65 protein-coding genes and 2 tRNA genes (2 of these 67 cut by a window edge) are annotated in these 53,420 nt (G+C 38.8%); 42 read left to right on the forward strand and 25 right to left on the reverse strand.

The features are described from left to right. The 5 genes in view from EP1X_RS03625 to EP1X_RS03645 are tightly spaced (at most 42 nt apart) and all read left to right on the forward strand, a layout consistent with a single transcriptional unit that may run on beyond the window. Positions 1–233, forward strand: partial view of a DNA topoisomerase IV subunit A gene (locus tag EP1X_RS03625; RefSeq protein WP_055281809.1) — the 3' end only. It extends 913 nt beyond the left edge of the window; 233 of the gene's 1,146 nt are visible here — the last part of the coding sequence; the start codon falls outside the window, past its left edge; it ends in the stop codon at positions 231–233. After that, positions 230–1,480, forward strand: coding sequence for a DUF530 family protein (locus EP1X_RS03630; RefSeq protein WP_055281811.1), 1,251 nt, complete (start codon positions 230–232; stop codon positions 1,478–1,480). The genes EP1X_RS03625 and EP1X_RS03630 overlap by 4 nt, the downstream gene beginning before the upstream one ends. Before the next feature lie 5 nt (positions 1,481–1,485). Then, a complete protein-coding gene (locus tag EP1X_RS03635; RefSeq protein ID WP_055281813.1) occupies positions 1,486–1,875 on the forward strand; it encodes a DUF1699 family protein in 390 nt (129 codons plus the stop codon). A gap of 3 nt (positions 1,876–1,878) precedes the next feature. Next, positions 1,879–2,643, forward strand: a complete 765-nt coding sequence (locus EP1X_RS03640; RefSeq protein WP_055281815.1) for a DUF4129 domain-containing protein — start codon at positions 1,879–1,881, stop codon at positions 2,641–2,643. Between the two features lie 42 nt (positions 2,644–2,685). Continuing rightward, positions 2,686–3,483: a GTP cyclohydrolase IV gene (locus tag EP1X_RS03645; RefSeq protein ID WP_055281817.1), complete on the forward strand. Its 798-nt coding sequence runs from the start codon at positions 2,686–2,688 to the stop codon at positions 3,481–3,483. A gap of 35 nt (positions 3,484–3,518) precedes the next feature. On the opposite strand, the gene EP1X_RS03650 is transcribed toward EP1X_RS03645, so the two are convergent. Then, complete coding sequence (locus EP1X_RS03650; protein ID WP_055281819.1) at positions 3,519–4,217, reverse strand: acetate--CoA ligase family protein; 699 nt, start codon at positions 4,215–4,217, stop codon at positions 3,519–3,521. A gap of 134 nt (positions 4,218–4,351) precedes the next feature. Between EP1X_RS03650 and EP1X_RS03655 the strand changes: the two genes are divergently transcribed. Continuing rightward, positions 4,352–5,674: a DUF4139 domain-containing protein gene (locus EP1X_RS03655; RefSeq protein WP_055281821.1), complete on the forward strand. Its 1,323-nt coding sequence runs from the start codon at positions 4,352–4,354 to the stop codon at positions 5,672–5,674. Here EP1X_RS03655 and EP1X_RS03660 read toward each other — a convergent pair. Together EP1X_RS03660 and EP1X_RS03665 are read right to left on the reverse strand one after the other, a co-directional pair. Continuing rightward, a complete protein-coding gene (locus tag EP1X_RS03660) occupies positions 5,671–5,907 on the reverse strand; it encodes a hypothetical protein (protein WP_055281823.1) in 237 nt (78 codons plus the stop codon). The two genes, EP1X_RS03655 and EP1X_RS03660, sit on opposite strands and share 4 nt — an antisense overlap. Positions 5,908–5,975: 68 nt before the next feature. Continuing rightward, positions 5,976–6,053 (reverse strand) — tRNA-Lys (locus EP1X_RS03665). A 169-nt stretch (positions 6,054–6,222) separates the two neighbouring features. On the opposite strand from EP1X_RS03665, the gene EP1X_RS03670 reads away from it, so the two are divergent. From EP1X_RS03670 to EP1X_RS03690, 5 genes are read left to right on the forward strand one after another with little or no spacing between them, the layout of a single operon-like run. After that, positions 6,223–8,109: a phosphoadenosine phosphosulfate reductase family protein gene (locus EP1X_RS03670; RefSeq protein ID WP_055281825.1), complete on the forward strand. Its 1,887-nt coding sequence runs from the start codon at positions 6,223–6,225 to the stop codon at positions 8,107–8,109. Further along, positions 8,061–8,990: a MarR family transcriptional regulator gene (locus EP1X_RS03675; RefSeq protein ID WP_172672592.1), complete on the forward strand. Its 930-nt coding sequence runs from the start codon at positions 8,061–8,063 to the stop codon at positions 8,988–8,990. Before EP1X_RS03670 ends, EP1X_RS03675 begins: the two co-directional genes overlap by 49 nt. Positions 8,991–9,034: 44 nt before the next feature. Beyond that, positions 9,035–9,640: an HVO_0476 family zinc finger protein gene (locus EP1X_RS03680; RefSeq protein ID WP_055281827.1), complete on the forward strand. Its 606-nt coding sequence runs from the start codon at positions 9,035–9,037 to the stop codon at positions 9,638–9,640. 51 nt (positions 9,641–9,691) lie between these two features. Continuing rightward, complete coding sequence (locus EP1X_RS03685; RefSeq protein ID WP_055281829.1) at positions 9,692–10,357, forward strand: protein-L-isoaspartate(D-aspartate) O-methyltransferase; 666 nt, start codon at positions 9,692–9,694, stop codon at positions 10,355–10,357. 1 nt (position 10,358) lies between these two features. Continuing rightward, positions 10,359–10,988 carry an HAD-IB family phosphatase gene (locus tag EP1X_RS03690; protein ID WP_055281831.1) on the forward strand — a complete coding sequence of 210 codons (630 nt, stop codon included), beginning with the start codon at positions 10,359–10,361 and terminating at the stop codon, positions 10,986–10,988. Positions 10,989–11,103: 115 nt separating this feature from the next. Here the strand turns inward: EP1X_RS03690 and EP1X_RS03695 are convergent, their stop codons facing one another. Next, positions 11,104–12,231: an A24 family peptidase C-terminal domain-containing protein gene (locus EP1X_RS03695; RefSeq protein ID WP_055281832.1), complete on the reverse strand. Its 1,128-nt coding sequence runs from the start codon at positions 12,229–12,231 to the stop codon at positions 11,104–11,106. A 9-nt stretch (positions 12,232–12,240) separates the two neighbouring features. After that, the gene (locus tag EP1X_RS09995; RefSeq protein ID WP_082391457.1) at positions 12,241–12,408 is read right to left on the reverse strand and encodes a class III signal peptide-containing protein; all 168 of its coding nucleotides are present in this window, start codon (positions 12,406–12,408) and stop codon (positions 12,241–12,243) included. Positions 12,409–12,506: 98 nt separating this feature from the next. Between EP1X_RS09995 and EP1X_RS03700 the strand changes: the two genes are divergently transcribed. From EP1X_RS03700 to EP1X_RS03710, 3 genes are all read left to right on the forward strand, one after another. Continuing rightward, entirely contained in the window at positions 12,507–12,848 is a 342-nt protein-coding gene (locus EP1X_RS03700) for an ASCH domain-containing protein (RefSeq protein WP_055281834.1), read from the forward strand. A gap of 1 nt (position 12,849) precedes the next feature. Further along, complete coding sequence (locus EP1X_RS03705; protein WP_055281836.1) at positions 12,850–13,422, forward strand: ASCH domain-containing protein; 573 nt, start codon at positions 12,850–12,852, stop codon at positions 13,420–13,422. 440 nt (positions 13,423–13,862) lie between these two features. Further along, positions 13,863–14,582, forward strand: a complete 720-nt coding sequence (locus EP1X_RS03710; protein ID WP_055281839.1) for a TIGR02253 family HAD-type hydrolase — start codon at positions 13,863–13,865, stop codon at positions 14,580–14,582. A 91-nt stretch (positions 14,583–14,673) separates the two neighbouring features. Here the strand turns inward: EP1X_RS03710 and pgsA are convergent, their stop codons facing one another. The 3 genes from pgsA to EP1X_RS03725 are packed head-to-tail and all read right to left on the reverse strand — an operon-like array spanning position 14,674 to position 17,377. Further along, the gene (pgsA, locus tag EP1X_RS03715; RefSeq protein WP_055281841.1) at positions 14,674–15,234 is read right to left on the reverse strand and encodes an archaetidylinositol phosphate synthase; all 561 of its coding nucleotides are present in this window, start codon (positions 15,232–15,234) and stop codon (positions 14,674–14,676) included. After that, positions 15,228–15,770, reverse strand: a complete 543-nt coding sequence (locus EP1X_RS03720) for a tRNA (cytidine(56)-2'-O)-methyltransferase (protein ID WP_055281843.1) — start codon at positions 15,768–15,770, stop codon at positions 15,228–15,230. The genes pgsA and EP1X_RS03720 overlap by 7 nt, the downstream gene beginning before the upstream one ends. After that, a complete protein-coding gene (locus tag EP1X_RS03725) occupies positions 15,767–17,377 on the reverse strand; it encodes a transglutaminase-like domain-containing protein (RefSeq protein ID WP_055281845.1) in 1,611 nt (536 codons plus the stop codon). The genes EP1X_RS03720 and EP1X_RS03725 overlap by 4 nt, the downstream gene beginning before the upstream one ends. 55 nt (positions 17,378–17,432) lie before the next feature. Between EP1X_RS03725 and EP1X_RS03730 the strand changes: the two genes are divergently transcribed. The 3 genes from EP1X_RS03730 to EP1X_RS03740 are packed head-to-tail and all read left to right on the forward strand — an operon-like array spanning position 17,433 to position 19,288. Next, entirely contained in the window at positions 17,433–18,209 is a 777-nt protein-coding gene (locus tag EP1X_RS03730; RefSeq protein ID WP_055281847.1) for an S-adenosyl-l-methionine hydroxide adenosyltransferase family protein, read from the forward strand. Then, on the forward strand, positions 18,206–18,772 hold the full coding sequence (locus tag EP1X_RS03735; RefSeq protein ID WP_156300703.1) for a nicotinamide-nucleotide adenylyltransferase: 567 nt from the start codon (positions 18,206–18,208) through the stop codon (positions 18,770–18,772). Before EP1X_RS03730 ends, EP1X_RS03735 begins: the two co-directional genes overlap by 4 nt. Positions 18,773–18,817: 45 nt before the next feature. Next, positions 18,818–19,288 (forward strand): hypothetical protein, encoded by a 471-nt coding sequence (locus EP1X_RS03740; protein ID WP_055281850.1) that lies wholly within the window; start codon positions 18,818–18,820, stop codon positions 19,286–19,288. Here EP1X_RS03740 and EP1X_RS03745 read toward each other — a convergent pair. Then, a complete protein-coding gene (locus EP1X_RS03745; protein ID WP_055281852.1) occupies positions 19,269–20,432 on the reverse strand; it encodes an MFS transporter in 1,164 nt (387 codons plus the stop codon). The two genes, EP1X_RS03740 and EP1X_RS03745, sit on opposite strands and share 20 nt — an antisense overlap. Positions 20,433–20,502: 70 nt before the next feature. Between EP1X_RS03745 and EP1X_RS03750 the strand changes: the two genes are divergently transcribed. The 4 genes from EP1X_RS03750 (at position 20,503) to EP1X_RS03765 (ending at position 23,025) form a co-directional block, all read left to right on the forward strand. Further along, positions 20,503–21,195, forward strand: a complete 693-nt coding sequence (locus EP1X_RS03750; protein WP_055281854.1) for a DNA alkylation repair protein — start codon at positions 20,503–20,505, stop codon at positions 21,193–21,195. Positions 21,196–21,564: 369 nt separating this feature from the next. Further along, positions 21,565–21,873: a helix-turn-helix domain-containing protein gene (locus EP1X_RS03755; protein WP_253276537.1), complete on the forward strand. Its 309-nt coding sequence runs from the start codon at positions 21,565–21,567 to the stop codon at positions 21,871–21,873. Next, the gene (locus EP1X_RS03760; protein WP_055281858.1) at positions 21,870–22,160 is read left to right on the forward strand and encodes a hypothetical protein; all 291 of its coding nucleotides are present in this window, start codon (positions 21,870–21,872) and stop codon (positions 22,158–22,160) included. Before EP1X_RS03755 ends, EP1X_RS03760 begins: the two co-directional genes overlap by 4 nt. Before the next feature lie 142 nt (positions 22,161–22,302). Next, complete coding sequence (locus tag EP1X_RS03765; RefSeq protein WP_055281860.1) at positions 22,303–23,025, forward strand: GNAT family N-acetyltransferase; 723 nt, start codon at positions 22,303–22,305, stop codon at positions 23,023–23,025. Positions 23,026–23,046: 21 nt separating this feature from the next. On the opposite strand, the gene EP1X_RS03770 is transcribed toward EP1X_RS03765, so the two are convergent. Then, the gene (locus EP1X_RS03770) at positions 23,047–24,234 is read right to left on the reverse strand and encodes an MFS transporter (protein ID WP_055281862.1); all 1,188 of its coding nucleotides are present in this window, start codon (positions 24,232–24,234) and stop codon (positions 23,047–23,049) included. A gap of 52 nt (positions 24,235–24,286) precedes the next feature. On the opposite strand from EP1X_RS03770, the gene EP1X_RS03775 reads away from it, so the two are divergent. After that, positions 24,287–24,880: a class I SAM-dependent methyltransferase gene (locus EP1X_RS03775; RefSeq protein WP_055281864.1), complete on the forward strand. Its 594-nt coding sequence runs from the start codon at positions 24,287–24,289 to the stop codon at positions 24,878–24,880. Between the two features lie 68 nt (positions 24,881–24,948). On the opposite strand, the gene EP1X_RS03780 is transcribed toward EP1X_RS03775, so the two are convergent. Beyond that, a complete protein-coding gene (locus EP1X_RS03780) occupies positions 24,949–25,767 on the reverse strand; it encodes a GNAT family N-acetyltransferase (protein WP_055281866.1) in 819 nt (272 codons plus the stop codon). Between the two features lie 94 nt (positions 25,768–25,861). On the opposite strand from EP1X_RS03780, the gene EP1X_RS03785 reads away from it, so the two are divergent. Beyond that, positions 25,862–26,344: a nucleotidyltransferase domain-containing protein gene (locus EP1X_RS03785; RefSeq protein WP_055281868.1), complete on the forward strand. Its 483-nt coding sequence runs from the start codon at positions 25,862–25,864 to the stop codon at positions 26,342–26,344. Here EP1X_RS03785 and EP1X_RS03790 read toward each other — a convergent pair whose 3' ends face one another. After that, positions 26,345–27,265, reverse strand: a complete 921-nt coding sequence (locus EP1X_RS03790; RefSeq protein WP_055281869.1) for a GNAT family N-acetyltransferase — start codon at positions 27,263–27,265, stop codon at positions 26,345–26,347. 158 nt (positions 27,266–27,423) lie between these two features. After that, positions 27,424–27,708: a class I SAM-dependent methyltransferase gene (locus EP1X_RS10005; RefSeq protein WP_082391459.1), complete on the reverse strand. Its 285-nt coding sequence runs from the start codon at positions 27,706–27,708 to the stop codon at positions 27,424–27,426. Positions 27,709–27,729: 21 nt separating this feature from the next. Between EP1X_RS10005 and EP1X_RS03795 the strand changes: the two genes are divergently transcribed. The 11 genes from EP1X_RS03795 to EP1X_RS03845 all read left to right on the forward strand — a co-directional run bounded on the left by EP1X_RS03795 (position 27,730) and on the right by EP1X_RS03845 (position 36,405). Continuing rightward, on the forward strand, positions 27,730–28,242 hold the full coding sequence (locus tag EP1X_RS03795; protein WP_055281871.1) for a hypothetical protein: 513 nt from the start codon (positions 27,730–27,732) through the stop codon (positions 28,240–28,242). An 11-nt stretch (positions 28,243–28,253) separates the two neighbouring features. Further along, the gene (locus tag EP1X_RS03800) at positions 28,254–28,871 is read left to right on the forward strand and encodes a bifunctional 2-polyprenyl-6-hydroxyphenol methylase/3-demethylubiquinol 3-O-methyltransferase UbiG (protein ID WP_055281873.1); all 618 of its coding nucleotides are present in this window, start codon (positions 28,254–28,256) and stop codon (positions 28,869–28,871) included. Positions 28,872–28,876: 5 nt separating this feature from the next. Further along, positions 28,877–29,248, forward strand: coding sequence for a nucleoside 2-deoxyribosyltransferase (locus tag EP1X_RS03805; protein WP_055281875.1), 372 nt, complete (start codon positions 28,877–28,879; stop codon positions 29,246–29,248). A gap of 54 nt (positions 29,249–29,302) precedes the next feature. Continuing rightward, positions 29,303–29,992: a carotenoid biosynthesis protein gene (locus EP1X_RS03810; protein WP_055281877.1), complete on the forward strand. Its 690-nt coding sequence runs from the start codon at positions 29,303–29,305 to the stop codon at positions 29,990–29,992. Beyond that, on the forward strand, positions 29,989–30,708 hold the full coding sequence (locus tag EP1X_RS03815) for a carbon-nitrogen hydrolase family protein (protein ID WP_055281879.1): 720 nt from the start codon (positions 29,989–29,991) through the stop codon (positions 30,706–30,708). The genes EP1X_RS03810 and EP1X_RS03815 overlap by 4 nt, the downstream gene beginning before the upstream one ends. 111 nt (positions 30,709–30,819) lie before the next feature. Next, entirely contained in the window at positions 30,820–31,851 is a 1,032-nt protein-coding gene (locus EP1X_RS03820) for an ABC transporter permease (protein WP_055281881.1), read from the forward strand. Continuing rightward, positions 31,852–33,153 carry an ABC transporter permease gene (locus EP1X_RS03825; RefSeq protein WP_055281883.1) on the forward strand — a complete coding sequence of 434 codons (1,302 nt, stop codon included), beginning with the start codon at positions 31,852–31,854 and terminating at the stop codon, positions 33,151–33,153. A 100-nt stretch (positions 33,154–33,253) separates the two neighbouring features. After that, entirely contained in the window at positions 33,254–33,583 is a 330-nt protein-coding gene (gene metG, locus EP1X_RS03830; RefSeq protein ID WP_055281884.1) for a methionine--tRNA ligase subunit beta, read from the forward strand. Continuing rightward, the gene (gene speB / locus EP1X_RS03835; RefSeq protein WP_055281886.1) at positions 33,584–34,423 is read left to right on the forward strand and encodes an agmatinase; all 840 of its coding nucleotides are present in this window, start codon (positions 33,584–33,586) and stop codon (positions 34,421–34,423) included. It abuts the gene before it with no gap. Positions 34,424–34,455: 32 nt separating this feature from the next. After that, positions 34,456–35,604: a threonine synthase gene (gene thrC / locus EP1X_RS03840; protein ID WP_055281888.1), complete on the forward strand. Its 1,149-nt coding sequence runs from the start codon at positions 34,456–34,458 to the stop codon at positions 35,602–35,604. Between the two features lie 12 nt (positions 35,605–35,616). Next, positions 35,617–36,405 (forward strand): extradiol dioxygenase, encoded by a 789-nt coding sequence (locus EP1X_RS03845; RefSeq protein ID WP_055281890.1) that lies wholly within the window; start codon positions 35,617–35,619, stop codon positions 36,403–36,405. Between the two features lie 11 nt (positions 36,406–36,416). On the opposite strand, the gene EP1X_RS03850 is transcribed toward EP1X_RS03845, so the two are convergent. The 3 genes from EP1X_RS03850 to EP1X_RS03860 are packed head-to-tail and all read right to left on the reverse strand — an operon-like array spanning position 36,417 to position 39,012. Then, a complete protein-coding gene (locus EP1X_RS03850; RefSeq protein WP_055281892.1) occupies positions 36,417–36,824 on the reverse strand; it encodes a hypothetical protein in 408 nt (135 codons plus the stop codon). A gap of 29 nt (positions 36,825–36,853) precedes the next feature. After that, positions 36,854–37,417, reverse strand: a complete 564-nt coding sequence (locus EP1X_RS03855) for a hypothetical protein (protein WP_253276538.1) — start codon at positions 37,415–37,417, stop codon at positions 36,854–36,856. A gap of 11 nt (positions 37,418–37,428) precedes the next feature. Continuing rightward, a complete protein-coding gene (locus EP1X_RS03860; protein ID WP_055281894.1) occupies positions 37,429–39,012 on the reverse strand; it encodes a hypothetical protein in 1,584 nt (527 codons plus the stop codon). Positions 39,013–39,084: 72 nt separating this feature from the next. On the opposite strand from EP1X_RS03860, the gene EP1X_RS03865 reads away from it, so the two are divergent. Further along, positions 39,085–39,543 carry a dual specificity protein phosphatase family protein gene (locus EP1X_RS03865; protein WP_055281896.1) on the forward strand — a complete coding sequence of 153 codons (459 nt, stop codon included), beginning with the start codon at positions 39,085–39,087 and terminating at the stop codon, positions 39,541–39,543. 98 nt (positions 39,544–39,641) lie between these two features. On the opposite strand, the gene EP1X_RS03870 is transcribed toward EP1X_RS03865, so the two are convergent. After that, positions 39,642–40,205 (reverse strand): nitroreductase family protein, encoded by a 564-nt coding sequence (locus tag EP1X_RS03870; RefSeq protein WP_055281897.1) that lies wholly within the window; start codon positions 40,203–40,205, stop codon positions 39,642–39,644. A gap of 9 nt (positions 40,206–40,214) precedes the next feature. Then, complete coding sequence (locus EP1X_RS03875) at positions 40,215–40,961, reverse strand: MBL fold metallo-hydrolase (protein ID WP_055281899.1); 747 nt, start codon at positions 40,959–40,961, stop codon at positions 40,215–40,217. 85 nt (positions 40,962–41,046) lie between these two features. Between EP1X_RS03875 and EP1X_RS03880 the strand changes: the two genes are divergently transcribed. The 3 genes from EP1X_RS03880 to EP1X_RS03890 all read left to right on the forward strand — a co-directional run bounded on the left by EP1X_RS03880 (position 41,047) and on the right by EP1X_RS03890 (position 42,994). After that, positions 41,047–41,532, forward strand: a complete 486-nt coding sequence (locus EP1X_RS03880) for a Mut7-C RNAse domain-containing protein (RefSeq protein WP_055281901.1) — start codon at positions 41,047–41,049, stop codon at positions 41,530–41,532. Then, positions 41,519–42,208, forward strand: coding sequence for a 6-hydroxymethylpterin diphosphokinase MptE-like protein (locus EP1X_RS03885; RefSeq protein ID WP_055281902.1), 690 nt, complete (start codon positions 41,519–41,521; stop codon positions 42,206–42,208). The genes EP1X_RS03880 and EP1X_RS03885 overlap by 14 nt, the downstream gene beginning before the upstream one ends. A gap of 189 nt (positions 42,209–42,397) precedes the next feature. Further along, entirely contained in the window at positions 42,398–42,994 is a 597-nt protein-coding gene (locus EP1X_RS03890; protein WP_055281904.1) for a hypothetical protein, read from the forward strand. Between the two features lie 41 nt (positions 42,995–43,035). On the opposite strand, the gene EP1X_RS03895 is transcribed toward EP1X_RS03890, so the two are convergent. Continuing rightward, positions 43,036–44,928 (reverse strand): S9 family peptidase, encoded by a 1,893-nt coding sequence (locus tag EP1X_RS03895; RefSeq protein WP_055281906.1) that lies wholly within the window; start codon positions 44,926–44,928, stop codon positions 43,036–43,038. Positions 44,929–44,992: 64 nt separating this feature from the next. Here EP1X_RS03895 and EP1X_RS03900 point away from each other — a divergent pair, with 64 nt between their 5' ends. Continuing rightward, the gene (locus tag EP1X_RS03900) at positions 44,993–45,301 is read left to right on the forward strand and encodes a hypothetical protein (RefSeq protein ID WP_055281907.1); all 309 of its coding nucleotides are present in this window, start codon (positions 44,993–44,995) and stop codon (positions 45,299–45,301) included. Here the strand turns inward: EP1X_RS03900 and EP1X_RS03905 are convergent. Next, entirely contained in the window at positions 45,287–45,937 is a 651-nt protein-coding gene (locus EP1X_RS03905; RefSeq protein ID WP_055281909.1) for a hypothetical protein, read from the reverse strand. The genes EP1X_RS03900 and EP1X_RS03905 overlap by 15 nt on opposite strands. A 419-nt stretch (positions 45,938–46,356) precedes the next feature. Here EP1X_RS03905 and EP1X_RS03910 point away from each other — a divergent pair, with 419 nt between their 5' ends. Further along, entirely contained in the window at positions 46,357–46,584 is a 228-nt protein-coding gene (locus tag EP1X_RS03910) for an Lrp/AsnC family transcriptional regulator (protein ID WP_048160338.1), read from the forward strand. 51 nt (positions 46,585–46,635) lie between these two features. Here the strand turns inward: EP1X_RS03910 and EP1X_RS03915 are convergent, their stop codons facing one another. The 3 genes from EP1X_RS03915 to EP1X_RS03925 form a co-directional block, all read right to left on the reverse strand. Beyond that, on the reverse strand, positions 46,636–47,322 hold the full coding sequence (locus EP1X_RS03915) for a TIGR00153 family protein (RefSeq protein ID WP_055281911.1): 687 nt from the start codon (positions 47,320–47,322) through the stop codon (positions 46,636–46,638). A gap of 5 nt (positions 47,323–47,327) precedes the next feature. Next, positions 47,328–48,554, reverse strand: a complete 1,227-nt coding sequence (locus tag EP1X_RS03920; RefSeq protein WP_055281913.1) for an inorganic phosphate transporter — start codon at positions 48,552–48,554, stop codon at positions 47,328–47,330. Between the two features lie 111 nt (positions 48,555–48,665). After that, on the reverse strand, positions 48,666–50,390 hold the full coding sequence (locus EP1X_RS03925) for a metallophosphoesterase (protein ID WP_055281915.1): 1,725 nt from the start codon (positions 50,388–50,390) through the stop codon (positions 48,666–48,668). A gap of 332 nt (positions 50,391–50,722) precedes the next feature. Here EP1X_RS03925 and EP1X_RS03930 point away from each other — a divergent pair, with 332 nt between their 5' ends. After that, positions 50,723–51,898: a DEAD/DEAH box helicase gene (locus EP1X_RS03930; protein WP_055281917.1), complete on the forward strand. Its 1,176-nt coding sequence runs from the start codon at positions 50,723–50,725 to the stop codon at positions 51,896–51,898. Positions 51,899–52,013: 115 nt separating this feature from the next. Here the strand turns inward: EP1X_RS03930 and EP1X_RS10050 are convergent, their stop codons facing one another. Then, positions 52,014–52,163, reverse strand: coding sequence for a hypothetical protein (locus tag EP1X_RS10050; protein WP_156300704.1), 150 nt, complete (start codon positions 52,161–52,163; stop codon positions 52,014–52,016). A 388-nt stretch (positions 52,164–52,551) separates the two neighbouring features. Next, positions 52,552–52,629 (reverse strand) — tRNA-Arg (locus tag EP1X_RS03935). 104 nt (positions 52,630–52,733) lie between these two features. On the opposite strand from EP1X_RS03935, the gene EP1X_RS03940 reads away from it, so the two are divergent. After that, on the forward strand, positions 52,734–53,420 hold the 5' portion of the coding sequence (locus EP1X_RS03940) for a DUF835 domain-containing protein (RefSeq protein ID WP_253276539.1). The gene runs 396 nt beyond the window's last position; the window shows 687 of its 1,083 coding nt (coding positions 1–687); it begins with the start codon at positions 52,734–52,736; its stop codon lies off the right edge, out of view.

Below are 53,420 nucleotides of genomic sequence, written 5' to 3' on the forward strand. Positions count from 1 at the left end.
AGCTCAAAGGAATTCCACCTAATAAGAAAGGTGGACCAACTGGAGATTATAAGCGTATCATAGAAGAAATGAATTATCCTTGGTTCCAGAACAAAGAATGGCAAAGGCAACTTAAATTGGCCCTTAATTGGGGAGTGAGAATTGAGCAACAGGCTTTAGCAAATAAGAGTTTAGAATTTGTCGCTAGGGAATACCTCCCAGAGAAAATTGGTAAAGAGGAGTTACTTCCATGACTACGACGGAGGAACTTATAGCTCAGATTAATAGGGCTTTGGATGACATAAAGATAAACATGAGTAGGTTATTTGAGAATTTCGACCCCCTCTATTTAGCTTTTAATTTAAATAGAAATCTAACAATCCTCAAAGATTTTGAAGATGAACTTTCCCGTAGAGTAGGTGATACCCACTCCTACACTGGAGCACTAAGCAAGCGAGAAAGAGATCCACACATTCGTAGGATCTTTCTAAGAAATCATTATCGGATGCTTACCCTTGAAAGACTCAGGACTGCCATAACAGGACATAAAATTGCCCTTGCTACAATAGCCTCTCATTATACCTTTTACAGGGGCAAAAAAGAGGTAGATATCAGAAATATCACGAGCAAAAAAGAATTGGAAGAATTAAAGGTGGTTGAGAAGCCTATAAAGCTTGGGAGACTTGAGATTCTGCCGTATCTTGCTTATTCGGGAGATGTGCTTAAGATTCTTGGCCAACAGGATAACAAAGTGAGAGATACTTTTAAGGAAATAAAGGCAAAACTTAAAGAGAAGGGCCAGGTTAGGAAAAAAGGAATAAGAATAGAAGTAGAGTATTGGCAAGGAGGCAGGCTGAAGAAAGAGCGTTTAGAGTTGCCTATAGATGCAGACATAGATAGTGAACTGAGAAAGAGATTTGGAAAGAAATATAGGTGGAGAGTTTTAAGTTACGTCAAGACTAAAGGGGTTTTAATTAACAGTCATTATACTGTTGATAACATTGCATTAGCATATGCTTCTTGTTATCCAGGCAAAGGAGTTGAATTTCTTGCTCTCGACTTTTTCAAGTACTACTATATTACATCCGAGAAAGAGAGGGAGGCTATTGGCATATATCCGCAGATGAAACCATGTATTGACTGTCACTATTCGATTTTCGATGCTCCATTCATGAATGAACCGGAATTTAGGACAGGATTTGGAAGCATGTTAATCATCAAAAAATGCGAGATTGAAAAGCTCTTAAGTGGGAAAAGAAGTGAAATATCAAATATCCCGAATTATCTTCTGGGAGGAGTTGTGCTTTACGGTATTAGTTCATTTGATGAGAAAAAAATCAGTAACCTCCTTGGAATTGATGAAAACGACTTGAGAGAGGCTATAGAAAAGTTTGTACTTTCTGGACTTCACATGTCCCTTTTTGAGGATACAAGTAGATTTGAGAGATTCATGCCTAAGAGTGATAAGGCAAAACAGTTTTTGGAGTTGCTCCAAGGGTGAGTGGGATGAAGGTAGAGATAAAAGCGAGAAATAATGAAGAGCTATTGAGAAAGATAGATGAGATGCTAAGTAGGGATGCAACTGAAGTTTACATAAATCTCAGACCAACTAAGATAATCTTAGTAAAGATATTAGAAAAGGCCCCTAACGTGAAAGTAATTAAGTGCCCTCCAAGTCTTTATCCAAAAGTCTCTAAAAAGATTGTAAAGGCTCTCAGCCAAATGGGTATAAAGTTAGTTCCAGCAAATCATTCCCGAGGACGACCCAAAAAGTATGATGTTAGTACTTTGAAATTAATTGAAGAGCTGATAAAAAAAGGAAAGACTCCAAAAGAGATAAGTGAAGAGCTTGGTATTCCGTTAAGAACAGTTTATTACATAATTAATGGGCGATAAGAAATGAGACGAATACTGCCGTTTGTGTTAATATTACTTCTTTTCGCCGTGTTATTCAGGGCTACTGTGGAACATGGACAAAGCTCGTTTAATATTGAGATTTTATACCTTGCATGGGCCGCCTTCTTTTTTGGGGTTCTTGGATATGCAGTATGGTTTCTCTTTGAAAAAGGAGTTCCAATAATGCCAGTAAAAAAACGGAGAAAGACTAAGGGGGACTACTTGAGAGAGCTCCTTATAATCCTTGCGATTGTGATCGCCCTTAGGGCACTTTTCAGCAAAAGGATAGAACCTTATAGAGGAGTAAGGGCCCCAATAATAAAGTACCCAAAATTCCACTTCTTTAATGATACGTTTACAGTAACTTATGAACCTCTTCCAGATTATGCATATTTTGCTCCACTTTTTGTGTTTATTATTATCATAATGTTTCTTTTTTTACAACAAAGAAAAAAACCGCAAAAAATAGAGATTGCTAAGTTTGATCCTGAAGTGACTTTTGAATCAATTGAAGGCACTCCTGAGGAGAGAATCATTAAAATGTACAAAAATGTTGTTGCAGGCCTTATAAAAAGAGGATACCCTTATCAGAAAAGCTGGACTCATTGGGAACATGAGGACAAATTAAGGGACATTTTTGAAGATTTGGAGGATCTGGATAAGATTACAAGAGTATTCGAAAAAGCAAAGTATGGTTACAAACTTAGCAAAGAAGAAATCGAAATTGCTAAGGAGAGCTATGAAAACCTGATGCGATTCTTGAGATAAGTTTAAAAGAAATCTTTAGGTTCTCCTACTGGTGGTGAGAAAATGTTCGAAACTCAAGAAGAGCTCCCTGAAATTAGGGAGAGACTTCATAGGGTGGGCATAACTAACTTGCGAACAATTGCGAGGATAAACTGGAAAGGAAAACTTTACACATTCATCCCGACTTTTGAAATAACTATAGATGTGCCTGAGGAGAAAAAGGGTATCCACATGAGCCGCCTTGTTGAAAGCATCACCGAGACAATGAGTGAGGCAGTGGAGGAAGAAGTAAAAGAAGCACACACTTCATTAGAGGAGCTTGGACTTGCCATAATCCACCGTTTGGAACAAAAACATCCTCACAAAAGGGCTGAGGTATGGGTTAAAACTCAATTAATTATGGAAAGACAAACTCCTGCGAGTAAGAAGATAAGTCTTGAAGCTTACGATGTTGAAGTGGGAGTAATAAAGGAGCTCAAAAATGTGGAAAAAGTCTTAAAAGTGACAGTAATCGGTAATACTGCTTGTCCCCATGCCATGGCAAATAACCAAGGAAAAACACATATCCAAAGGGCAATTGCTACTTTAGAGATAAGAACTAATTATGGAGAGGAGATAGCACTGGAAGATATGATAGACCTTGTAGAGAGCTCTTTCAGTTCCCCAACGTACACATTGTTAAAAACAATCGATGAGAATGCAGTGGTTCAGAATATGTACTCTAACCCAAAATTCGTGGAAGATGTGGCTAGAGAGATCATTTTCAAGGCAAAACAAAAGTTTAAAGGGAGAATTCACGTAAAGGTCGTAAGCCATGAGAGTATTCATCGACATGACGTAATTGCAGAAACTTGGTATTAAGTTCTCTCATTTTAAATTATTAAAAGAAGAGAAAATCAAAGGAGCATTCTTGCGTCGACTGCAACTGCACTGTCCTCGTAGGCAAATATTGGGTTGATATCTAACTCTTTGATCTCGGGAAGCTCGAGAGCAAGTTCTCCAACCTTTGTAATAATTTCAGCAAGACCTTCAATGTTGACTGGTTTTTCACCTCTTGCTCCAGCAAGTATTGGGTATGCTTTGATTTCTTTTATCATTTCAAGGGCTTCATCCTTACTTATTGGTGCAACTCTAAAGCTGACATCTTTGAGAATCTCGACAAAGATTCCACCAAGACCAAACATGATTGCTGGACCAAATTGTGGATCTCGTATCATACCAACAATGACTTCTTTTCCAAGTGGGAGCATCTTATAAACAATTACTCCCCAAAGGTCTGCATCTGGTTTGTAGTTCTTGGCATTTTCCATGATGGTTCTGAAAGCCTCCCTGGCTTCATCATCATTCTTTATGTTAACTTTAACACCACCAGCATCACTCTTGTGGATGATCTGAGGAGAGACAATTTTCATAACAACAGGATAGCCAATTTCTCTTGCAAATTGCACAGCCTCTTCTTCATTTGTAGCGACTTTGAAGTCGGGAACAGGAACACCATATAGTTGGAGAATCTCCTTTGCCTCTGGTTCCACTAGTGCTCTATTCTCAGCCTTTGCCTTTTCGATTATTTCTCTAGCTTTTGCAACTCTATCCATATCTACCACCTCGATTATAATGATGACAGTTTCAGTTATGTTGACAATATTAAAAGTCTTTCCATTTCAAATCAGGTTGAAGCTGTCGATTGGTATAAATAGAAGGGACTCTTATATATAACTGGTGAAAGAACATGAAACGAAAAGTTATTGGAGGAATTCTGTTGAGTTTTATCATTTTAGCCATGGTGATTTTCCACCAAACCCGTGCAGAGGAAGACCAGACAAGCATTGCTCTTTATGATTCTGCAAAAATTGGGGTTGTAGAAAAAACACTTCAAGTAGAACTTAAGGAAGGGATAAATGAAGTCCCATTAGATGTTCTGGAAGGACTTAACGTTGAGGAGGTTACTTTAAAGCCTCTTGATGAGAAAGTGAAAGTTCTTGGGATTATAAGTAAGGAACTGAAAGGAAAAGATCTAATTGAGGCCAACATTGGAAAAGAGATAACAATAAAGCTTAAAAGTGGAGAAACAATAAGCGGAAAATTTTTGGGATATAAAGATGGTAAACTAGCGATTCAAGGAAATGCATACTATTTAGTAGAACCAGCTGAAGTGGCATATATGAAAATGGCCTCCCTTGGAGAAGAGAGCAAATCAAACGTCTATGCAATAATAAACGCTGAAGAGGAAGGAAAATATTTCTTCAAGCTCATTTACAGAGTGGGGGGAATTGGTTGGAATTCGAGGTATAAGCTTTACCTAAGCGATAAGGCAGCTCTTTATGGGTATATTCTAATTGACAATCCTACAAACAAAAGTTTTGAAAACACCGAAGTGCTTTTGGTATCTGGAGAGGTTCAGTTTTATCAGCCTCCACAGGTGATTGTTGAGAGGTACTATGTAGCAGAGGCAGCAATAGGAAAGGAAGTACCTCAAGAGCCAATCCAACAGACAAAAATAGAAGCTTTCTATCTTTACAAACTAGGTACAGTGGATATAGGAGCTTTTGAGAAAAAGATGATTCCTTATATTTACCAAGAAAGCGAGTATACTAAGGAATATCTTTATGAGAGTTATCCTTATGGTGGTAATCAAGACATCTACGAAATTGTATCTCTAAAAACTAAAGAAGTCCTTCCTAGGGGTATTGTAGAAATATACAAAGAGCTGGAAGACAAAAACGTTCTGATTGGGGAGCAGGTGATAGATCACACACCAAAAGGCGACATTTTGAGACTTAAGCTTGGTAGAGATATCGACTTAAAAGGTAAAACAGAGGTTCTAGAAGAGAGGCATGGAGAGCGTTATGGATATTATAAGATCAGGGTTACAGTGGAAAACTTTGGAGAAGAGAGTAAAGAGGTAATTGTGAGACATTACAAGTGGCGTGGAAAAATACTTGAAAGCTCTGTAAGTCCAGTAAGTGAAACAGCCAACTACGTAGAGTTCAAAATAACAGTTAATCCAGGAGAAAAGAAGGAGATAATCTTTGAATACGAGGTTAGCTATTAAAGTTTCCTTAGAAGAACCTCGTAGCTTTTATCTTCTTTTACTATTTCTAGCACGAGACTCTTTTCATAGTCCAAAAATCGGGTTCCTTTTAGTGTATACCCTTCTTCTCGCAAATGATTCATTACACTGAGGCCTAGCTCTCCAAAAAGCTCAGCTGCCATCGTGGCAAAACTTGGTTCTTTTATTCCTAATTCACTATGATACTTTTTAGCTAATTCAAAAACATCTGCCATATCACCACCCCAAGAGTAATTAGTCTTCAAGACTTTAAGCTCTTTCGATTTCTAGAAAAGTTATGAAGTGGCGGGCCGGACGGGATTCGAACCCGCGACCGCCGGGTTAAAAGCCCGGCGCTCTAACCAGGCTGAGCTACCGGCCCTCGATAAGTTAGAGATTGTGATGCTCTTATAAAGTTTTTGGTCAATTTTTAGTAAATCAAGAGAGGATTCTTAGATAAAACATCTATACGCATGTTCTGGAATCCTACATATATTAAAACCATAGAAGTTATAAACCATGCTCCTTCTTTTTCCAAGGGAGGGTTAAGAATGAGAAAAGGTCCAGTCTTCTTGGGTAAGGCTCACCTTCATTGGTGTGAAGAGTGTAATGTCCCACTAATAAGTGAGAAGTGTGACATTCATGGTAGAGGGTTCAGGTTAGATCTTACACCACCGGCAGATGTTAGATTTGCTTTTAAAAAAGATATAGAGTTTATTAAACGAGAGTTTAAGCAGCATTATGGTGTGAATATAGGTGAGATAATTGATGGAAAAATACTCCTTCTTAACAAAACTCCGGGAGAAGATGATGTGTATGAGATAATTTTTGATGGATATATTTTTGGGTGGCTTAGATTTGATCCATTGGAGCTTAAGTGGAAACCCGGACTTAAAGTTGAAGGAGCAATAGCTCTCTGGAAACATTTTGGAAAGAAAATGAAAAAATGGGTTATCGTGGATAAGGGTGCGAAGAATCCAATAAAAAGAGGTGCAAATGTTCTTCCAGTAGGAGTTATTGAAGCAGAGAGCAGTATCAAGATTGGAGATGACGTGATTGTAGTTAGTGAGGATGGGGAGGTAATCGCAACGGGAATTGCAAAAAAAGCTTATGAAAAGCTGATCGATAAGGAAGAAAGAGGTACGGGAATAAAAACAAGACATCAAAAGATCGTTAACTATAGAGAAGGTAAAAGGGCGAAAATGGAAGATGTGATAGTGGCCAACAAATCTGCCTTGGAAAACAAAGTCAATGAGGCCAGGCGATTTATGCGAAAGACTGTTGGGAATATAAATAGGCCAATAGCAGTCGCTTTTAGTGGCGGTAAGGACAGCTTGGCAGTCCTAGGTCTCATGCTTGAAGAATTTGGTGAAGACTTCGCTATTTTCTTCAATAATACGGGGATAGAATTCCCTGAAACTATTGAGTATATAGAAAAGATAAAGAGAAAGTTAGAAGGAAAGAAAATAAAGTTTATCGTTGCAGATGCAAAGGATGCTTTTTGGTCTGCCATGAGTGTTTTTTCGCCCCCTGGAAGGGATTATCGGTGGTGTTGTAAGGTCACAAAACTAGGTCCAATAACCCTTACAATAAAAAGATATTACCCTAATGGAGTATTGATGTTTGTAGGGCAGAGGAAATACGAGAGTATACAGCGTTATAAACAACCTCGAGTCTGGAGAAATCCATGGGTACCAAATGAAATTGGAGCATCCCCTATATTTCACTGGAATGCTCTTGAGGTCTGGCTTTACATATTCTCACGTAACTTAGAATACAATCCACTGTATGAAAACAGACTGGATAGAATTGGTTGCTTCATGTGCCCAAGTTCATCTTTGGCCGAATTTCAGACTTTAAAAGAAGAAAAATGGGAACTCTGGGAAAAGTGGGAAAAAGAATTGAAAAAATGGAAAGAACGCTTTGGAATGCCAGAAGAATGGATAACACATGGGTTCTGGAGATGGAAAGAACTTACTAAGGGACAAAAAGCTGTTGCAAGAGAACTTGGAGTTAAGATTCCTGAAAAAAGGAGCTGGGAGCCAATAAGATATAGCATGGAACGGGAAAATGAGACAGTTATTCTTAAAATTAACACTAAGATTCTCCTTGGTAGGATAAAGGAAGTTGCGCCAATACTTGGAGAGGTGACTGAAGAAAAAGGCCTCATAAGAGTTGATGAAATAGTTTTTACAGAGAGGGAGGTTACGACAAAGAGTGAAAATGAAGCCCTACAAGCGTACTACCTAATAAAGAGGGCTTATGAATGTGTTGGCTGTGGTGTATGTGTTGGAAAATGTCCAGAAAATGCTTTAAGCATAAATACATATACAAGAAAGATAGAAGTCGATGGGGAAAGATGCATTCACTGTCGGGAGTGTATGGAGGTATGTCCATTATTAAAAATAAAAAACCCACAAGAAGGAAGTCAGCTTTAATATTGATTTTGTTCATCTTCCTATTTTCGAAATTTGTGACTTCACAATCTGAGTATGAATACACAATAAATAGTTATCTTCTTTACTTTGATATAGTGGATGAATTAAAGGTTAAGGAGACAATAGAAGTCGTCATCTCTCCAAACGCTCCTCTTTCTAGATATACATTTTATTCAGAGTATTCAATTGAAAATCCTGAGGCTATAATTGAGATAAATGGAAAAACTCAAATAGCAAACGTTAGTGTGTCTAAAATCATAGGAGACATAAATGCAATTTATATTGAGTTTCCAGAAGTTTCCCCTGGCGACCAGTTAAAAATACGAATAAGCTTTTATTCAGAAGGAATGCTTCAGACGATCAATGGTAAAAAACAGTTTTCATATTATGTGAAATTCAATCAACCTGTAGGATACTTTTATGCAAGACTGTATATTCCTAAGGGATATGCAATTCTTTCTCCTATTGTCCCATCTCCTGACAAAGTTGAGAGTAGTGGAAATGCATTAGTATTAGAGTGGAAAAAACAGGAAGTTCGGGCAGGGGAGGAATTTTATTTTATCACTGGCTTTTCCGGGGAGGTAAGTAATGAATTCCCAATGCTCTACTTTGTAGTTCCTGTCTTAATAGCGTTTGTTGGAGGTTTTCTTGCAGGAATTCTCTACAAAGGAAGGGAAAAGAGTACAGTTGATCTAAGATCAGATGAAGAAAAGGTTATTGGGATTCTCAGAGAGGGCCCGATGTATCAGAGTGAGCTTGTTAAGAGACTGGGCTTCTCAAAGGCAAAAGTCAGTCTTTTGTTGAAAGATATGGAGAAAAAAGGACTGATAGAAAGAATTAAGGAAGGAAGAACTTATCTTGTTAAACTAAAAGAAATGTGAACCTTTATAAAGTGAGTTACACCCTTAAGGAACGAGGTGGGAAAATGGAAGAGTATTTTATTTGTCCTGAGTGTGGAAGTGAGGAAGTTGAAGTAATTAAAGAGCGAGGAAGGGAATTAACCCTCAGATGTGTTGAGTGTTCTTATGTATGGCAAATAACGCTAAGTAAGACAATCAAAGTGCCTGTAATAGTGAGCAAACATGAAAGAAGCTTTAAGAGAACTGCGGAATTGCCGGCTGATGAAGAAATAAGAATTGGAGATATAGTAGAGCTTGATGATGACGAGATCAGAATAACGGGTATTGAGCTTGAAGATAACAAGAGAGTTGAAAAAGCAGAAATAAAAGAAGTAAAGGTACTATGGGGAGAGAGTTTGACTTATCCTAAGGTTATTGGAGTCTCGATATACTTCCCTAAAGGCATTACACAGTCATTTAAAGTTAAGGTCAATAGGGAAGATGAATTTGCAGTAGGAGAAGTGCTTGAAGTTGGTGGACAGACTTTTAGGATAGAGAAGATAAAGATTGAAGGCAAAATGCTTAGATATGGGAAGGCAAAGGCAGATGAGATTGTTAGAATAATGGGACGGCCAATAAGGGGTAAAGCAAGTAGAAGCTTGAAGATTTATAAAGGGTATGGAAGAGAATGATTTTCCACAAACTTAAAATTCTTTTCTACAAATTTTTCTTTAGTGAGTGTTATGAATGAGGACGACCTTTACAGAAAATGGATGAGACTTGTTGAAAATCTTGAAAGAGGGAGGCTTATTAAAGATACAAGAGTTAAGAGAGCATTTCTTCGGGTTCCAAGGTATAAATTCGTATCTGACCGTTATAAGGAGTATGCCCATGTGGATGAACCCCTTCCAATACCTGCTGGCCAAACTATTAGTGCTCCCCATATGGTGGCTATAATGTTAGAGCTAGCAGAGCTTGATGAGGGGATGAATGTTCTTGAAGTTGGGGCTGGGAGTGGATGGAATGCTGCCTTGATTTATGAGCTTGTTAAAAAGGAAGTTTATACTATCGAAAGAATTCCTGAACTTGTGGAGTTTGCGAATAGGAATCTTGAGCAGGCGGGATATAAAAATAAAGTTCACGTGATACTGGGAGATGGTACTAAGGGATTTCCACCAAAAGCACCATATGATAGGATCATAGTAACTGCAGGGGCTCCTAAAGTCCCCGAGCCACTGATAGAACAACTTAAAGTTGGAGGGAAGCTTTTAATTCCGGTTGGAGGGTATCATTTGTGGCAGGAGCTCCTTGAAGTCATAAAGATAAATGAGGATAATAAAGTAAAGGTAAAAAACCATGGTGGAGTGGCATTTGTTCCATTAGTGGGTGAGTACGGATGGAGGGGATAGGATGTATTTGGTAGCCTTCGATCTTGAAGGGACATTAGTAAAATCGAAGTCCAGTTGGGTTGAGCTTCATAAGAGGTTTGGCACATGGGATAAGGGTGCAGAATATGCAGAGCGGTTTTTTAAGGGAGAATTTGACTATGCCACATGGGCAAAGTTAGATGCTTCCCTGTGGAAAGGTCGAACAAGAGAAGAAATTATGGAATGGGCCAATTCTGTAGAGTATTTTGATGGAGTTGAAGAGTTGTTTAAGTTTTTGAAGGAAAATGGGTTCAAAATAGCTATAATCAGTGGAGGTCTTAAATGCCTGGCAGAGAGAATTGGGAGAGAACTTAAAGCAGACTTTGTTTATGCTAATGAACTTGTCTTTGATGATGAAGGGAAAGTTACGGGAGATGTGCTTCCTTGGGTAGATTTTAGGAATAAAGGTGATATTCTGCTTGAACTCAAAGAAAAGCTTAAACCTGATCTTACAATAGCTGTGGGAGACGGCCATAATGACATAGCTATGTTTAAAGTTGCTGATGTCAGCATAGCTATAAATCCACATGAAGGTGTTGAAGGAGATTATTTGGCAAAAGACCTTTATGAAGTAAAAAATATCATTAAAAAGCTCTTACAGGAGAGAAAGTAGGTCAGAGAAGGGCGTGTTCATCATTTTCAGCAAAGCAAAAGCTCATCATCCCTTTGCAAATAGATAAAGTATCTTGAATAACAGTACTTAGATATGACTTAAAAATTTTAATGCTTCACAAACCATTGGTTTTCAGCAATAACAACCAAAACAGATCGCCATAGAAGATTGAAATTAAGAATCCCAGAAAGAGAGCAGGTGCAAATGGCATTGCTTTTCTGATTAAAAACTCGTTTTCAAGTTTTCCTTCTTCTACAAGTCTCCTTAAAGTTTCGATATCCTCCTTGGTGAGTCCCTCAGCAGTAGGAGAAGCAATTAATTTGTTATATTCTATTTTCAGGGCCTTCATGTTCATGGTTTTTAAAGCCCTGAAGATTTTATCAAAGGAACTTTCCCTATCCCTGTGGATTTCTCCGTTTTTTTCATATATCCACTCTCCAAGAATGTCCCATTCCTTGAGTTCATCTACAGTAACTTTCTTTGTTAATACTTCGATTCGAAGAATACTTATAAGAGAGAAGAATATTTTAAATAAATAGAACATTAAGGTGATCCTTAAGTAGGTATAAATAACTTCTGGGGTATTAAACACTACCTCATAGATTAAAAGGCCAGCTCCGATAAGATCGCCAATTTTTTCAAGTTTTGCCAGTACTAATATCGTTGCTCCCCATATCAAAAGGCTAAAAAGTGAGTTTTTGAGGATTGTGAAATTTTGAGTTAGTCTAAGTATAACAAATGCCCCCGAAACCCAAAGAGCGAACTCAAATGACCTAGACCATTTCTCAACAAAGATTTTTTTCAGTTGAGAAGTCTTTTTGTCCTTTACAAGCATTGCCAGCGAATACACAAGGATGAACGGGAATATAGCTAAAATACTATTCAACAAGAGAGTTACTGCGTGGAGAGGATAAGCTATAGAGTAAGGAGGGACAATTTTTGCATATTGTGATGCATACGGAAAAAGGGCGGAATATCCCATTAAGATTACAACATCTCCGCTTGCCCATCCACCCATAAGATATAGGAGATAACCCAATAAAAAGCCACTTCCCAGGCCTATTATGCCAGAGAGTGCATAAAAGGTATCATGCTTTACCAAAAACCCTTGATACAGATAGTAAATGATTCCAAATCCTGCAATCGGAAAAACATGTTTGTCATCGATAAATCCAGTTTTGGCGTCTGTATAAGAAGTGAGAATTCCCATAATAACCCCCAGAGCTACTAAAAGAAGCTCCATTAAACCACCTCACAATGTTTCGAGAATTTTGTCTTTGATAGTGTCAACATATTCGGTAACTGAGGAATTTATGGCGCGAACGCTACTGAAGATGACTCTTATTGTGACCATAACGAGTATGAGAACTGCAGCTAGTATGAAGAGATACTCAAGCGCGCTCTGGGCTTTTCTTAACATTTCTTTCCACCTAATATATTTAGGTATCAAATGATTTAAAGCTTTTCATTTTCTGTGCAACCTTTTTAAATGCTCTCTCCTATCAGATTCGAGGTGCCATGAAAGTTTACAAACTTTATGTAAGAGATGAATATCTAGAAGTGATAAAAAACGGAGAAAAGAAGATAGAGGTTAGGGTGGCTTATCCTCAACTTAAAAATATCAAACCCAGAGATAAGATACTTTTTAATAATGAAGTTCCTGCAGAGGTAGTTTCTGTTAAGAAATATGAAACGTTTAGGCAAGTTTTGAGAGAAGAACCTTTGGAAAAAATTTTTCCCGATAAACCAAGCTTTGAACAAGCCCTAAAAAGATTCCACAATATGTATCCAAAATGGAAAGAAAATCGTTATGGAGTGATTGCGATAAAATTCCGTCTCCTTGGTCCGAGGAGGGAGTAAAGTGAGAAATTTAAAATTTGATGGTAAATATAAAGATCTTATTCTCAATGGGAAAAAGAGGAGCACAATAAGAATAGGGCGGAAAATTAACTTGGCTCCAGGAGATGAAGTTCTTATCCATTCTGGAGGATACGTCATTGGAAAGGCTAAAATAAAACGAGTTGAAAGAAAAAAAGTTTGTGAGTTGACGGATGAAGATGCCAAGATTGATGGATTTAAAACTCGGGAAGAGCTTATACATGCCCTTAAGGCCCATTATAAAAATATAACGCCTGAGACAGAAGTAACTGTTGTAGAATTTGAACTTGTTAAGATCTTGGAGACACCTATTCTTTCTGCAGACTATCCTTATGAGGGGAACAACCCAATAGAGATAGCAGAAAACGCGCTAAGATATCTTGATAACCTAACATTTGAAGAAATTGCATTGTTAAAATTGTTTCTTCATTCGGGAAGTCTCAGAAAAGCAGCCTATAAGCTTGGTGGGCTTGATAAAAGATATAGAATCCGAGAGGTTCTACGAAAGGCTTATGAGGAGCTTAAAAAGAGAGGTTTTATGGCTCCAAAATTATGATCTTTCATTATTTTGATTGAATCTTGAAACATTTGACAATATATACCTTAAAATTTTTACTTCCAATTAATTCAGAAAGACTTTTCTTGAAATCCTCAAGCTCTGCTACGCTATGAAATTCTAGAGGTACTATGAAGTCATATTCCCCATAAGTTAAACTTCCTTTAAACGGTAATTTTTCTAAAACGGTAGTTTTTACACCCCAGATGAGAAGTATTGCCTTGATGTCTATCCCTCCACAATGAAGTCATATTTTCAATAGTTTTTGATTCTATAAAAATATTTTTTAGTATTTTTTGTTTAGATGTCTGAATTTGATAATTGAGTTGATGATATTCTGTCATTTTTTCAACATCTGTTTGATAGGTGGGACAGAGCTTTGGTATCTTCTGCACTAGAGAATTTTTAAACTAAAAAACTAACTTATACCGGTGATAAGCATGATACGAGCAGTATTTTTTGATTTCGTTGGGACTTTGCTCAGCAAGGAATACGAAGACATAACTCATCAAAATATAATAAAGGAAGTCCTTAATAAAAGTAAAGCGGAAAATATAGATGTTCTAAAGTTTTGGGAGGAATATGAGGAACGCACAAGGGAGAAGTTCAAAGAATATGCTGGGATGCCATACAAACCTCTCAGAATGATAGAAGAAGAAATTTTGAGAGCGTTGCTAGAAAAACATGGTCTGGAATTTTCTCCTGATTTTTGGGAGATTCATTTAAGGATGCACCAAAAGTATGGAAAACTTTATGATGAAGTTGTTGAAACTCTTGAAACGCTAAAGAGAGAGGGATATTATGTTGGTATTATCACAGATTCTGATAATGATTATCTAAAAGCACAGCTTGAATCCCTTGGGATCATTCATTTATTTGATGGTATAACTACAAGTGAGGAAGCTGGATTCTATAAGCCTCATCCCAGGATATTTGAAGTTGCATTGAAAAAAGCTGGGATTAGAGGTGAAGAGGCCATATATGTAGGGGACAACCCATTAAAGGATTGTGTTGGTGCCAGACAAGTTGAGATGCTGAGTATTCTCCTTGATAAAAAAGGAGAAAGAAAAGAGGCATGGAAGGAATGTGAGTTTGTAATCAGTGATTTAAGGGAGATATTAGTAATAATTGAGGAGTTAAACGCTGACTCTCTGCCCTAAAGGACAAGGTTTGAAAAAAGAAAAATAGGGTCAGTAACGGCAGGGATCTTCACAAATCCGCTAGCGAAATTTTCATCATCCCGTTTTCTCTTTAGCTTAACCTTTTCTTGGCTTCCCAGAGCCGTTGAAAGACAGTTATCCAAGCTAAAATTGCTACTGTGTAAACTCCTATATCTACTCTATTAAATAAGGCCGTGATGATTAGTATAAGCAGTCTCTCAGCCCGTTCTGCTATTCCAACAGCAAGGTTACCACTTCCAGCTAATTCTGCTCTACATCTCTCGTAGCTTACTAAGTAAGATCCGATTAATGCAATGACTATAACCTCCCATTCGACCAAGTTTCCATAACCAATTCCAAATAAAACTGCAGCATCGCTTAGCCTATCAAACGTTGAATCCAAAAATGCACCAAAACGAGAGGTTTTTCCTGTCAATCTTGCCAACGTTCCATCTAAAGCGTCTATAAGAGATCCAAATAGGAGTATGAGAGCAGCGTTTCTTTGGAAACCCTGAGCAAAAAAGTAAGCACCCAAAAGGGAAATAACAAGTCCAATAAATGTAAGTTGGTTTGGGGTGAGTCCGAGTTTTGCTAATGGCTTTACGATAATTTCTAAGTAGGTCTTAATGCTAGAGCGGTATTTATTTAACATTGTTCATCTCCCTCCAGAGAGATTACTCTTTTTCCTCTCTCTTGAGGGATTATCTTGACTTTAGCATCTTTGAAGTCCTTTCTTAGACCTTTTCCTTCAAGTAATCTGTCTAAAAATACTGCTAATGCTGCAACTTCGCTGTGTGGTTGATTTCCAACGGCAACGTTATAATGAGCTATTTCATAAACCTCTCTAGGAACTTTCTCAGCTCCTACCACGATTAGCATGTTTTCTCCTTTCTTCAAATTTTCCCTTATTCTTGGGAGTGCATCATCTATATGGATTCCATACATAGTTAGGTGGACTATTTTTCCTTTCCATTCTCGTAGAAGTTGTCTCCAGTGTGGGTCAAACTCAATTTCAAATGGACCCCCCCATCTCTTTATAACATCTACAACACTCTCGTAAACATGTTCGTCTTTCTCCGCTGCTATTATTATCTTATCTGCTCCGAAAGCTCTTGCAGTTAGGGCTACGTGAGTTGTTATCCGTTTGTCTCGTTCTGGCCTGTGTCCAAGTCTAAGAATTGCTATCATTTGTACACCTCCTTCAGGATGTCCCAATATTCTTTAAAGTCTTCTGGCCATGGTTTGTCTTTATAAAACTTATAAAGTGCGTCTATATTTTTAGCAAGATTCTTAGGGGTGGTTTTTTGAAAGATAAGATTTAATTCTTTTTCGGGGGCTGAGGCGAAGAGGAAAAGTGTGAATATACGCTCGTTTTTGTTCATATCTACAAGCACCATTGGGAGTCTTGGTCTTAATAATGGCGAGAGTTTATTCTCCACTATTCCCCTTAAATCATTCTCAATATTAGCAAGATATTCTGGAGTTAGATCTATATGCTCATGACCCCTCATTTCTTCGGGAGCGTGGGCCACTAGGTTATAAGGTCCTTGAGTTAGCATCTGATAGATTTTTGGAAAGTAAGGAGTTGCTAAATACTCTTCTCTACTCCCAAAGAATCCTCTTTTAAAGTCAATAACATACCATTTTCCTCCAGAGTAAAACTCAGAGATTGGATTCTCTGTGCAATCACTTCCATTATACAGTGAAACAACCCTAGCGGGAATGTTAAGGGCTCTTAAGGTTCCTGTAAATAGTAGTGTGGCTTCTTCATGGCTTATTTCTTTCTTGGAAAGAATAACACTGGGGTTTAGTGAGGTAGTCTGGTTTCCTAAGGAATATTTGACTGTTATTAGGTTGTATACTCGTTGAGCAGCCTCTATTTCTGACTTAGCTCCTTCTACAGTAGGTAAAGCAATGTTTCTCAAAACCTCCATCTCTACAGCTGAGGAGGAATTAAACTTTTCTTTCCAATAGCCGTCAACAAGATATTGGAGTTCAATCCAGTAATATTCTTCTCCGTATGCACGTTTAAGTGTCTCTTTATCATACTTCCAAGGTGTCCAAACTATTTTTAGAAATCTATTTTTGAATTCTCTTTTTTCCTGATTGCCCTCATTATACGTTATTGAAATGGTTATATACCCTGTTTTAGGCATGTAGGGGGTTTTGAGTGTGTATATTGCTTTAAGTTGTTCTCCGGGGGGTATATTCTCGGGGATATCGGAACTTTTCACGATTTCCATACCTTCTAAAAGGTCAAAGGTTATTTCTTTGATCGTCACTGGAGCATTTCCAAGGTTTTCAAATAGTATTTCAAGTTGAAACTCCTTACCTCCTTCAACTTCTGTGGGGGAAACTATTGCAGTATTTAAGATTCCTAATAGTGGTATCTCACTCTCTTTTTCAACTATGTTCATGATAAATTCTTTATAGAATCCACCCCACGTTCTTTGCAGTTCGTCGATTACTTCAACAGATGCTTTAAGGATATATCTACTTGGATTTTCAGGAGCTTTTATTATCCAAATAAACTCTCTACTTTCTCCAACCTTTAAAGGAGTATTAAAATTTGGAGCTTGAAGGATTTTAAACCCAGGATTGCTTAGGTATAGGTTTACCCCAGTTATTGCAACCTTTCCAGTATTGTTAATCCTCACAATTAAATGAAAAACATCCCCCTCCTTCACAACGCTTTTGTCCACTGTGATATCAACTTTAGCTGGTTCTTTAACTAAACACCCGGAAAAGATTACCAAAAAGATGATGGTAAGTGGGATGAGCTTTAGATAATTCATGTTTCTCCCCAAAGTTCTTTTAAGGATGAACCTTAATAATTTTTAGGTGGTCAGAATGATAACTCTAACCACAGACTTTGGCATTAAAGGTCCGTATGTTGGGGAAATGAAAGGGGCAATTTTAACGATAAATCCCGAAGCAATGATAATTGATATCACTCATTCAATAACCAGACATAGTATTCTTGAGGGATCTTTTGTGATGGAACAGGTTGTAAAGTATTTTCCACCAAGCACAATTCACATAGGAGTTATTGATCCAGGTGTTGGAACAGAAAGAAGGGCCATAATAGTGGAAGGGGATCAATTTTTAGTCCTTCCAGACAACGGGCTTGCTACTCTTCCTCTTAAGTGGATAAAACCAAAAGCAGCATATGAGATAAATCTCAAAAAGATAGAAGGGATTATTGGGAGACCTATAAGCTCAACTTTTCATGGAAGGGATGTCTTTGGCCCAGCTGGAGCATTGCTTGATCTAGGATATGAGCCCTCTAGGCTTGGGAAGGAACTTGACCTTGAAAGAATAATCAAACTTGACATAGAACCAAAGAAAAAGGATAATTTTTGGATCTTGAAAGTAATTTATGTAGATGATTTTGGGAATGTTATCCTTAACCTTGAGGATTACGAAAAGCCAGAATATATAAAAATCTTAGGAAAAGAAATTCTTTATCTTGAAACGTATGGAAAGGTCAAACCAGGAGAACTTTTGGCCCTTCCTGGAAGTCATGACTATCTGGAGATAGCTGTAAATCAAGGTTCAGCTGCTGAATTGTTGGAATTGAGGGTGGGGGATGAAGTGGAAGTAGAGCTGGTATATAAGGAGGGATAAAAATGAGGGGTCTTTTTGTTGGTAGATTTCAACCTGTCCATAATGGCCATCTCAAAGCGTTGGAATACGTCTTTGAACAAGTAGAAGAGGTTATAATTGGTATCGGAAGTGCCCAAGTAAGCCACACTTTGAAGAATCCATTTACAGCAAGTGAAAGAATGGAAATGCTCATAAGGGCTCTGGACGAAAAGAACATCCCGAGAGGAAAGTACTTTCTTGTTGCTTTACCGGATATAAACTTCAATTCAATCTGGGCTCCATATGTTGAGGCTATGGTGCCAAAGTTTGATGTTGTCTTTACGGGAAATTCTCTCGTGGCACAGCTGTTTAGAGAAAGAGGGTACAAGGTTGTGGTTCAACCAATATTTAGAAAAGACATTCTTTCAGCCACTGAAATAAGGAGAAGAATGATAGAAGGAGAGCCATGGGAGGAACTAGTGCCAAAAAGTGTTGTGAAATATATTAAAGAGATAAAAGGTGTTGAGAGAATAAGAATGCTGGCTACAGATTTAGAAAAGAATGAAAAAGAACTTCAAGCACCTATTAGGATACCTGAGTTTTGAGGTAATCCCGTTAGAGGTAACATGTGGTGTTGAGGGGAGGGAATCTTGAATAAAAAGAAACTTCTCATGATACCCTATTCCCTTTTTATATTCATTGTGGAGGTTTACCTCGGTATTGGCAATTGGAAAATAGTTAGTCTCTACATGGTAACAAGAAAAATTGGCAGGAACCCTTGTGTTGAGTTCTATTGCATAACACCCACATGGATATTTGCTTTGGGAATTTTGGTTCTTCCTCTTGTTATCGGCTACTTTTTGGTCGAACGTTATGAGATTCTAAGAGAACATGCAAAGTCACATCTTCTCTTTGGACTTATTGTTTTACCTCCAAGTATTTGCACCAAACTTTCAGGAGGTAGCGAAGTTATGATCCTTTATATTCTTGCACTTTCCACAGGCCTTAGCTTTCTCCTCCAGCGGAGGCATTATGAAAAACAACCTTTTGACTTAATTCCAGTTATTAGTACTTGGTTTCTCATAGCGTATGTATTGATGATTAAGCCTTGGGCCTGCTGAGTCTGATGAATATCAATCCAGTTATTATGAAAAGCACGAGACTCGCTGCGTAAGGTAAGGTCGCGTGTAAAGATGCCAGTGCTCCAGCAATAAAGGGCGTAAAAAGCCCAATCAGTCTGCGGTAGCTTGTAATCGCCGCATGGAACTCACTAGCTCTTTCCTTGGGAATGAGTTTGAACATCCAGGAGCGATAAAAGGGGAACCAAAGAATATCCCCAAAGTCCCCAATGGCATAAACCAGCAATGCTAACCAGAAGGGTGGCGAGAGCGCCATGACAAGAGCATAAACTGCACTAAGGAACATCCCAAAACCAATAACTTGGAATCCCTTCTCTTTTGGGATCTTCTCGCTAACATAAGTGGCGATGATTGAGGCCAAACTTGTTGCGAAGGCTATTAGTGTTACCTCGAAGATGGTCTTATGTAGCACAAAGACAACGTAGTTAATTAAAACTATCTCTGGAGCAAGTGCCCATGCAAGGGCTAGTAGTGTTTCAAAGATTAACAGGAGCTTGAACTCACTTACTTTGAACGTGAACTCTTCGGGGGTTATTCTTTCCTCTTTTCTAACCGAAGGAAGAAAGAACCAGATGTAGGCTATTGTGGGAATTGAGAGTAGGCCGAAGAAAAGGAAGGCAAGCCTATAATGGTCGGCAGTATTCCAGACATAACCGAAGATGTATCCTAGGATTGGAAACGTTATAAGCCTGCTTATTTCAGGTAGGCGCAAGTGCCAGGCGAATATCTCCTTATACTTGTCCTCAGGATAAATTATCTGTTCATAAGCTCGATAAAGGGGATAAAGCACTGTGGAAAGCTTCTCTACTGTCCTTCCCGCAAAGAGCATAATAGGTGCTATGGTTCCTTTAGCAAAGCCATAGAGGACATAGGCTATCCCATCAAGAGCGTCAATTACCATGAGTCCTTTCTTTATATCCCATTTGTTAAAGGCCCTTCCAAGAAGATAAGTTAACGGAATCGCGATGATATTGACGGCTGTGAAGAATGCTCCCACCTCAAGGACGGAGTAGCCAGAGTACATCATGTAGAGCGGAAGGAGAATCCATACTATAAGCTGTGGAGCTATGATGGTGTGATAAAGCATGTAGGCTTTGGCATCTCTGGGGATCTCGCTCCATTTCATTAGAAGCACCTTCTTGAAATTTATCGTGAAATTTAAATACTTTTAGGGAGATTCTACGACGGGTATCATAATGATAGAACATATATTGGAGATTTTGGGATCTCTAGGGGATAAGAGAAATGTTGAAGGCATGAAAAGGTTTGGTATAACTTCCTCATCCAAGATTTTAGGGGTCCCTAAGCCAAAGCTGAGGGAGCTGGCGAAGAAAATAGGTAAAAATCATGAGCTTGCCTTGAAATTGTGGGATTCTAACATTCATGAAGCGCGAATTTTAGCGTCCATGATTGCTGAGCCCGAGAAAGTTGATGAAGACCTAATGGAGCGCTGGGTCAAGGATTTTGATAACTGGGACTTGTGCGACCAATGTGTTATGAACCTTTTCTGGAGAACGAAGTTCGCATATAAAAAGGCTGTTGACTGGAGTCAGAGAGAAGAGGAATTTGTGCGGAGAGCGGGCTTTGCATTGATGGCAAAGTTAGCTATCAGCGACAAAAAGGCAAATGATGAGAAATTTGAGAAGTTCTTCCCTTATATCATCGAGGGAGCTAAAGACGAGAGAAGCTATGTCAAGAAAGCTGTAAGCTGGGCGTTGAGACAAATTGGAAAAAGAAACTTGTATTTGAACAAAAAGGCCATTGGGCTGGCTGAGGAAATTAAAAAATTGGAAACCAAAAGTGCGAAATACATTGCTACAGAAACACTCAGAGAACTGAATAGTGAAAAAATCCAGAAGAGGCTGTTATCTAAAGAGAGAGGCATGTAATAAGATTCACAAGTTTTTGAAAAATTAAAAAAGCTTCAAATAATCCTAGTTCTAAAATCTATTGCGTCTTTAATTGCCCATGCTTTTACTATTCTCGGATCATCTCGACTCACTTTTTTCCAAAACTTCCAACACTCACACTCAAACATTGTCCTCACCAATTGATAGTAGCATGGTCAAAGTAGAACTAATTAGTGCTCAAAAATAATCAGAATTGACAATTTGGTGTTCTTTTGGTTTACATATTGCTAGGATAAAGACATTATGGGTCCCTAGGTGATAGTTATGCTCTTAGAATTTTAACGGTGGATATTCCTACTTAGTCAATCACCAAAAAATTTAAGTAATAATTTGATTACATGTTATTAAGTGATAACAGTGACTCAAGATATTGAAAGACTCGCCAAGAAACTTGATGCATTAGGACACCCATTGCGGCTGAGGATAGTTAGCCTCCTTGCCAGGGAAGATAGACCCATGTACTTAAATGAGATAGCTAATGCTCTTGAAATAAACAGAGCTCTTGCAAAGGTTCACCTCAAAAAGCTCGAGGCAGCAGGAATCGTCAAGAGCAAGGTTATACTTGATGAGGAGAGGGGAAAAGCTCTGAGATTTTATGAGCTTGTACCTTTTGACCTCCATCTCTCACCTGAGATCTTGAAGGAGGTGGTGGAATGAGAACCCGAGACGTTGTGATTTTAGCAAGTTGGATAACTGCAGTGGTTATCTCAACCGTCATAATCCTGAAAGGCGGAGTGACATACACAAACCTAGGAATAGCGCTGTTCCTGGTTTTCATGGCAGGTGGAATATCTTTCGCTGTGGGTTATTCACTACATGATACCGAGGAGCTAAAGCTGTCTAAAGAGATTTCATCACTAACTTTAAAGCTTGAGGAAATTGAGAAAAAGATTAACAGCGTAGAAGAGAAAGTTAAAAAGATAGAGAGGTTTTTGGAAGAGTAATTCTTGGCGAGTTTTTGTTTACTTTCAATTTATTGGTCTGATTTCCAATTACTCGAAGCTTTTATTCCTCAGAACAAGGGATTGGAGTTCATTTTCTCTTGCTAACAAAGTATTTTTAAGGCTTCGAATTTAGTCTTTTTTAATGATAAGAAGAGCAAAAATTGAGGACAGAAATATTTTAGAAGAAATACACGATGGAGAACCTCCATGGGAAAACTTTGAAGTTTACCTAAAAGTCGTTAGGGACTCTGGTGGAGATATATTTCTTTACGAGGATAAGGGAGAGATTGAGCTTTTACCGTTCAATGGGAAAGCCCACATTCACGTTCTTTGGGTGCGAGAAGAATGTAGAGGCGGAGGAATAGGTTCAAAGCTTTTGGCATTTGCCAAAGAGTGGGCAAAGGAGCGGGGTCTAAGAGGGTTAAGTGTCATTCCAGAAGATGAGAATGCTATGCGATTTTATATGAAAAATGGATTTGAAGTTAGAAATTGGCAGGTGAAGAGTATAAAAGATGTTGAAGACTGTGACATAAAAGTAAGCCCCTATTATGATAATCCGCCAAAGTTTCCGAACCTTTCAGCCGTTTATACTTCTGGTCTGTTCCTTTGGAACCTCTATAAAAGATCTCCTCGATTTAGACTTAGGGACTTTACAATACTTCTGATTGATGAGGAGAGTTGCATAAATGTTGTTATCTATGGGAAGAGACTCAACAGAAAAATTGTGAAAGTTGCTGAGTGTCTTGCTGGAAAAATCAGAAAAAGAATGTTCCTTCAGGTTTGGATGAAAGACTGGGAGATTTTAGAGGAAGAAGGTTTTAAGAAAATCGGTGAAGTTGAGTGGATGGAAAAGGTTTTCACTTAAGCCGTTCTTTTAGTGGCCTGTTCACACTTCCTCTTTTGTGAAACCCATCTTTTTGATGCTATGCACCAAAATGAAAAAGCCCACTGTGCTCAAAACACCAAATCCAAACACTCCAACAGCCAGCATTGAAACACCAACGTCATGCTCAATCAGCCATGCAAAAGTCAGCTGTGATAAAGGTATGATAAGGGTAGCCAATGCATCAAAAATTCCTCTGTAAGTGCCGAGCTTTTCAAGCGGGATTACCCTCTGAAACAGACTGTCAAAGGAAATATTTAGAAGCTGTCTACCAAAGTTCAAGAGCAAAATTCCGGCAAAGAGCAGAACTAACGAAGGCAAGCCCAAAAGCAGAACCGCCAGGCTTTCAAGCAGCATTCCAATGATAAGGGGTTTTGAGATTCCAATTTTACGCTTGTGGGCAAAGATAGCTATTCCAGCAGCACCAGCTAAACTTCCTAAGGTGCCAACTGAGTTGAGCAGACCATAAACAATCTCCCCTGTGGTCAAATTTTTGAGAGCACTGAAGACAAAAATCCTCGCTGGGGCTATTGCAAAGTTGAAGAGCAGAACTAACGCAATTCCGACAAAAACGGTTATGTTAGAAATTCTGGATTGAACCAATTCACTTCTCTCTCCAATTGTCTCTTCTCGTCTCACTGCGATGTTGATGTATGGAATGAGAAGTAGAGCTCCAATTAAGAGAAAAACCGCATCCAAAAGCATGAGCTTAATCCCAAAAAGGTAAGCAAGATAACCCACAACGGGAAACACAACAAGAGAAGTTACCTCTCCGACGGTTTGTACTTTTGCGTTGAGCTTTTGAAGCTCAGACTCTTCAAGAGTCATGGAAGCTATAAGCGTAAAGCCGAAGTATCTATGAAGAACATCAAGAGCCGAGATTAGTGAAATTAAAACGTAAAATGCCCAAATATTTGAAGCAAACTTTATTATTGTCAGAGCAAAGAAAGACTGAATAAGCAATGCAAGAAAAGCGAGCCTAACTTTTTTCTCAGTCTTATCAAGAAAGCGGCCCATTAAAGGTGGTGCTATGACCCAAGGAAGCATGGAGGCTAAAGAATAGCCCGCCACGCTAAGGAGTGAAGTGGTCTCGTTGAGGAGGTGCCACGGCAGAGCTATGCTTTCAATTGCATCCCCAATGACTCTAAGCACAGTCGTGAAAAGTAAAAGGGCGTAAAGTCTCTGCTTCATGAATTATCATGGGGAAGAAGGTTTTAAAAATTTATGAACGTACCCTCATACTATGAAGTGGGACTTTGACAGATGGGCTGAAACCTACGACGAGGATGTGGCTAGGAAAGACTGGATACACAGGAATTACGAGAAAGTTCTTAAACTCGTCGCAGAGAAAGCAAAAGGAGTTGTAGTTGATATCGGCTGTGGTACGGGAAACATTCTAAGATTTATTAAGTGTGAGCAGTACATCGGTGTTGAACCCTCAGGAGAAATGAGGAAAGTTTTCAAGGAGAAATGGGGCTTCGAACCTGTAAACGGCCACTTTTTGAACATCCCTCTGCCCGATGGAATTGCGAATACTGTGATAACGACCTACGCGTTTCACCACGTGCCCGACGAAGAAAAGGAGAAAGCAATAAAGGAGATGTTCCGGGTTCTAAAACCTGATGGGAGGCTTATTATAGCTGATGTTATGTTTAAGTCCGAGAAGGAAAAGCGACGTATCGGTGAGGAGGACGGTATAACTGAGGAGATTGAGGATGAGTACTTCGCGACCATAGAGCATTTGCGGAAGGTATGTGAGAGAGGGGAGCTTGTGTTTACATTTGAGCAGGTAACTAGGTATGTGTGGGTTGTTGAGGTGAAAAGAACTACTCGATGATAATGAGACCATCCTCCATTATGGGCTCTCTGTTCACAAACACCTTTGGATTCAGCAGGACGAAGTCACTACAGTTCCTTCCTAAACACCAAGACATCCGGCTCCTTAAAACCTGTCCAGTTCTTAAAACCGAGCTCCTTTAAAGGCTCAATTAAATCTTGCTTCTCTTCAGGGAGCATTATGTCGATGCTGTCGTAGCCTATGTTTCTGACCTCAAAGCTCATTGCAGGTAAAATGTTTTTTATAGTCTCAGTTGAGAGCTTGAAGGGTGTGAACGCAGGTTCATTTTCATGTATTAAAGCATAAAAGAATTTATAGCCTTTGTATTCCCTAACTTCTGCCTTTTTGTTTAGCCACTTAAGGCTTTCCTCACATCTATGTAAGAACTTCCAGCCATAGGGGATATATTCTTCATAATCGAGCTCATCTAAAGAGTTGATTCTTGAAAGTGTTGGTTCTTCTCCCTCTCCAAGCGCTCTCTGAATATAGTAAAACCGCTCTACAATCCTAAACCCATCTTTCTTTGCCATTGCAATGCTCTCTTTATTGAGGAAGTATGTTGAGAACTCCAGTGTATTAATAATACCTTTTTCTGCTAGTTCTTTCCCCTTATGAAGCATAAAGTTTTGGATTAATCTTCCAAGGCCTCGTTTTTGGTAATTGGGGTGAACTCTAAGACCTTCAAGCCAGCCGACTTTATCAGGTAAAATTGTAAGCTTTGCTGTTCCAATAACTTTTCCTTCCAGCTCAAGAACATAGAAGTTTCCATCCCTCAGCCAGTTCTCAAAAACTCTTCCGAGGTAGTCTTCACCTTCCCAGGTCAACTTTGCAATTTCCTCAATGAAGGGTTTATCTCCAAGTTTAGCTTCTCTTATTATTGGCCTCATATTGCTCACCACTCAGGAGTATTGCACACTAAGAATCTGCAACTTCCAAAGATTTTTATGAAGTGAAGCTATATAAAACCTTAGAGGTGCTGAGATGATTCCCCAAATCCACCTTCAAGTCCTGCGCAAACTGTATGAGAGGTTAAAGGATAGCAATGTGAACTGGGTCGTTACCGGAAGTCTTGGCTTTGCGCTCCAAGGAGTTCCTATTGAGCCCCATGATATTGATATCCAGACGGACAAAGAAGGAGCTTATGAAATCGAGCGCTTCTTTCCTGAGTTTGTAGTTGAGCCTGTGAGATTCAAGGAAAGTGAGAGAATCCGCTCGCACTTTGGAGCGCTGATGATTGAAGGCGTTAAGGTCGAGATAATGGGGGACATTCAAAAGAAAGTTAATGAGGAGTGGGAGCCGCCGGTGGACATAGACAAATACAAACGCTTTGTGCAGATCGAAGGTATGAAGATTCCAGTTTTGGATTTAGAATATGAGTATCAAGCTTATCTCAAGCTGGGAAGAGTTGAAAAAGCGAAGATGCTGAAGAAGTTCCTAGAAAAGAGAAGAAGAGACAACGTTTGACTATCTACAATCTTTCCCTATCGAAATCACAAATTTTTCGTTTATTCTAAATGAAGCAACGATCGTTCTGAATGAGAGATAGTCGAGAGGGGTATCAAAGTCTCTAGTTTTCTTAAAATCTATCTTCACTCTTTCGTTTTGGTTCCTGGAGAGCTTTAAAATTTGTTTCTCAATGAAAACTTCCAAACCTTTTGGGCTTAAAGGCTCTATCTTTAAGCTTACCCCCTCTCCGTAATTGAAGATTCCAAGCTCAAATGGAGTCTCATAGGCAACTAAATCAAAGGTCTTTTTCCCTTCCATAAAAGAGATTCCTGCAATTCTTGGCATTGTCCCTTCTTGCCCTGGCTGGCCCCTAAAGTAAACTTTCAAGCGCGCATTGCTCATAATATCAGCAAAAGAAATCTCATAGAATTTCTCACCGTGAAAGCTAACCTTCTTTCTGGAAACTTTGAACTCAAAGAGAGAATGAGCTTTGAGAAAGTTTTCGACAAAACTGCCCTTTCCAAACCTAAAAAGCCAGAGTTGCTTCCTTTTAGAGAGTATCGCTGGATAAAAGTTGAACTTTCTGTAAAGATTTAGAGCAGGGATATTATCGTATTCTGTCATTAAAAATTGAATATTGTGTCCTTTGCTTTCAGATATTTTGATGCACTCCTCTATGAGCTTTGTTCCAATCCCCTTTCCGTGGTATTCGGGATGCACTATTAAATTGACGATTTCCGCATAAGGCGGAAAGGCTACATCGAGAGTTACCTTTCCAACGACTCTATCATCAGACAACGCTACTAGGACTTTTGAATAGTTCCTCAGGCTCTTCCAAATATTAATAAGTTTTGGGCTGAATTTCCAGCCTAATGTATTATAAAGCTCCTCAACACCTTCTGCAAACTTCTCTTCAAACTCAAGGACTTGAACTTTCATTTGCCACTACCTCAATTTCTTTCTTTTTAGCTTGACTGCTTAAAGACGTATTACTAGTTGGGTATATTACACATCTATTAATTCAAACTTTTGGGTGACAACTATTATCCTTGGGCCGTTCAGCGTTACAGAACTCGCCACACGCTTTTATATCGAAATCATAAAGGTTTATTATTTTTTGCCACTCTTTTGGAAGCTTCTCTAATTATCTCGTCAAAGTCGTAAACGCTAGAGTGTGGCAAAGGAGACCCGAGTAAAGCCACAAGATCAAAGCTGTCATCCTCAAATTCCAGTCTTTTGACATCCATAAAATAAAACTTGGCTTTTGAACCTCTTTCCTTTGTAATTTCCTTAGCTTTTTGGATTGCATCTTTTTTAATGTCTACTCCAATGACCTTAAAGCCGAGTTCTTCTAAAGCAAAAGAGTTTAAATCTTTATTGATAAATTAAAATTTGGTGGTTATATGAAAAAGGTCTTATCTTTTCTCTTCATTGCATTACTCTTAGTTTCAACCTTTTCAACATATTCCTGGTGGCAATGCAGGGAAGAGAAGAAGAAAATGCTGGTGCAGATATACAATGAATTTGAAGTGAACAGGTGGGAACTTGAGCACATGGGAGAAACTTTTCAGCATTTACTTCAGAACAATATCTCTAATGATATTCTTCTGCTTTATCTTGAGAAGTACCAACATCACGTACTAGTTTTAGATAACGTTTTTGAAATCTTAAATTCCCACAGCGGAGAGGAAAAATACTGGAAGCTACATATTGCAATGGTGAATTTATTCGATGCTCTGAATAGTATGCGTGATAATCCCGAAAGCCTTAGAGAAAATCTGCAAGGCAATCTTGGAGCATTGAGGAAGTTTGACAAACTTTTCAAAGAGCTTTCACATTATCAGAGCCCAAATGAGATTCCAAACGAGTTGGTGGAGAATTTTCTTGAGGTTTCGAAAGAGTTAAGTGAAAAGTAAGAGGTGGTTCTATGAGCTTTCTCCAGCTATATCACGATGAGGCCATCAAAGTTTTTTATGAGAAGGGTGGAGATGAAGAGGATCTTTATTGGCTTGTTAGCAGCATCTTGATTAGATATCCGGAACACAGAGACGAGCTTGAAGTTAGAAAGAGACTGATGGATTTAATAGTTCAAGAGGTTGGTGGAAAAGTTCTGGATGTTGGCTGTGGTCTTGGAATTCTGACGTTCAGAATGGCACTTAAAGGTGAAGTCAAAAAAGCTGTGGGCATCGATAATAGTTGTGAAGTAATCAACTTCTGCAATCGTTTGAGAAATAGAATCACAGAGAAAGCAGAATTCTTATGCGGTGATTTCCTGAGCATAGAAATTAATGAGGAATTTAACTGTGTTGTCTTTCTCTACACGCTTCATGACTATGAACCGGAGCCATTTTTAGAAAAAGCTCTCAAAATATTGAGACACGAAGGGAGAATAATAATCGGCGATTTTGATATTAAGGGACTTAGAAAGAAAGTTAAGGCATTCGCACAAGAAAATGGGCTGGAAATCGTTAAAGATATTGCCATTGGAAGGGCAAAGACACATGGGGATTTCTATGAAGCATTTTTAATCACTGCCCGGAGGTGAAAAGTATGAGAGTCTTCATATCATCTTCTCTAAAGAATAAGGAGCTTAACAAGAGGATAGCTGAGGTTTTTGAAGAGGAGGGGTTTGAAGTATATCTTCCTCAGAGAGATACTCCACAATCTAACGATATAGAGACTGTCTTTAGGGCAAATGTGGAGGGTATTAAAAAAGCAGATGTTGTAGTTGCTGTCATAATCAATTATGGGCGTGACCTTGGATTTGAAGTTGGCTTTGCTTATGGGCTTGGGAAGCCAATAATTGGCCTAATAAATGATGAAAGTTATAAAGAGGACAAGATGATTGCAGGAGCACTTACAGATACGGCAAAAAGCCTAGAAGAGTTAGTCTATAAAATGGAAGAGATCAGTAAGGGCTAAATAGCTAATAGTAAGACCGTCACACTTATATCCTAATCCCGCTTAATTAAAGATATGAAGCGTGATTTGTACGTAATCTCAGCCTTTATCCTGCTTGCTAATATCTTTAAGCGCTCGCTTATTTACAACCTCTTTTATCTTCTTGCAATGATTGTTGCTTCCCAACGGCTCTGGAGGGACTTTCTAAGGTTCCTCGCAATCTCCGCCCTCGTGGGATTTTTTGCGGAGGTGCTCGGCACTCACATATGCACGCCATTCGGGTGCTACTATTACGAGAACCTAAAGCCCCAGGTGTTTGGTGTACCCCCTTTTGTTCCCTTTGCATGGACAATTTTTGGCTTCGTGTCCTATCTGACAGCACGCCATTTTTTTGAGCACAAAACTGGCAGGATAGCTTTTGCGTCGGTTTTAATGGTTATTTTTGACTTGTCAATTGATCCCATCATGACGTCGTGGAGGGCTTGGGTCTGGGAGACCACGACAAAAATAAACTGGTTTGGGATTCCTTGGACAAACTATCTGGGTTGGTTCATAGTGTCCCTAACGTTTTTCTACCTCTATGAGCGTCTTTCAAAGGCCAAAATTGAGAGGGAGCTTTTAAAGCTCGGCCCTCCAGTTTACCTTTTGGAGATGTTCACATTCATGATTTATGCCCCAGCAAGTGTGAAAACTCCCACAACTCTTGCGTTTTTGATCTCCGTCGCTGTGCTTCTCCCGCTATATTTCTGGAGGTGGAAGTCATGAGGGTCGCTCTAATCCCGATGAGGGTTAAAGTCAACGACTTTGAAACAAACTGGCAGGAGTTTAAACAAAGATTTAAAGAAGCTTTGGAATACAATCCTGACATCCTAGTTTTCCCCGAGTACTGCCTTACAGGCTTTGAGGAGTGGGACTTTAGCGGAGCGAAGCTTTATGGTGAAATCGTCAATAGGGTCAGCAAACTTGCAAAGGAGAACTCAGTTTATGTGATCTTCGGCCTCCTTGAACCCTACAAAAACTGCATCTATAACTCTGCCCTTTTAATAAACCGTGAAGGAGAGGTAATTCTCAAGCACCGCAAATTTCAAGAACCTATGAAATTTTGCACTGGCAACACAGTAAAAACTGCTTGGACAGAGTTTGGAAAGCTCGCCATAATTATCTGTGGTGATCTCTACAACAAGCGTATAGCCAAATGGATTAAGCGCAAAAGACCCGACTATATTTTTATACCAATGGATCGTTCTCCATGGGGCGATTTTAATTTAGAAGAAGAAATCAAATGCATGAGTGGAAGGGTTAAACTGTTGGGTGTTAAGACATTTATAGTGAATTCCTACTCCCACTGTGACAGTTTCGGCGGTGCATGGATCTTTGATGAAAATGGAGATCTTTTAGCTCAGAGTACTGGAGATAACATCCTAGTTTTTGAGTATTTCTTCAAGTCCAATCGTTTAGAACGAAATATAGCTCAGACATAGTATGCAAAAAAGTACATTGAGTTTCAAATACGTTTTGTTCATGTGATGTTTTAGTTTGAGTTTGAAAAATTTTATATTGTCGTACCTGTTCATAGTATACGGAGACATACTATGAAAGTTCCTTACAAAGCTGCAGTTAGATTATTTGCAATTTATCTCTGTGTGTTGCTTGTAATAACAACCACAGCTGGGCTGGCCAATGAAAAATTGGCTCGAAAAGAAGCTGAAGAAACTGTAGTTATTCTTCAATATACAAATCCTACATTTTATGAGTTACTAAAGGAAAACGCCACAAAAGAGAATAAAACTGTTGTTCAGTATTATTACGAAAAATTAATAGAAGTGAGAGGGTTAAATAAAAATGTAATTATTCAGGGAATTCAACTTTTAAAGCAAAGCTGGGAAGAACTAAAGCCAATAAAAACTGTTAAATTGGGAAGGGCTGTTTTAATAACCTTAGGTGTATTACTATCTTCAATGCTTTTAATAATTTTTACAAGCATTACAGTTGGGATGAAGATATCAACAAAACCTTCTCTTTTAGATTTCGTAGAAAGTCTCGCTAGATTTTTCAATGGAATCCCCTCTTGGTGGATTGCTGTTCTTTTTGTGTTTATTTTTGTCATTAAATATAATATTCTTCCTGCAAGTGGCTTAATGAGTATTCCACCAGAAGAGGGGATTGGGCTGGCGTTTGATATTTTGAAGCATCTGATTCTACCAGTTGCTACAATAGTTTTTGTTTTTGTTTGGGAATTTATAGTCATAGTAGCTAGAGAAACTCAAAGGGAATTTGGGGAAGTTTATATAATTACTGAAATCGCCAAAGGAATGCCTAATAAGGTTATCTATTGGAAACACATTCTTAAAAATATCGGAATAACCTTGAGCTCATTCACTGGTCAAAAGTTTATGGAGATGTTTACGGATTACCTTGTATTGGATGCGTTCTTTTCCCTTCAGGGTTTGGGCTTACTATTGAAGAGTAGCTTCGTTAGGGAAGTTGTTCCAAATGTGGGAGTTGTAGTAAATTTCAGGCCTTATCTATTCTTTCCACTTACAATAATCATAGCCACGTTATTCTTTGTGATATCTTTAGTTATTGAGCTGATTAAAGGGATGCTTGATCCAAGGGTGAGTTAAATGAAGTTAAAACTACGTCAAAAAGTAGGACTTGTAATCTTAATCCTCTTTGCTGGTTTTGTTTTACTTAGTGAATTGAGTGTGCCCAAAGAAAAGCTCAATAACTGGGAAAATCCATTATACTGGAGTAAATATCCCAAAAAAGCGGATCCAGTATGGTTCTCCATGTTGGATAAGGAAACTCCTACAGTTGTTCTTTCTCTTTCGGAAGTTACAGAGATTGGGAACGATTACTGGCTTTTCACATATGTTTATACACACACTTATCCTCGCCCTCCAAATGATATAGTATTTCGCAGAATTGAGCCAGCATATTATATAATTGAAATTACACGGCCAGATGGTATTAAAATAAGAGTTTATGATGACGAACTCAAAGAGGATGTCAATTTGAATACTGACCCTAAAATGACTATGCAAATATTTTCAGCCATGAGATCAAAGCTCAATCTTAATGAAGAAGATAAAGCTATGGTGTATCCAATAGAAATCCTCTTTGCGAAAGATCCTAATTTTACGGTACTAAATGGCCCATATACAATAGAGGTGCTATGTAGTTGCAGAAAGCCCCCACAAATCATAGTTCAAGGGAATGCTTATGGAATCTTGGGAACTGACAATTACGGAAGGGATATATGGGTTGGTTTTGTTAAAAGCATGAGAAATACCCTTTATTTAGCTTTAGTTACTTCTACTATTATAGTTCTTCTTGGTTTGTTGATAGGATCTCTCTCAGGATACTTTGATAACAGGCTTTCAAAAATAATCACATTCATGCTTGAGGTTCTCACATCGCTTCCTATTCTTCCAATTTTGGTCGTTATTACTTGGGTAATGTCAACCCAAGGATTTGGAGAAAGGATTAATGTCCCTCCACTAAAATTCATGTTGATCCTAGCGTTTCTCTTAATGGGAAAATTTGCTAAAACAATACGAATGATCACAATAAAAGAGAAAGCTAAAGAATACATAACAGCTGAAGTAGCTATAGGAGCTAGTGGATTTTACATCCTAAGACGACATATTGGCCCGATTATCCTAGAGCATGCACTAAGACATTTCACATTCCTAATGCCTAGAATTGTTGCCCTAATTTCCCTCTTTGGATTCTTTGGGATGATCCCTGGAACCAATTGGGGTTCTTTTATGATTGAAGCAATGGAGCAAGGGGCATTATATGGAAGCAAATGGTGGTGGATTCTTTCACCTGGAGTAGCGATGGCATTCTTGAGTTTGGGGTTTACTCTCTTATCTTTAGGGCCTAGTTATGAAGAGGAGGGCATGGGGATATGGCTAACATGAACTACCCCGCCCCTCTGGACGGGGTTTTGTGAGAGGTCACTGGAATGGATTTAAGAGAAAACTCTAAATATCCCCCTACCTAATAATTTTGGTGTTGAATATGGAACTCTATGACGTTAATGAATTCTGGAAGTTTGATCTTAGGGTTGGATTGGTAAAGAAAGCTGAGAAATTAAAAAGAACTAAAAAGCTCATAAAACTTGAAGTTGACTTTGGAAGCGAACAAAGGACTATAATAACAGGGCTAGCTGATCAATACAGTCCTGAAGATCTTGAGGGAAAGAAACTCATTTTTGTCTTAAACTTAAAGCCTAAAAAACTCTCTGGAATAGAGAGCCAAGGAATGCTTATTGTAGCTGAAAGTGAGGATGGGAAAGTTTACCTTCTACCTGTCCCAGATGAAGTACCCATCGGTACAAAGGTGTGGTAAATGTTTTTTGGGATTCCGCACTCAAAAACTCCCAATTTGTATATTCTCGGGGTGCCATGGGATGGGTCTTCTTCTTACAGGAAAGGATCTAAAGACGGCCCCAACGCAATAAGGGAGGCTACTTCGGGAGAACTCTATAACAGCTTTAGTGAGGGGCTTGTGGACCTTGCAAAGTACTGGCGATACAAGGATCTTGGAGATGTTACGGCTGAGAGTTTTGAAGAACTCGTGAATCAGGTTGATGACATCGTCACAGCTCATTATAATGGAGAACTTTTTCTTTTCCTAGGCGGAGATCATTCAATAACCTATGCGACTATTAAGGCTATTAAAGAAGCCTCTGGAGAGAGTTTTGGATTAATGTACTTCGATGCCCATCCAGATCTATACTCTGAGTATGATGGAGACAAATATTCCCATGCATGCACTGTAAGGCGTCTTGTAGAGGAGGGTTTAGTAAGAGGGAGTGAAGTTATTCAGATTGGAGTTAGAGCTCCTACTAAAGAACAGATTGAATTTGCGAAAGATTATGGAATAAGGATAATTTCTGCTTCAGAAATATATCGTTCTCCAAGAGTGCGAGTTCCATTTGAAAAAGCATACCTTTCCTTTGACATGGATGTTCTTGATCCAGCGTTTGCTCCAGGGGTTGGAAATCCTGAACCAGGTGGTTTAACCACGAGAGAGCTTGTTGAAATAATAAAAAGCTTAAACGTGAGTGTAATAGCCTTTGATATAGTAGAGCTCAATCCAAAGTATGATTATAAGGGAATAACGGCCTTTGCTGCTGCGAAAATAATAAGAGAAGTACTTGGAAAAGTGACCAAAAATGTGGTGTGAGATCTCGTAAAAAAAGAAGCAAGGTGATTTTCATGTTAAAATGCACGTCCTGTGGAAGAGAATATTCTCTAAGGAAACCATATCAAAGATGTGAATGTGGTGAACCACTTGAATTAGAGCTATTTAAGAGCACTCCAGGCATAGGGAGGAGAGTGTGGGAGAGATTTTCTGGATTTTTCCCCTTTGAACTTAATCTTGAGCTTAGTCTCGGAGAAGGAGATACCCTACTAACTAAGGCAAAAAAGCTTTCGAAAGAACTTGGAGTCAAGCTTTATCTCAAAAATGAAACTCTCAACCCAACATGGAGCTTTAAAGATAGAGGGACTTATTTGGGTATTCATAGGGCTCTTCAGTTGGGGTTTAAAAAAATTGGCACTGTTTCGACTGGCAATATGGCTGCGAGTGTTGCGGCTTATGGAGCAAGAGCTGGGCTTGAGACATACGTTCTGGTTTCATCAGACATAGCAGAAGAAAAATTGAAAGCTCTTGCCCTTTATGGAGCTAGGATTATCAAAGTTCAGGGCGATTATGGGGAGCTCTACTACAAAAGCCTTAAAATAGGGAGGGAAAAGGGAATATACTTCATAAATTCGGACGATCCTTTCCGAGTTGAAGGATACAAGAGCATGAGCTTTGAGATAATTGAGGAAGTAACCCCGGACTACGTTGTTGTGCCAACGTCATCAGGAGGGCTTTTCAGAGGAATTGTGAAGGGTTTTCTGGAACTTAAGGAAAGTGAACTCATTGAGAGACTTCCTTGTTTTGTGGTGGTTCAAGCTGAAGGCTGTTCTCCAATATGCAAGACATTTAATGAAGGAAAAGAGAAGATAGAGCGGTTTGAAAGTCCACATACAATAGCCCATGCCATAGAGAATCCATATCCTCCGAGTGGAAATGCCGTTTTGAGACTTTTGAAGGAACTTAGGGGCTTATGTGTTACAGTTAGTGATGAAGAGATTTTGGATGCTCAAAGAGATCTTGGTAGAGAAGGCCTCTTTGTCCAGCCAGCATCTGCAACAGGAATAGCTGCAATAAAAAAGCTTAGAGGGAGAGGAATTATCGAAGAAGAAGCAAAAGTCGTTAGCATTCTTACAGGTGCTGGATTAAAAACTCTTAGCCATGTTGCTCTAAGCACTATTGAAGAATGTTCCTTGGGGACTCTTGGGGAATGCTTTCCATAAGGAGGTGAGGATATGCTAATCGGGGCAGCGATGATGCCTCATGGAAATGATGTTCTCGACCCGAAGGATGAGGACACAAAACGACTTGCTGGACTCTTAAAAGATATTGGTAGGGAATTCTCAAAGGCAGATTTGTACGTTCTCATAAGTCCTCACAACGTCCGCATGAGTGAAGCCTTTGGAGTTATAATGGCTGAAAATCTTGTTTCATGGCTTAGTTTTGGGGGAATCGAACTTCCTGGTGATTACCAAACTGAAAGAGAACTCGCCAGAGAAATATATGAGAGGGCAAAAGCTAAGGGACTTCCTGTGGTTGATATAAACTTTGCTTCAGTGGGCGGGGAATATTCACTTTTTCCCCTAACATGGGGAGAACTTATACCTCTCCATTTCCTCGAAAAGAGGCCCCTTGTCGTGTTAACTCCAGCACGAAAAGTTCCAAGGAAAATCCTTGTTGGATTTGGAGAAGTTATTGCCGAAGTTCTTGAAGAAGATGAAAAGAGAATTGCATTTATAGCAAGTGCTGATCATGGCCATGCACATGATCCAAATGGCCCGTATGGTTATGCTCCAGAGGCAAAAGAATACGATGAGCGCATTATGCAACTCATTAAAGAGAACAAACTTGAAAAGCTCCTAAGTATTTCGGATGAACTGATAAACAAAGCCCTTCCTGATAGCTACTGGCAGCTGCTTGTTCTCTATGGGGTGCTCAAAAAAGTACCAATGAAAGTAAAAGCAACAGCTTATGCTTGTCCAAGCTACTTTGGTATGGGTGCTGCTTTGTTTGTCCGATCCTGAGATAGTTTAACTCAAGATCTCTCACCTATTATGTGTCGAATTCCATAGTAGATGACCATTCCTAGAAGGAAAGAAGCCACAGGGAAAAGGTAAAAGAGAAAGAAAATAAAAAACGCCGGGTCATCACTGTGATAAGAATTAGAGTGAAGATCTGTAATCGTACTTAGTATGGAAAGGGTTACTGCTACTATGAGTGGGGCAAAACCCACCATTATACTAAACTCTGGGAGAGAAACTCTCAGCTTCCATAGAAAAAGTGCGGTTATTAGGGCTACAATGAGAGTTGGATAAATAAAGAAAAGAATTTCAGGAGAAATTTTTCCATATATGCTTTCAAGTTTCTCTATCCCAAAAGCTATTAGTGTCCACAAAGGGGTTGCAAAGAGGAGAAAGAGGAAAACCTTGATGTTCTCTTTCATCCGAGATCCCAAAATCACTATAGTTAGGCCTAATATTTATTTTTTGCCATAACCATCCACAAATCTTTTTCTCCTGTATGCATGAAGACGAAGGTTATTTCTTCATCTGGGAGCTTTAAGCTCTTAGTATGAATTGTAACGCAATATGAATCTAATTGAAATGGTATGTACCAGTACACAAGCGACCCAATAAGTGAGCTTTCTCTGTAAATCTTAAAATCAATTCTCTGTCCTCCTGTAGTTGTGAGATTCTTTGGAGTGCTCCATGTTATTCTGTATCCTTTAAATGATGTTTCTCCTGAGAAGTTGACGCTCTGGACACCCAAAACTATATATTCGTATAATTCTCCGTTTACTTTAAGTATTGTTTCGTTTAGGATGGTTATGTTAAGGTATGCAGGATCACTCTGAGGACTTAAAGGTGATTTCAATGTAGTGTTGCATTTATTGAGGTTTTCTTTGGCTTCAGTTAAAAAAGAAACGACATCTGAAATTGAAATTGTTGGAGAAGCAAGTTTGGTTGAGGGCTGATTTATGCAGAGGGAAACTAAGACCATCAAAGGAATAAGAAAAACAAAAAAGCCCCTTTTCATGTTTCTCATCCCTAGCTTTTCTCAATTTCTACAACTCTTCCTTCGCTCATTTTTACAGTCATATTATCACCTTCTTTTAGGTTGAGCACTTTAAAGATGAGTTCGTCGTTCAGCTGATCTGCGCTTAAATAGAGGGTTCTATCACCAATAATTAGTATCCAGTGGGTGTTTCCGTCTTTGATGTAGGAGTAAATTCCCCTAACTGTCCCACTAACTTCTTCAACTTTAGCTCCAATTTGACCATAAAGAAGGAATGCTCTTACGTCATCTTCATTTTCGAATATCTCGACTTCTTTAGTCTCTGCATTTACAAAGGCTATCTTAGCAACTCCTGAGCCACTTTGGGGTATGATGGCTATCCTCCACCAGAGTTTACCATTCAAGAAGATAGGAATAGGTTCAACCGCCATGAACTGACTCCAGTCAAAGGTTGGTAGGGCCTTTTTAACGTAATCTATTGCTTTAACCGGCCCGGTTAGAGGGGTTTCAAACTTTACTTGGCTCATTTCTCCACTTTGTGCATTTATTAGGTAAATGGCCGCTAGTCCGTGAGCCCTTCCGTATGGTTCAACGGCAATCATCCAGTATTCTCTCCCATCGTTGGCAATAACCAAGAAAGGTTGTCTGTTTCCTTGTCCGCTTACATCAATGAGTTCTATCTGGTTTTCGTGGTGTAACCAGAGATTTTTTATGTTTGAGAATACGTTTTCTTTCCAATAATTTTGAGCATAGATAATTCTTCTCGTCAAAAGTTCTGGGAATATTGGGAAATCCTTGAGCCGTTCATCTTTAAGAGCCTCTTCTGGAGTTAGATCCTCAACGTTACCATCTTCATCAACTATTAATACTCCTCCCCATTTTGGAACAGTGTAAAAAACGCGAAAGCTGTACGATATGTATGGAATAACAATGTAGATCTTTCCATCGTAATAAAGTGCCCTTGGAATATCAAGGTCTATTAGGTAGTGCTTTTTGTAAAGATTCCATTCTAAATTATCAAAAATCTGCATTCCAGGGCCAACTTGAAGTTCGTTTTCCATTCTCTCCATTTTTGCTTGAGTAGTATTCATCTCAACAAAAAGAACTCCCTTATCTTTGAGTCTTATTGCATTCCATGCTCCATCGGGTATTATAAAGAATCCCCAAACTGGTGTGCCATCTCTAATAGTCAAATGGGAGGAACCGAGTGTATATCTAGCGTACTCAATAGTATCAACAGCATACCGGTATGCGGTTAACTTTGGGAGTATCCTTATTTTACTACTCGAGAGTTCAAGCTCTTTTGAAACCTCGGTTGGGTGATGCTCTTTGTATAAGGCAGTGTTGGAGAGTGCACCAGTTAGTACTGAAACAAATATCAACAGAAGGAGCATCAACGCAAAGATTCCACTTATAGTGATGTTCTTTCTGTTGTATTCCTCCAACTTCTTTTTTGAGCTATATTTTGCTAATAATAGTAGGGTAAGTATGAGATAGATTATTGATGGATTTCTGTATAAACTCATTACAATTCCGTGAAACCATGGTCTGAAGAACCACAAAATCAATATAAAAATCCCGATTGGGGGGAATAACTTAAGAATCTCTTTTTTCATTTTTCTCACCCTCATGTATATTTAACAGAAGGATTTATAACTTATCCGGTAATTTTGTCTAGGGGGATTTCAGTGGTCTATCCGAAGTTTGTTGACAGTAATGTGGCATTTTCACCGATGCCGTATCCTGAGGATATTCCTAATCTTGCAAAAGAATTTGATGCTGTCGTTGTTCTAGCCTACGAACACGAATTGTATTATACACTAGAAGAATGGACTAACCATCGCCTCGACGTGCTTTATTCTCCAATAGAAGACTTTACTGCACCAAGTTTAGAGGAACTGCTTGATATTTTGGGATGGATTGAGGAAAGAGTCAAAAAAGGTAAGAAAATCTTGATTCACTGTTTTGGAGGAAGTGGAAGAAGTGGGAGTGTGGCCGTTGCTTATTTGATGTATTTGTATGGCTTGTCTTTAAGGGAGGCTTTGCTAAGAGTGCGTTCCCTTAAGCCCTCTGCTGTTGAAACAGAGGAGCAAATGGAGGTTTTAGAGAATCTTGAGAAATATTTAAAATCAAAACGATTCGTATAAAATATCAAATCTCATGGTTCAATATTGAAACGATTTTCGATTAATTTTGATTTTAAGCTGGAGGACATTGAGGTAAAGGAAATCGAATGGGTTCTCGTCTATTCAAATTTTTCGAAGGTTACAACCTCTTCTAAACTTTTTCTTTTATATTTTGGTTTGTCATCATTTGGATAGCCTATAGGGAGAATTGTTTGAAGGCGATAATGTTCTGGAGCATTCAAGAGTTTTTCAATTTCCCTTGGATTTGGAGGGGTGTAAGTCACTGTTCCTAAACCTTCTTCTTCAAGAGCAAGGAGAAGATATCCTATAGCAAGCCATGTTGATTGGATTGCGAAGGGCGCTCTGATATCGGTAAATACTAGCACTAGATATGGAGCATCACTTAGGAATGGTTTTTCCCACGTAAAGCCTTTTTCGTGAAGCCATTCTCCAAGTTTTCCTTTCATCTTTTCATAGAACTTTATTTCATCTTTCTCACAAATTCCCCTGATTTTTCTCTTTTTCTCAGAACTTTCTATTAAAAGAAAGTGCCATGGCTGAGCGTTCATTCCAGAAGGAGCCTCTTTTGCAACTTCAATGGCGTTTAAAACACTCTCAAGGGGTGGTTTTTCTGTTTTAAACTTTCTCACGGTTTTCCGTTTTTTGGCAAGTTCAACTATCATTTTCTCACCTCACACATAAAAGAGCATCCCATCATAGGCAACAAGAACTTTTCCATTGTATTTCTTTCTGACATACTCATCAAGCTTCAAAAATGAGAGATTTTTGTGGGATATATGACTCAACATAGTTCTTTCAGCTAATTGGAGCCCTGTTTCAGCACCCTCATCAACGTTATTGTGATACGGATCATCAACACCTGGAGCGTAAGTAGCATCTACTATGGCAAGGCGAAGTTTTTTCTTTTCTAATAATTTAAAAGTCTCCTCAGGAAGCCCTTTGGTATCATAAAGGATTGCCACACTTTTATTATCCTCTTCTATCAGGTATCCAAGAGTCTCTACTTGATGATTAAGTTTTAGAGCTGTTATTTTAAGGGAGTCTATTTTAAGCACATCTCCGGCCTTGATGAATTCTACTTGGATGTTTTTGGGATCATGAATCATTAACCAATCTGCATCGCCTTTTGGACCATAAAGCCTAGTTTTCTTTGCAATCCACCTGAGTTTATATAGCCCATAAATATGATCGTGATGCCAGTGAGTAAGAAGGATCCCCTCAAGAGGTACATGTAATAGATCCCTGATGTCTGTTCCTACATCTATGAGTATTGCCTTTTTGTTTTTGCTAATGATTGCTAAAGTAGAAGGCTTTCGTTGTGCAAAACCAAGTTTACGAGCTTCTTCACATGTTTCACATGTGCACAAATGAGCTGGGATACCCTCACTGCCTCCAGTGCCAATGAAATAGACTATCATTTGTTTCACCCCACTTAAAAAATGTTAGGATGGTTATAAGGTTTCTTCCAAAAGAGCTTTATTATCTTCTTCCAAGTTAGAGTTGATGAGGGGAAAAAACACAAAGTTTATCGCTGATATGATGCTTGGTCGTTTAGCTAGGTGGCTTCGACTTTATGGATATGATACTATTTATGGGGTAGAGGAGGATAGTGAGATTTTAAGAATTTCACGGGAGGAGAATAGAATAATCCTAACTCGGGATGAAGATCTTGCAAAACGATCAGAAAATACTATCTTAATAAGATCGAACAAGTTTGAGGAGCAAGTGAGACAACTTATGGAACTTGGTTTTAATTTTGATGATCTTTTTCCTGAAAATGCTAGGTGTCCAAAGTGCAACGGCCTGATAAGGAGGGTTAGCAAGGAAGAAATCAAAGATCGAGTTCCAAAAGGGGTTTATGAAGACTACGATGAGTTTTACGTGTGTGTCCAATGTGGTCAAGTTTATTGGCCTGGGAGGCAGTGGAGAGAAATGGTAAAAATTGATAGAAGGTTAAGGAATCTGAGGGAGTCCAATGAAATGGAGTGAGTGGGAACCTTTTTATCAGTATATCCTTGAGGTCATGGGTTATGATAGAGAGGCAGACAAAAAAGCCGCCCTGCTCTTGAGAGAACTCTTGTTAAAGAGTAAGAACTATGTTTCACCCACAGAACTTAAAGAACGAATTAGAGAACAAGTTTATGTTTTTGGTCCGGGTCCAAGCCTAGATGAAAAACTAAACCGAAAATTTGATGGAACGTTAATAGCCTCTGATGGTGCTACTTCCGCTTTGCTTGAAAATAACATTATTCCCCACATTATTGTAACGGATTTAGATGGTAGGTTTGAAGACATAAAAAGGGCCAATGAGTTGGGTTCCATTGTAGTCGTTCATGCTCATGGAGATAACATGGATAAGCTTAGAATGTATGTTCCAAGGCTTAAGAACGTTCTAGGAACGTGTCAAACAGAGTCTTTAGACATAATTTATAACTTTGGTGGCTTCACTGATGGGGATAGGGCCGCTTTTCTCGCTGAAGAGCTCGGAGCAAAAAGAATATTTCTCGTTGGGTTTGATTTTGGTGACGTCGTTGGAAAATGGAGTAAACCTTATTTAAAAGAGCACACTCCAGTATGGGAAACCAAGAGAAAGAAATTTGAAATCGCTCAGATGCTCTTGGAATGGCTTAAAAAGAATGGACGGGCAAAGATAGTGGAGCTTTAAGCTCGACCACTCCCGTATTCATCACTTTTCAGAGGGTTAGAGTCTCATCTTTGTCTTTATAGTTCAAAGAAGACTGATCTCCTCCTTTTCCTTGAACAGTTTACCACATCCCCACACTAAAAGACGAGACTTTCAGGTAGGTAAATTTTTAAATAAACTTTTGTGGAATATATATGAAAGGTGGGGAGCATGCAAAAAGAATTCTTTTTTGCTTTTGGGATTTCTTTGGTTCTTGTTTTAGCAGGCTTTTATTATACTACTCACGATAGTAAGAGGTCATTTTGGCAGACAGTGGATACGGCCGAATTCTATCTTAAAGATAACAGCACTGATTCGATATTTACAGGAACTGTTTTTGCCCAAACTAATGGAGCGTTGAAACGAGTTATCTTGGTTGGTTGGGTTAATATAACGAAGTTAGATTTTGCAGGGGCGCTTGTTGGTGTACCTCATGGGTGGAGATTGACAAGTGCGGGAACAAGCTATAAAGACAGGAATATTACAAGCATCTCTGATTGGATGAATATTCTCGTGACGGAGGACCCACAATCTCCAGTGAGATATCGTGTGTTTATAGGGCCCGCAGGACATGATATTTCCTTCTGCATAGAGCATTCTTGTGCTGGAGGAATGGGGACTATTTTTCTTGAATTAGTGCCGGAGGAAGGTTTCAAAAACTTAACGTTGACATTGGGTGTAGGTAGTGGCTTTAAAGTTCTTGATGAGGGAAGGAAAGTTTTAGCGGTTGCAACAACTTCTAAAAATATAACCATCCGATTTAGTTAGTGGCAAAAACAATCAAATGCCTTAAAAAATTAAGAGAGAGATTATTTTTCGTTTTCGCTTTTCTCTAAGATCTTTTCCACATCAAATCCCTCTTCGTATTTCTTGAGCTTCCTTTCGAAGAACTCCATGAAGAGTTTGTACCTTTTTGCCCTATGTTTAGGACTGCCTCTTAAACTATGTCCATGTGCTCCTTTTTTGAATATTGCTATGTAAACTTCTTTTCCTAGATCTTTGAGCACGTGGTAAAACATAACACTCTGGTCGAGTGGACAACGATAATCTTCTAGGCTGTGTATGAGTAGTAAGGGAGCTTTAACATTTTGGGCATAGAAAAGTGGGCTGAGCTTTTTGTAGTTTTCATTTTCAAGTGGGTTTTCGCCAATTACTTCTTTGTCAAACCATAGACCAATATCGGAAAATGCATAGCTTGTAAGCCAATAACTTATGCCGTTTTCACTTATTCCCGCTTTAAATAAGGCACTTTGTGTTAATGCCCAGTTTGTCATAAATCCTCCATAGCTTATCCCTGTTATTCCAACTCTCTCCCTATCTGCATTGGGTTCGATTTCAAAGAACTTTTCAACGCCATTAAGGATATCTTGGAAGTCTTCTAGGCCTGTTCGCTCGAGTACTTTCAAAGCGAACTCTTCATCATAACCGTTACTTCCCCGTGGATTCACAAAGACAATGTAATATCCTTTATCGGCCATTAACTGCATTTCATATTTGAAATAATAGCCGTACATCCCCTTTGGCCCACCGTGAACAAAGACTATTACTGGGGCCTTTTCTTCAGTTTCAGGTTTGATATACCATCCATCTAGTTCTAAGCCAAGACTCTTAAAGCGGAAGTGTTGGAGAGGTCGTGTTTTCAATCGCTCAAATATTGGTCCGTTATAATCTGTGAGTTGTTGCAATTCTTTATCCCATATAAATAGCTCTCTCAAGCGGGTATCTGTCTCCTTTAGCAAGATAACTTTTCCATTATTACTTACATCAAATCCTATTACCCACGAATTTTCATCAACTATTGGGATTAGTTCCCCTTCTTCAAGTTTATATAAACTAACTCTCCCCTCTCTTGCCATAGTGAAGTATACGTTTCCCTTTTCATCGAGTTTTCCTTCCCAGTTATTGTAAACAAAACGTTCTGTTAATGGTTTAATTTCTGACCCATCCCAAGTGTAGAGGTAGTCATGCTCACTTATTTTTTCTTTCTTTGGTTTTCCATGGAGGAGGAGAACATCTCCATTGGAGTCTACAGCTACATATGAAACTCTCTCAAAAAGCTTTTCACTTTCTCCATCTTTCCAGAGATAAATGTCATAGAACTTGAAGAATTGTGGTTTTTCGTCCTCTCTATGTGGTACATTGTAAATTATGTTATCTCCATGCCAAATTCCAAAGGAGAACTTTTCTGTTGTGAATTCATCTAGGATTTCCTCGCTTTCTGTGTCCACTATCCAAAAGGTTGTCTTTTCTCCATCAAAGAATCCCTTATTATCAAACCACACTGGCACATCATCCTCAAAAATAAACTCTTCATCATCCCTCCTCTTGAACCCAGTCACCAAGATTCTTCTGTTGTCTCTGTTCCAGCTGATATTAAGGATATTTTTTGCCTCGAGGATTTTCTTTCCGCTCATTGATGTTAGGTCATAGAGCCAAACTTCAGCACTTTTCTTTTCTTCGTTTGGCTTAACGAGTGCGAGTTTTCTTCCAGTTGGTGAGAACCTTGGCATTGAGGCGTTTTCAATAAATTTTCTCCCCTTGCTTTCAAGTTCTTCAATAACAACTGTATTTTCGTATTTGTTTTGCTTCAAATTGGTTTTTGTTAATACATAAGCAATACTTTTTCCATCTTTTGCGATTCGTGGATCGCTTAGATAGGCGAATTTAGAAAAGGTGTTTTCGTTCCATTCGATTTTGTTCATAACGCTATCACCTAAATATACTCAGGCCCTAAATTATTTAAAGTTAATTGTCAAATCTTGGGATATGAAAGACGAATATGCTGTGTTTGGCATTTTATTAGCGGGTCTTTTGGTATCAGTGGTTTTTAAAAGCTATATAGGAGTTGTTTTAGCAGCTTTGGGGATTCCCCTCTATCTAGCTTACGTATCAAAAGAGAGGAATATTCTTGCAAAATCACGAATATTTGACAAAGATCTCTTTATAATGATTGGAATAACGATTGTTGTGATTTTAGTTTTTGAATATTTTTTGGATCCTAGGATTGGTCTTATATTAGCGGCTTTTTTGATCCCTTTAGCTATCTGGGGATGGGATAGATTAAAGGCTAGATAGTAGCTCTTTCAGTTTCTTGATATCATGTGTTTCTTTATATTTTTGGAGCTCCTCTTGGAGAGTCGTTAGAAATTCTTTGTCTATCTCAAACTTCTCTCGAACTCTTCTTGAAATGGAGTTTTCATTAAGGAAGATCATTGCCATTGCGGAGGTGAGGTTTTTGGTTTTTCTCTTAAGGCTTGCTTTTTCAAAGTCAATTACCCACACGTCATTTCCAATTATGATGTGCTTTCCTCCCTGTATTTGGCCATGATCAACCCCAAGGGTGTCAAGTTTGTACATCTTTTCGAGGATTTTTAGGAGATGCTTCTTCTCAGGTATTGCATAGAGTATGGGCTCTCCCTTTGCGAATTCTCTCACTAAGAACTCTCTATTTTCAAAGGTTCCATAATCGATCAAATGGGGGGTTATTCCTTTCCCCTCGAGAAATCTTAGAATCTTCACCTCTCTTTGGAAATTTCTTCTAGGCGCATCTCTTCTTTCTAACTTTATAATGACGTCTTTATCTTCCAGCCTCCCAAGGAAAATTAAGCTTGTGGTTCCCTTTGAATAAACATCTAAATTCTCAATGCCTCTCACGTGCATAAAGTGCTTGAATCTTTCAAGCTCTTCTTTGCTTATTAGATGATCAATCATCCTTCTCCCCGAGGGGTTAATTAGCTTCGCAGAGTATTTAAAATGGTGGGTTCCAAGATAGCTCCCATAGACAAAAGCAAAGATATATATTCTAGGTGCAATTTGAGATCTAGGCGTCTTTCGAACACTTAAAGATTAACCCGTGGTGGATTCAGGGATTAATACTCAGCAGGATGTGGTCAATTTGAAATAAGAAGATAATATATGCTCGCAAGTCTTATTTTAGAACTCGAAATTAAACTACTTGTTGATCCAGAAACCCGATTAAAGGCAGGATACCAAAGGTTTACATGCCCCTAAAAAAGGGTTTACAAGCACTATTGGCAAAGTAAATTAGCTTCCCCTAATTCGTCATTTTTTCTTTATCGACGGCGATAAGCTTAAATACTCAAAAGACCAAATATTATTGGTGGTAAGCTATGGTGACGGCGTTTATTTTGATGGTGACAGCCGCTGGGAAGGAAAGAGAAGTTATGGAAAAACTTCTTACATATCCAGAGGTAAAGGAAGCCTATGTGGTTTATGGGGAATATGACCTCATAGTCAAGGTTGAAACCGAAACCCTAAAGGATCTTGACCATTTCATAACTGAAAGAATAAGAAAAATGCCAGAAATACAAATGACTTCAACAATGATAGCCATTTGAGGTTTTTCTATCTTTTCTTCTGAAAGCTTTGCCCTTTAGGGCAAAAGTATGTCATTTGTTCATCATTAGCCTTATTCTTTCTGCTGCATCTTTTGCTTTATCAGAGATATTGCTTAGAGTCTTTGCTATATTAAGAAGGTACATTCCGAGGCCCCATTCTAGTTTTGAGGAGTTTTTGAATATTATCTCCATAAATTCGGTGTCGAGTTCATCTATTTTGTGTTCTACGCTTTCAATCTCTCTGATGAGTTCATATTCTTTCTCGATCTCTTTCTCTCCAAAACCACTCTCTATCACTGTGTCCATCTGAACAATAGCTTCATATACGAGTTTAGCAGCTTTAATACTTTCTTGACTCATTTTCATTATCAGACTTTTTATTTCCTCTTTGATGTCTTCTGGCATGTCATTGGGATCTCTAACAAGAAGCCACTTGGCTGTGTTTTCAGCAGCATCAGCTATTTTGTCTTGCATGTGTAAATATCTCAAAATGTCACCCCTATTCACAGGCATAAATAACTTTGAACTTAAACTGTCCCTGATCTCTTCTTTAATCCTATCGGCAAAATCTTCGAGGTCATCAACTTTTCGAGCGTAATTTCTCATTGTTTCATAGTCTCCTATTTCCCACGCTTCAAGAGCTTTTTCTAAAACCTCTACAGTTTCCAAAACAACCTCTGCGTGTTTTATCAATGGCTTAAATGGACTTTTAGCAAATAATTTCGTCCAAACCTGCATTATAATCACCCCAATACCATTAATATCTTAAATATGACTCCCGCAATTATAGCTGCAACGGGCACTGTGACAAACCACGAGATTACTATATCTTTAACGATATCTTTGTTTATTGCTTTTACTCCTCTGGCTAATCCTACACCTATCACTGCGCCAACTACGGTGTGGGTGGTTGAAATTGGTAATCCCATCCAAGATGCTACTAAAACGACTGTGGCCGCTGAAAAATCTATACTAAATCCTCTAGTATTTGTCAGTTCGGTAATTTTCTTTCCAACAGTTTCCATGACTTTGTATCCATATGTCGCTACACCTATTGCTATACCTAATCCTCCCATTGCTAAAATCCACTTTGGCACTGGAACTTTCATTCCTGCTAGCCCCATGGTTGCCACAGCATAAACTGCTGCCACAGGACCTATGGCATTTGCTACGTCGTTTGCTCCATGGGATAGGGCTACATAGGCAGAAGTTAATACTTGAACTTTTTTGAATATTGCTTCTACGCCCAAATACGGGTCTTTTGTTCTAAAGTTCCTTTTTAGCAGAACGAAGCTTATTACAAATGTGATTAGTCCTGCTGTAGCTCCATACCTTGTTATTGCTACAAAGAGGGACTTTCCATGCATAACTTTTATGTAAAACATTGATCCTATAACAATAAAGGCTAGGCCTATCCATACAGGGGCCCACCGTCTAGCACTTTTTATTGGGTTGTCCTTCTGGAGAATCGTTTTAGACACTAATTTAATAACGGTAAAAGCAACAATTGCCCCGAAGATTGGGGATAATATCCAGCTTGCAACAACTTGGGCCATCTTACTCCAGTTCACTATAGAGATTCCAGCATATACAATTCCATACCCCACGATTCCGCCTATGATAGAGTGGGTAGTTGAGACAGGTAAACCAAACTTAGTGGCAAAAACCAACCATAGGGAGGCAGCAAGAAGAGCTGCAATGGATCCATAAACAATAACATGAGGATCACTTATTTGAGATGCATCTATTATACCTTTTCTAATAGTTTCAGTGACGCTCTTTCCGAAGAGATATGCACCAGTGAATTCGAGTATACCTGCAATTATAACAGCTTGCTTGGGTGTTATTGCTCCAGCACCAACAGCAGTACTCATTGAATTTGCAGCATCATTTGCTCCTATTGCCCATGCCATAAATAGACCTACAGCTATTGTGATAAAGAGCCATGGATCACTAAGCATCTCAATCATTTTTTACCACCGAAACCAGCTACTTGGGAGTGTATAAATACTTTACCGCAGTAGAATATAGTTGGCTACATTGATCTATATAGAATATGTAGAAAAGAAAAAAAGAAGATGTCACTCTACCTTCACGGGCTCTACAGTTAAGGTATCTCCAGCGGTTATTTTTACGTAATGGTAGAAGCCTCCTTCTTCAGGTTTTGCATAGACTGGTGCTCCTCCTCCACCGGTTATTATGAGCTCTACACCGTCTTTTTCTCCATACCAGTAAATGTGGATATGACCAAAGACTCCAAATGCATTATATACTTTCATTAGCTCCAAGAGTTTCTTTGCGTGAGTGGGGTTCATAGTGTGGCCTCCCTCAGGCCTGGGATCTATTGGAGGAGCATGCATTACGATAACTGGTCTCTTACCAAGCTCTTTTGCCTTTTCGAGTTCTTTTTCCAACCAATTCCATTGGGCAGAGGTAAGCTGATAATTTCTCTCAACATTATTAGCGAAGATGAAATAATAGTTACCTAAGACAAACGAGTAGTCTGTAGGCCCAAAGAACTTGTGATATACATTTATTCCTTCCCCTTGGTACTCATGATTGCCTGGGGCAACAAATACAGGTTTGTTGAAATTCCAGACTTTTAATAATTCGGCCCACTCTTCCACTTTTCCAGAGTACACTAAATCACCGCTATCAATTATGAAGGCTCCCTCTTCTTGGTTCATGAGATCCCTTATTTTGAAGAAGACTTCTGGCTGTTTTGTGCCACTTCCTGGCCTGTGATCCCCAAAAGCTAGAAAAGTAAAGTTGTTCACGTCTTTTGGTATGAGAGAAAAGCCTTCGCTTGTAGTCAGTTTTATCCAAGTCTCCCCAGTTTCCGCATTTTCCGGGAATTCAACAAGCTCTGGGTTGGTATTCTCAACAATATATGTGATCTGCGCATGAGTTGTGCCAATTACTTTAACACTCACATTAAAGCCCAGTGCCCTTATATATACTGTAGATCCATTTACTAATCTTATAAAGCCCCCACTAACGGTCACGTTTTCTCCATTGACTATTCTCCAAGTATAGACAAATGGTTCTTTTACGAAAATTTCCTTTACAATCCAGTATTCATCGTCGTCTTCGATCCCGTCCCAGTCGTTATCTCCTATTACTTTTACAATTATTCCCTCAAACTCTCCTCTTCTAAGTACATAGCTAGGATTTAGTTTTCTTCCCTCACTTAACTCCTTGGCGAGTGCTAAAGCAGCACCAATACCTGAAACATCGTTACCTGTGAAGATGAGTCTGTCTTTGCCATCTTCTTTATATGCTATTATTGTTCCCATTTCTCCCCCAACGAACTTAGTCCCTACTTTGTAGAGAACATATCCAAAGTAATCTCTTGGTGTTGTAAGGATTGGTTTTCCTCTCAAAAGCTCTCTAGCATCGGATGGAGATAAAATCGCTATACCACTGTCAAATTTGTCTTTACTCTTTATCTCAGCATTAGGGAAATAATGCTTGGCCAGTTCTTCGTATCCTTCGCTTACATAAATTATTTTTCGACTAAAAAGGCTTGTCCAGTTTTGTAGAATCTCTCCAGTTTTGTAAGAACTAAAATCAATGCCAGGCTTTTCTGGGACTGTGGCTGTTGTTGTAGTGGTTGTAACTGTGGTTTGAGGTTCTGTTGTGGTTGTGGTAGTGGTAGGAGTAGTGGTTTCCACTGGAGAGGAAGTTGTTTGACTTTCAGAACTCGTCGTTTCACTGGGAGTAGTTTGAGTAGTAGTGGGTGATTGGGTACAGCCGCTTGCAAAAATTATAACTCCTATCAGAATGAGGACCCATACTTTTTTCATATTTTCACCATCTATAGTTTACTCCGATCTTTAAATCACTTTTGAATATGTTATCTTTTCTTAAGTTAGCAAGAGAAGTTCTGTTTTCCGTTTGAAAGCCTCGCTCTTCCTGTCAAGAAGAAGTATGAAGAATCTAATTTTCACATTCCCCATAACACCATTCTAAAGTGTTTATGCTTAAAGTAGAAGGGTTTGTCATTTGCAAACGTTTATAAACCCAAGAGATTTAAGCAGTTTGTAAGGAAATCCAATTAGAGCGCGGAACGTTAAAAATCCAACACTAATCGGCAGTTCTGTTCTCTAATGAGTAGAATGTTAAGGAGAATGCGAAAATGAGTTTTGAAAAATTAGGACTCTCAGAAAACAGCTTAAATGCTGTAAAAAGAAAGGGCTTTGTGAAGCCCACCGATATTCAAAGAGAAGTAATTCCGAGACTTTTGGGTGGAAATAAAGATATAATTGGGCAGTCCCAAACTGGAACTGGCAAAACTGCTGCATTTGCTCTTCCACTTATAGATCTTATAGATGAAGAGATGAGAAATGTCCAAGCGATAGTGATAACACCTACTAGAGAACTTGCAATCCAAGTTGCAAATGAAATAAATTCCTTAAAAGGGAGGAAAAAGATAAGAGTACTCTCCGTCTATGGAGGTCAGCCAATCGGGCCCCAGATCCGAAACTTAAGGAGAGGCGTGCATATAGTTGTGGGCACTCCAGGGAGGGTGATTGATCATATAGAGAGGGGCACACTATCCTTAAGTGAAGTTGATTATTTTATCCTAGATGAAGCAGATAGAATGCTGGATATGGGTTTCATAGAAGATATTGAACACATTTTGAGGCACACAAGCGAGGAAAAGAGAGTTTTGATGTTTTCTGCTACAATTCCAAGAGAGATACTTCGTTTGGCAAGGAGGTATTTAAGGAACTATGAAGTTATCAAGATTCAGGACAAGAGTTTGGCTCCAGAGTTAGTTGAGCAGGGCTACTTTGAAGTACTCCCAAATAAGAAGTTTAGTCTTTTGTGTAGGATTTTGGATGATGAGGAATTCTATGGCATAGTATTCTGCCAAACGAAGAAAGAAACAAGAGAATTGACATCAAGGCTTATAGCTAGGGGGTACAATGCAGAGGCTTTGAATGGTGATATTCCACAAAGAGGAAGAGAAAGAATTTTGAAACGTTTCAGAAGAAGAAAAACAAGGATACTTGTTGCCACAGACGTTGCTGCAAGAGGAATAGACATTAATGAGTTAACACATGTGGTAAACTACTCTTTACCTCAGAATCCAGAGGCCTACGTACACAGGATTGGAAGAACAGGTAGAGCTAAGAAGAAAGGTAAAGCAATAACCTTCATAGTGCCCGGTGAATATAGAAAATTACAATACATTAAAAGAGTTGCAAGGGTAGATATCAAAAGAGGCAAAAGTCCAAATCCAATGACTAAAAGAAAATACTCGGAAAAGGCACAAAATTATCGTAAAAGGTCTTTTGAGGGGGCATGACTATAAGTCTGGTTGCTATGGGATAAGGCATAATGATAATGGTAGTAATGATTAACTCTTCTAGACTGCAAAACAAAAAGGTGAAAACAGGAAGCTTAAGATTTTTATTTTTTCTTCAATGCATCATGGATCCAAAGCCACCCATCATACCGCCAACTAGCAATAATGTAATCACTAGTATGATTATATAAAATACCAATCCTGCCGTGAAAAAGCCGAGTCCGAACCAAAACCCGTCATTAAAATTAAGCTTCTTCTCTTCCATTTTTCCACCTCCACATACGTTATTATTTATGTAAATATTACCTTCGAACATAATAAGTTTTTCGCTACACTATTGGAAGTGTGGACAACAAATTATCTATACAAGCAAAAATATGATATACGTTCGTAATCAGAGAGATCGAAAAACAGTGACAAGTAGCGAAACTTCTAGCGAAGTTCATTATTTATTGAGTTTACAACTTTTAGAGAAAAACTCTTTCCGTGCTTAGTTACTCTAACTAGCGTACTCGTAGGCCCTTCACACAATGATAAGACATGAAGCACCTTCTTCAACAAGCCAGTGTTGATGAAATAAAGGACAATCCTCCCTCATTCCGGATAAAAGAGGAAATCGAATTCCGAGTTCCAACGTATGCAAGGGGATTTGTTGGCGGGCCCGGCGGGATTTGAACCCGCGACCTTCGCCTCCGGAGGGCGACGCTCTATCCAGACTAAGCCACGGGCCCTCATTAGTTATCCCAAAGTTTCAAATTAAAAACCTTTCTCAAAGGTAAGCAAAAATATTTTTAAATACGTATTCTAAGAGAGAGTAAGTTGCTAGGGGTTTGTGGTGCTTGAGGCGTTAGGCATGTATGAAAATGGAATACTTCAAGTCGCATGTTTATGGAGTGTGGCAGTTGCAGCGGGGACACTGGGTGTTCTTGTATATACTTACCTGAGACATAAAATTAAGGTTCTTGGGATTTGGGCGATCTCATGGATGTTTTTTATCTTGATGCAAATCTCTTTTTATATAGGGAGCAAAGATGGGGTGGCAGCATTTTATTCATTTTTTTCTGGGACATTATTGTATGGTGTTCTGTTATATTTTAGAGATCACGCTGATGTGAGAAACTCTTTAAAGCTTGAAATAATCGGAATTACCCCTCCTCTGTTTGTTGTATATATTCTCACTTTGAAACATCTGGGAATTTCAGAGGGATTACTCTCCAATGAGGCTCCATATGTTGTTCTTTCAGGTATCTTTTTCTTATTCTCTGGTCTTGTCTTTTTGACTATGGAAAGAGAGTGGAAAAGAAATGTGTTTTATCTTGGTATTCTTCTAATGATCTTTGGTTTGTTTGTCATTACATATCCGCTAAGGATCTCAAGTGAAACTCCATTGGTTTGGATTTCTGTTGGGAGTGTGTTATCAGTAGTAATTGCATTCTTTATGATCACGTTGGCTACATCAAAAGAGTTCTTATTTTTTGAGAAACAAGTGGGAGTTAGAGTTACTTTGGAACCAGGAGGGAGA

It is taken from the genome of Thermococcus sp. EP1 (genome assembly GCF_001317345.1).
Lineage (GTDB): Archaea > Methanobacteriota_B > Thermococci > Thermococcales > Thermococcaceae > Thermococcus_A.

Excerpts from the sequence above, each read along its gene's own strand:
- EP1X_RS03730 (WP_055281847.1), top strand. The coding sequence starts at position 17,433 with ATGATAACTCTAACCACAGACTTTGGCATTAAAGGTCCGTATGTTGGG.
- EP1X_RS10050 (WP_156300704.1), bottom strand. The coding sequence starts at position 52,163 with ATGGAAGAGAAGAAGCTTAATTTTAATGACGGGTTTTGGTTCGGACTC.
- EP1X_RS03925 (WP_055281915.1), bottom strand. The coding sequence starts at position 50,390 with ATGAAAAAAGTATGGGTCCTCATTCTGATAGGAGTTATAATTTTTGCA.
- EP1X_RS03805 (WP_055281875.1), top strand. The coding sequence starts at position 28,877 with ATGAGAGTCTTCATATCATCTTCTCTAAAGAATAAGGAGCTTAACAAG.
- EP1X_RS03635 (WP_055281813.1), top strand. The coding sequence starts at position 1,486 with ATGAAGGTAGAGATAAAAGCGAGAAATAATGAAGAGCTATTGAGAAAG.
- EP1X_RS03790 (WP_055281869.1), bottom strand. The coding sequence starts at position 27,265 with ATGAAAGTTCAAGTCCTTGAGTTTGAAGAGAAGTTTGCAGAAGGTGTT.
- EP1X_RS03670 (WP_055281825.1), top strand. The coding sequence starts at position 6,223 with ATGAGAAAAGGTCCAGTCTTCTTGGGTAAGGCTCACCTTCATTGGTGT.
- EP1X_RS03820 (WP_055281881.1), top strand. The coding sequence starts at position 30,820 with ATGAAAGTTCCTTACAAAGCTGCAGTTAGATTATTTGCAATTTATCTC.
- EP1X_RS03885 (WP_055281902.1), top strand. The coding sequence starts at position 41,519 with ATGAAATGGAGTGAGTGGGAACCTTTTTATCAGTATATCCTTGAGGTC.
- EP1X_RS03795 (WP_055281871.1), top strand. The coding sequence starts at position 27,730 with ATGAAAAAGGTCTTATCTTTTCTCTTCATTGCATTACTCTTAGTTTCA.
- EP1X_RS03880 (WP_055281901.1), top strand. The coding sequence starts at position 41,047 with ATGAGGGGAAAAAACACAAAGTTTATCGCTGATATGATGCTTGGTCGT.
- speB (WP_055281886.1), top strand. The coding sequence starts at position 33,584 with ATGTTTTTTGGGATTCCGCACTCAAAAACTCCCAATTTGTATATTCTC.
- EP1X_RS09995 (WP_082391457.1), bottom strand. The coding sequence starts at position 12,408 with ATGTTAAGAAAAGCCCAGAGCGCGCTTGAGTATCTCTTCATACTAGCT.
- EP1X_RS03875 (WP_055281899.1), bottom strand. The coding sequence starts at position 40,961 with ATGATAGTCTATTTCATTGGCACTGGAGGCAGTGAGGGTATCCCAGCT.
- EP1X_RS03680 (WP_055281827.1), top strand. The coding sequence starts at position 9,035 with ATGGAAGAGTATTTTATTTGTCCTGAGTGTGGAAGTGAGGAAGTTGAA.
- EP1X_RS03800 (WP_055281873.1), top strand. The coding sequence starts at position 28,254 with ATGAGCTTTCTCCAGCTATATCACGATGAGGCCATCAAAGTTTTTTAT.
- EP1X_RS03710 (WP_055281839.1), top strand. The coding sequence starts at position 13,863 with ATGATACGAGCAGTATTTTTTGATTTCGTTGGGACTTTGCTCAGCAAG.
- EP1X_RS03645 (WP_055281817.1), top strand. The coding sequence starts at position 2,686 with ATGTTCGAAACTCAAGAAGAGCTCCCTGAAATTAGGGAGAGACTTCAT.
- thrC (WP_055281888.1), top strand. The coding sequence starts at position 34,456 with ATGTTAAAATGCACGTCCTGTGGAAGAGAATATTCTCTAAGGAAACCA.
- pgsA (WP_055281841.1), bottom strand. The coding sequence starts at position 15,234 with ATGTTAAATAAATACCGCTCTAGCATTAAGACCTACTTAGAAATTATC.
- EP1X_RS03870 (WP_055281897.1), bottom strand. The coding sequence starts at position 40,205 with ATGATAGTTGAACTTGCCAAAAAACGGAAAACCGTGAGAAAGTTTAAA.
- EP1X_RS03760 (WP_055281858.1), top strand. The coding sequence starts at position 21,870 with ATGAGAACCCGAGACGTTGTGATTTTAGCAAGTTGGATAACTGCAGTG.
- EP1X_RS03845 (WP_055281890.1), top strand. The coding sequence starts at position 35,617 with ATGCTAATCGGGGCAGCGATGATGCCTCATGGAAATGATGTTCTCGAC.
- EP1X_RS03910 (WP_048160338.1), top strand. The coding sequence starts at position 46,357 with ATGGTGACGGCGTTTATTTTGATGGTGACAGCCGCTGGGAAGGAAAGA.
- EP1X_RS03770 (WP_055281862.1), bottom strand. The coding sequence starts at position 24,234 with ATGAAGCAGAGACTTTACGCCCTTTTACTTTTCACGACTGTGCTTAGA.
- EP1X_RS03775 (WP_055281864.1), top strand. The coding sequence starts at position 24,287 with ATGAAGTGGGACTTTGACAGATGGGCTGAAACCTACGACGAGGATGTG.
- EP1X_RS03765 (WP_055281860.1), top strand. The coding sequence starts at position 22,303 with ATGATAAGAAGAGCAAAAATTGAGGACAGAAATATTTTAGAAGAAATA.
- EP1X_RS03900 (WP_055281907.1), top strand. The coding sequence starts at position 44,993 with ATGAAAGACGAATATGCTGTGTTTGGCATTTTATTAGCGGGTCTTTTG.
- EP1X_RS03695 (WP_055281832.1), bottom strand. The coding sequence starts at position 12,231 with ATGGAGCTTCTTTTAGTAGCTCTGGGGGTTATTATGGGAATTCTCACT.
- EP1X_RS03810 (WP_055281877.1), top strand. The coding sequence starts at position 29,303 with ATGAAGCGTGATTTGTACGTAATCTCAGCCTTTATCCTGCTTGCTAAT.
- EP1X_RS03690 (WP_055281831.1), top strand. The coding sequence starts at position 10,359 with ATGTATTTGGTAGCCTTCGATCTTGAAGGGACATTAGTAAAATCGAAG.
- EP1X_RS03630 (WP_055281811.1), top strand. The coding sequence starts at position 230 with ATGACTACGACGGAGGAACTTATAGCTCAGATTAATAGGGCTTTGGAT.
- EP1X_RS03915 (WP_055281911.1), bottom strand. The coding sequence starts at position 47,322 with ATGCAGGTTTGGACGAAATTATTTGCTAAAAGTCCATTTAAGCCATTG.
- EP1X_RS03785 (WP_055281868.1), top strand. The coding sequence starts at position 25,862 with ATGATTCCCCAAATCCACCTTCAAGTCCTGCGCAAACTGTATGAGAGG.
- EP1X_RS03815 (WP_055281879.1), top strand. The coding sequence starts at position 29,989 with ATGAGGGTCGCTCTAATCCCGATGAGGGTTAAAGTCAACGACTTTGAA.
- EP1X_RS03895 (WP_055281906.1), bottom strand. The coding sequence starts at position 44,928 with ATGAACAAAATCGAATGGAACGAAAACACCTTTTCTAAATTCGCCTAT.
- EP1X_RS03685 (WP_055281829.1), top strand. The coding sequence starts at position 9,692 with ATGAATGAGGACGACCTTTACAGAAAATGGATGAGACTTGTTGAAAAT.
- EP1X_RS03650 (WP_055281819.1), bottom strand. The coding sequence starts at position 4,217 with ATGGATAGAGTTGCAAAAGCTAGAGAAATAATCGAAAAGGCAAAGGCT.
- metG (WP_055281884.1), top strand. The coding sequence starts at position 33,254 with ATGGAACTCTATGACGTTAATGAATTCTGGAAGTTTGATCTTAGGGTT.
- EP1X_RS03745 (WP_055281852.1), bottom strand. The coding sequence starts at position 20,432 with ATGAAATGGAGCGAGATCCCCAGAGATGCCAAAGCCTACATGCTTTAT.
- EP1X_RS03725 (WP_055281845.1), bottom strand. The coding sequence starts at position 17,377 with ATGAATTATCTAAAGCTCATCCCACTTACCATCATCTTTTTGGTAATC.
- EP1X_RS03700 (WP_055281834.1), top strand. The coding sequence starts at position 12,507 with ATGAAAGTTTACAAACTTTATGTAAGAGATGAATATCTAGAAGTGATA.
- EP1X_RS03720 (WP_055281843.1), bottom strand. The coding sequence starts at position 15,770 with ATGATAGCAATTCTTAGACTTGGACACAGGCCAGAACGAGACAAACGG.
- EP1X_RS03780 (WP_055281866.1), bottom strand. The coding sequence starts at position 25,767 with ATGAGGCCAATAATAAGAGAAGCTAAACTTGGAGATAAACCCTTCATT.
- EP1X_RS03640 (WP_055281815.1), top strand. The coding sequence starts at position 1,879 with ATGAGACGAATACTGCCGTTTGTGTTAATATTACTTCTTTTCGCCGTG.
- EP1X_RS03825 (WP_055281883.1), top strand. The coding sequence starts at position 31,852 with ATGAAGTTAAAACTACGTCAAAAAGTAGGACTTGTAATCTTAATCCTC.
- EP1X_RS03905 (WP_055281909.1), bottom strand. The coding sequence starts at position 45,937 with ATGATTGATCATCTAATAAGCAAAGAAGAGCTTGAAAGATTCAAGCAC.
- EP1X_RS03920 (WP_055281913.1), bottom strand. The coding sequence starts at position 48,554 with ATGATTGAGATGCTTAGTGATCCATGGCTCTTTATCACAATAGCTGTA.
- EP1X_RS03890 (WP_055281904.1), top strand. The coding sequence starts at position 42,398 with ATGCAAAAAGAATTCTTTTTTGCTTTTGGGATTTCTTTGGTTCTTGTT.
- EP1X_RS03850 (WP_055281892.1), bottom strand. The coding sequence starts at position 36,824 with ATGAAAGAGAACATCAAGGTTTTCCTCTTTCTCCTCTTTGCAACCCCT.
- EP1X_RS03930 (WP_055281917.1), top strand. The coding sequence starts at position 50,723 with ATGAGTTTTGAAAAATTAGGACTCTCAGAAAACAGCTTAAATGCTGTA.
- EP1X_RS03860 (WP_055281894.1), bottom strand. The coding sequence starts at position 39,012 with ATGAAAAAAGAGATTCTTAAGTTATTCCCCCCAATCGGGATTTTTATA.
- EP1X_RS03660 (WP_055281823.1), bottom strand. The coding sequence starts at position 5,907 with ATGGCAGATGTTTTTGAATTAGCTAAAAAGTATCATAGTGAATTAGGA.
- EP1X_RS03750 (WP_055281854.1), top strand. The coding sequence starts at position 20,503 with ATGATAGAACATATATTGGAGATTTTGGGATCTCTAGGGGATAAGAGA.
- EP1X_RS03655 (WP_055281821.1), top strand. The coding sequence starts at position 4,352 with ATGAAACGAAAAGTTATTGGAGGAATTCTGTTGAGTTTTATCATTTTA.
- EP1X_RS03855 (WP_253276538.1), bottom strand. The coding sequence starts at position 37,417 with ATGAAAAGGGGCTTTTTTGTTTTTCTTATTCCTTTGATGGTCTTAGTT.
- EP1X_RS03675 (WP_172672592.1), top strand. The coding sequence starts at position 8,061 with ATGTCCATTATTAAAAATAAAAAACCCACAAGAAGGAAGTCAGCTTTA.